Annotated in this window: 48 protein-coding genes and 4 tRNA genes (1 of these 52 running past the window's edge); 22 read left to right on the plus strand and 30 right to left on the minus strand. The window is 62.4% G+C overall.

All coding sequences use genetic code 11. The annotated features are described in order from the left end of the window. Genes dnaA through gyrB form a run of 4 tightly spaced genes read left to right on the plus strand, consistent with a single transcriptional unit; the run spans nt 1 to nt 6,007 of the window. The gene (gene dnaA / locus R2E40_RS00005; protein ID WP_005307141.1) at nt 1-1,371 is read left to right on the plus strand and encodes a chromosomal replication initiator protein DnaA; all 1,371 of its coding nucleotides are present in this window, start codon (nt 1-3) and stop codon (nt 1,369-1,371) included. A gap of 18 nt (nt 1,372-1,389) precedes the next feature. After that, entirely contained in the window at nt 1,390-2,493 is a 1,104-nt protein-coding gene (gene dnaN, locus R2E40_RS00010; RefSeq protein ID WP_011704048.1) for a DNA polymerase III subunit beta, read from the plus strand. Between the two features lie 2 nt (nt 2,494-2,495). Beyond that, nucleotides 2,496-3,599, plus strand: a complete 1,104-nt coding sequence (gene recF / locus R2E40_RS00015; RefSeq protein WP_016348868.1) for a DNA replication/repair protein RecF — start codon at nt 2,496-2,498, stop codon at nt 3,597-3,599. Then, nucleotides 3,596-6,007, plus strand: a complete 2,412-nt coding sequence (gyrB, locus tag R2E40_RS00020; RefSeq protein ID WP_016348869.1) for a DNA topoisomerase (ATP-hydrolyzing) subunit B — start codon at nt 3,596-3,598, stop codon at nt 6,005-6,007. Before recF ends, gyrB begins: the two co-directional genes overlap by 4 nt. A gap of 116 nt (nt 6,008-6,123) precedes the next feature. Here gyrB and R2E40_RS00025 read toward each other — a convergent pair whose 3' ends face one another. Continuing rightward, a complete protein-coding gene (locus R2E40_RS00025; RefSeq protein ID WP_318164457.1) occupies nt 6,124-6,501 on the minus strand; it encodes a VOC family protein in 378 nt (125 codons plus the stop codon). A gap of 66 nt (nt 6,502-6,567) precedes the next feature. Then, nucleotides 6,568-7,272: a helix-turn-helix transcriptional regulator gene (locus R2E40_RS00030; RefSeq protein ID WP_016348871.1), complete on the minus strand. Its 705-nt coding sequence runs from the start codon at nt 7,270-7,272 to the stop codon at nt 6,568-6,570. Between the two features lie 234 nt (nt 7,273-7,506). Between R2E40_RS00030 and R2E40_RS00035 the strand changes: the two genes are divergently transcribed. Both R2E40_RS00035 and R2E40_RS00040 read left to right on the plus strand, forming a co-directional pair. Further along, entirely contained in the window at nt 7,507-7,920 is a 414-nt protein-coding gene (locus tag R2E40_RS00035; protein WP_010635612.1) for an Hsp20 family protein, read from the plus strand. Between the two features lie 92 nt (nt 7,921-8,012). Further along, the gene (locus R2E40_RS00040; protein WP_016348873.1) at nt 8,013-8,450 is read left to right on the plus strand and encodes an Hsp20 family protein; all 438 of its coding nucleotides are present in this window, start codon (nt 8,013-8,015) and stop codon (nt 8,448-8,450) included. Nucleotides 8,451-8,523: 73 nt separating this feature from the next. Here the strand turns inward: R2E40_RS00040 and R2E40_RS00045 are convergent, their stop codons facing one another. Then, the gene (locus R2E40_RS00045) at nt 8,524-9,774 is read right to left on the minus strand and encodes a valine--pyruvate transaminase (RefSeq protein ID WP_045788723.1); all 1,251 of its coding nucleotides are present in this window, start codon (nt 9,772-9,774) and stop codon (nt 8,524-8,526) included. A gap of 283 nt (nt 9,775-10,057) precedes the next feature. On the opposite strand from R2E40_RS00045, the gene R2E40_RS00050 reads away from it, so the two are divergent. Then, a complete protein-coding gene (locus tag R2E40_RS00050; protein ID WP_016348875.1) occupies nt 10,058-10,291 on the plus strand; it encodes a hypothetical protein in 234 nt (77 codons plus the stop codon). Here the strand turns inward: R2E40_RS00050 and R2E40_RS00055 are convergent. Continuing rightward, entirely contained in the window at nt 10,221-11,045 is an 825-nt protein-coding gene (locus R2E40_RS00055) for a helix-turn-helix transcriptional regulator (RefSeq protein WP_318164458.1), read from the minus strand. The two genes, R2E40_RS00050 and R2E40_RS00055, sit on opposite strands and share 71 nt — an antisense overlap. A 92-nt stretch (nt 11,046-11,137) precedes the next feature. On the opposite strand from R2E40_RS00055, the gene R2E40_RS00060 reads away from it, so the two are divergent. Further along, entirely contained in the window at nt 11,138-12,265 is a 1,128-nt protein-coding gene (locus R2E40_RS00060; protein ID WP_318164459.1) for an MFS transporter, read from the plus strand. Between the two features lie 96 nt (nt 12,266-12,361). Here the strand turns inward: R2E40_RS00060 and R2E40_RS00065 are convergent, their stop codons facing one another. From R2E40_RS00065 to R2E40_RS00110, 10 genes are all read right to left on the minus strand, one after another. Then, entirely contained in the window at nt 12,362-13,045 is a 684-nt protein-coding gene (locus R2E40_RS00065; protein WP_318164460.1) for a response regulator, read from the minus strand. Nucleotides 13,046-13,075: 30 nt separating this feature from the next. Beyond that, a complete protein-coding gene (locus R2E40_RS00070) occupies nt 13,076-15,664 on the minus strand; it encodes a sensor histidine kinase KdpD (protein ID WP_318164461.1) in 2,589 nt (862 codons plus the stop codon). A gap of 103 nt (nt 15,665-15,767) precedes the next feature. Further along, a complete protein-coding gene (locus R2E40_RS00075; RefSeq protein ID WP_011704060.1) occupies nt 15,768-16,295 on the minus strand; it encodes a potassium-transporting ATPase subunit C in 528 nt (175 codons plus the stop codon). A 60-nt stretch (nt 16,296-16,355) separates the two neighbouring features. After that, a complete protein-coding gene (gene kdpB, locus R2E40_RS00080) occupies nt 16,356-18,413 on the minus strand; it encodes a potassium-transporting ATPase subunit KdpB (protein ID WP_024946250.1) in 2,058 nt (685 codons plus the stop codon). 55 nt (nt 18,414-18,468) lie between these two features. Further along, the gene (gene kdpA / locus R2E40_RS00085) at nt 18,469-20,163 is read right to left on the minus strand and encodes a potassium-transporting ATPase subunit KdpA (RefSeq protein WP_318164462.1); all 1,695 of its coding nucleotides are present in this window, start codon (nt 20,161-20,163) and stop codon (nt 18,469-18,471) included. 347 nt (nt 20,164-20,510) lie between these two features. Beyond that, nucleotides 20,511-21,860: a glutathione-disulfide reductase gene (gene gorA, locus R2E40_RS00090; protein WP_130631412.1), complete on the minus strand. Its 1,350-nt coding sequence runs from the start codon at nt 21,858-21,860 to the stop codon at nt 20,511-20,513. A gap of 76 nt (nt 21,861-21,936) precedes the next feature. After that, nucleotides 21,937-23,904, minus strand: a complete 1,968-nt coding sequence (locus R2E40_RS00095) for an ATP-binding protein (RefSeq protein WP_171279904.1) — start codon at nt 23,902-23,904, stop codon at nt 21,937-21,939. A gap of 122 nt (nt 23,905-24,026) precedes the next feature. After that, complete coding sequence (locus tag R2E40_RS00100; RefSeq protein WP_049045638.1) at nt 24,027-27,107, minus strand: multidrug efflux RND transporter permease subunit; 3,081 nt, start codon at nt 27,105-27,107, stop codon at nt 24,027-24,029. A 15-nt stretch (nt 27,108-27,122) separates the two neighbouring features. Then, nucleotides 27,123-28,229: an efflux RND transporter periplasmic adaptor subunit gene (locus R2E40_RS00105; protein ID WP_011704066.1), complete on the minus strand. Its 1,107-nt coding sequence runs from the start codon at nt 28,227-28,229 to the stop codon at nt 27,123-27,125. Between the two features lie 32 nt (nt 28,230-28,261). Then, nucleotides 28,262-28,825 carry a TetR/AcrR family transcriptional regulator gene (locus R2E40_RS00110; RefSeq protein WP_016348886.1) on the minus strand — a complete coding sequence of 188 codons (564 nt, stop codon included), beginning with the start codon at nt 28,823-28,825 and terminating at the stop codon, nt 28,262-28,264. A gap of 260 nt (nt 28,826-29,085) precedes the next feature. Between R2E40_RS00110 and R2E40_RS00115 the strand changes: the two genes are divergently transcribed. The 5 genes from R2E40_RS00115 (at nt 29,086) to R2E40_RS00135 (ending at nt 30,239) form a co-directional block, all read left to right on the plus strand. Then, a tRNA-Arg gene (locus R2E40_RS00115) sits at nt 29,086-29,162 on the plus strand. A 50-nt stretch (nt 29,163-29,212) separates the two neighbouring features. Further along, nucleotides 29,213-29,288, plus strand: a tRNA-His gene (locus tag R2E40_RS00120). A 20-nt stretch (nt 29,289-29,308) separates the two neighbouring features. Then, nucleotides 29,309-29,394, plus strand: a tRNA-Leu gene (locus tag R2E40_RS00125). Nucleotides 29,395-29,467: 73 nt separating this feature from the next. Next, nucleotides 29,468-29,544: transfer RNA gene (locus R2E40_RS00130), tRNA-Pro, on the plus strand. Between the two features lie 185 nt (nt 29,545-29,729). Next, complete coding sequence (locus R2E40_RS00135) at nt 29,730-30,239, plus strand: RICIN domain-containing protein (protein WP_166464675.1); 510 nt, start codon at nt 29,730-29,732, stop codon at nt 30,237-30,239. Nucleotides 30,240-30,243: 4 nt separating this feature from the next. Here R2E40_RS00135 and pyk read toward each other — a convergent pair whose 3' ends face one another. Next, a complete protein-coding gene (pyk, locus tag R2E40_RS00140; RefSeq protein WP_318164463.1) occupies nt 30,244-31,323 on the minus strand; it encodes a pyruvate kinase in 1,080 nt (359 codons plus the stop codon). A 67-nt stretch (nt 31,324-31,390) separates the two neighbouring features. Continuing rightward, nucleotides 31,391-32,728, minus strand: a complete 1,338-nt coding sequence (locus tag R2E40_RS00145; protein ID WP_016348889.1) for an MFS transporter — start codon at nt 32,726-32,728, stop codon at nt 31,391-31,393. A 354-nt stretch (nt 32,729-33,082) separates the two neighbouring features. Here R2E40_RS00145 and R2E40_RS00150 point away from each other — a divergent pair, with 354 nt between their 5' ends. From R2E40_RS00150 to R2E40_RS00160, 3 genes are read left to right on the plus strand one after another with little or no spacing between them, the layout of a single operon-like run. Then, complete coding sequence (locus tag R2E40_RS00150) at nt 33,083-34,300, plus strand: ABC transporter substrate-binding protein (RefSeq protein ID WP_318164464.1); 1,218 nt, start codon at nt 33,083-33,085, stop codon at nt 34,298-34,300. Next, complete coding sequence (locus R2E40_RS00155; RefSeq protein ID WP_318164465.1) at nt 34,297-36,732, plus strand: ATP-binding protein; 2,436 nt, start codon at nt 34,297-34,299, stop codon at nt 36,730-36,732. Before R2E40_RS00150 ends, R2E40_RS00155 begins: the two co-directional genes overlap by 4 nt. Continuing rightward, on the plus strand, nt 36,716-37,993 hold the full coding sequence (locus R2E40_RS00160) for a sigma-54 dependent transcriptional regulator (RefSeq protein WP_318164466.1): 1,278 nt from the start codon (nt 36,716-36,718) through the stop codon (nt 37,991-37,993). The genes R2E40_RS00155 and R2E40_RS00160 overlap by 17 nt, the downstream gene beginning before the upstream one ends. 4 nt (nt 37,994-37,997) lie before the next feature. Here the strand turns inward: R2E40_RS00160 and R2E40_RS00165 are convergent, their stop codons facing one another. Next, nucleotides 37,998-39,641 carry a methyl-accepting chemotaxis protein gene (locus R2E40_RS00165; RefSeq protein ID WP_318164467.1) on the minus strand — a complete coding sequence of 548 codons (1,644 nt, stop codon included), beginning with the start codon at nt 39,639-39,641 and terminating at the stop codon, nt 37,998-38,000. A 204-nt stretch (nt 39,642-39,845) separates the two neighbouring features. Here R2E40_RS00165 and R2E40_RS00170 point away from each other — a divergent pair, with 204 nt between their 5' ends. Continuing rightward, nucleotides 39,846-40,160, plus strand: a complete 315-nt coding sequence (locus R2E40_RS00170; RefSeq protein ID WP_318164468.1) for a hypothetical protein — start codon at nt 39,846-39,848, stop codon at nt 40,158-40,160. A 47-nt stretch (nt 40,161-40,207) separates the two neighbouring features. Here the strand turns inward: R2E40_RS00170 and R2E40_RS00175 are convergent, their stop codons facing one another. The 7 genes from R2E40_RS00175 to R2E40_RS00205 all read right to left on the minus strand — a co-directional run bounded on the left by R2E40_RS00175 (nt 40,208) and on the right by R2E40_RS00205 (nt 47,714). After that, a complete protein-coding gene (locus R2E40_RS00175) occupies nt 40,208-41,020 on the minus strand; it encodes a Cof-type HAD-IIB family hydrolase (protein WP_029305093.1) in 813 nt (270 codons plus the stop codon). Nucleotides 41,021-41,113: 93 nt separating this feature from the next. Further along, nucleotides 41,114-42,166, minus strand: coding sequence for an alpha/beta fold hydrolase (locus R2E40_RS00180; RefSeq protein ID WP_318164469.1), 1,053 nt, complete (start codon nt 42,164-42,166; stop codon nt 41,114-41,116). Then, nucleotides 42,156-42,899 carry a tRNA (guanosine(18)-2'-O)-methyltransferase TrmH gene (trmH, locus tag R2E40_RS00185; protein WP_318164470.1) on the minus strand — a complete coding sequence of 248 codons (744 nt, stop codon included), beginning with the start codon at nt 42,897-42,899 and terminating at the stop codon, nt 42,156-42,158. The genes R2E40_RS00180 and trmH overlap by 11 nt, the downstream gene beginning before the upstream one ends. Before the next feature lie 224 nt (nt 42,900-43,123). Next, nucleotides 43,124-45,241, minus strand: a complete 2,118-nt coding sequence (gene spoT / locus R2E40_RS00190; protein ID WP_011704079.1) for a bifunctional GTP diphosphokinase/guanosine-3',5'-bis pyrophosphate 3'-pyrophosphohydrolase — start codon at nt 45,239-45,241, stop codon at nt 43,124-43,126. 137 nt (nt 45,242-45,378) lie between these two features. Then, nucleotides 45,379-45,654, minus strand: coding sequence for a DNA-directed RNA polymerase subunit omega (gene rpoZ / locus R2E40_RS00195; RefSeq protein WP_005307060.1), 276 nt, complete (start codon nt 45,652-45,654; stop codon nt 45,379-45,381). Nucleotides 45,655-45,733: 79 nt separating this feature from the next. After that, on the minus strand, nt 45,734-46,360 hold the full coding sequence (gene gmk / locus R2E40_RS00200) for a guanylate kinase (protein WP_162498770.1): 627 nt from the start codon (nt 46,358-46,360) through the stop codon (nt 45,734-45,736). A 271-nt stretch (nt 46,361-46,631) separates the two neighbouring features. After that, nucleotides 46,632-47,714 (minus strand): glycosyltransferase family 9 protein, encoded by a 1,083-nt coding sequence (locus tag R2E40_RS00205; protein ID WP_318164471.1) that lies wholly within the window; start codon nt 47,712-47,714, stop codon nt 46,632-46,634. Between the two features lie 164 nt (nt 47,715-47,878). Here R2E40_RS00205 and R2E40_RS00210 point away from each other — a divergent pair, with 164 nt between their 5' ends. Both R2E40_RS00210 and R2E40_RS00215 read left to right on the plus strand, forming a co-directional pair. Beyond that, nucleotides 47,879-48,592, plus strand: coding sequence for a 3-deoxy-D-manno-octulosonic acid kinase (locus tag R2E40_RS00210; protein ID WP_016348900.1), 714 nt, complete (start codon nt 47,879-47,881; stop codon nt 48,590-48,592). Nucleotides 48,593-48,662: 70 nt separating this feature from the next. After that, nucleotides 48,663-49,526: a sensor domain-containing diguanylate cyclase gene (locus R2E40_RS00215; protein WP_318164472.1), complete on the plus strand. Its 864-nt coding sequence runs from the start codon at nt 48,663-48,665 to the stop codon at nt 49,524-49,526. A gap of 7 nt (nt 49,527-49,533) precedes the next feature. Here the strand turns inward: R2E40_RS00215 and R2E40_RS00220 are convergent, their stop codons facing one another. Then, entirely contained in the window at nt 49,534-50,388 is an 855-nt protein-coding gene (locus R2E40_RS00220; RefSeq protein WP_202004033.1) for a carboxylate/amino acid/amine transporter, read from the minus strand. A 43-nt stretch (nt 50,389-50,431) separates the two neighbouring features. Here R2E40_RS00220 and R2E40_RS00225 point away from each other — a divergent pair, with 43 nt between their 5' ends. Beyond that, nucleotides 50,432-50,890 (plus strand): DUF6314 family protein, encoded by a 459-nt coding sequence (locus R2E40_RS00225; protein WP_318164473.1) that lies wholly within the window; start codon nt 50,432-50,434, stop codon nt 50,888-50,890. Nucleotides 50,891-51,028: 138 nt separating this feature from the next. Here the strand turns inward: R2E40_RS00225 and R2E40_RS00230 are convergent, their stop codons facing one another. Continuing rightward, a complete protein-coding gene (locus R2E40_RS00230; protein ID WP_016348904.1) occupies nt 51,029-51,190 on the minus strand; it encodes a hypothetical protein in 162 nt (53 codons plus the stop codon). Continuing rightward, nucleotides 51,175-52,074 carry a DMT family transporter gene (locus tag R2E40_RS00235; RefSeq protein WP_318164474.1) on the minus strand — a complete coding sequence of 300 codons (900 nt, stop codon included), beginning with the start codon at nt 52,072-52,074 and terminating at the stop codon, nt 51,175-51,177. The genes R2E40_RS00230 and R2E40_RS00235 overlap by 16 nt, the downstream gene beginning before the upstream one ends. Nucleotides 52,075-52,165: 91 nt before the next feature. On the opposite strand from R2E40_RS00235, the gene R2E40_RS00240 reads away from it, so the two are divergent. Further along, nucleotides 52,166-53,140, plus strand: coding sequence for a LysR family transcriptional regulator (locus R2E40_RS00240; protein ID WP_042064403.1), 975 nt, complete (start codon nt 52,166-52,168; stop codon nt 53,138-53,140). Here the strand turns inward: R2E40_RS00240 and trpS are convergent. Next, entirely contained in the window at nt 53,119-54,132 is a 1,014-nt protein-coding gene (gene trpS / locus R2E40_RS00245) for a tryptophan--tRNA ligase (protein WP_318164475.1), read from the minus strand. The genes R2E40_RS00240 and trpS overlap by 22 nt on opposite strands. Before the next feature lie 191 nt (nt 54,133-54,323). Further along, a complete protein-coding gene (locus R2E40_RS00250; protein ID WP_010635648.1) occupies nt 54,324-54,758 on the minus strand; it encodes a universal stress protein in 435 nt (144 codons plus the stop codon). 465 nt (nt 54,759-55,223) lie between these two features. On the opposite strand from R2E40_RS00250, the gene fabV reads away from it, so the two are divergent. Then, nucleotides 55,224-56,411: an enoyl-ACP reductase FabV gene (gene fabV / locus R2E40_RS00255; RefSeq protein ID WP_318164476.1), complete on the plus strand. Its 1,188-nt coding sequence runs from the start codon at nt 55,224-55,226 to the stop codon at nt 56,409-56,411. 16 nt (nt 56,412-56,427) lie between these two features. On the opposite strand, the gene R2E40_RS00260 is transcribed toward fabV, so the two are convergent. Further along, nucleotides 56,428-56,996, minus strand: partial view of a GGDEF domain-containing protein gene (locus tag R2E40_RS00260; RefSeq protein WP_318165581.1) — the 3' end only. The gene runs 1,222 nt beyond the window's last position; only the last 569 of its 1,791 coding nucleotides appear in the window; its start codon lies beyond the right edge, outside the window; the stop codon is at nt 56,428-56,430.

Raw genomic sequence — 56,996 nt, forward strand, 5'->3', positions numbered from 1 at the left:
GTGACTGCTTCGCTATGGCAGCAGTGCCTTAACCGGCTGCAAGATGAGTTGCCCTCGGCAGAATTCAGCATGTGGATCCGGCCGCTTCAAGCGGAGTTGAGTGATAATACTCTGACCCTGTATGCACCGAATCGCTTTGTTCTGGACTGGGTTCGAGACAAGTATCTCATCCGGGTGAACGGCATCATCAATGAACTCTGCGGGGTCGACGGCCCCACTCTGCGTTTTGACATCGGTAATCGTCCCCATCCCGTCGCTGTCGCCAGAGCGCCGGCGCGGGGTGCGGATCCTGTGAATAACTCGCAGAAGAGCTGGGAAAGCAAGGCCGAGGCCAAACCCGAGCCGAACCACAAGAGCAACACCAACGTGAACTATACCTTCGAGAATTTCGTCGAAGGTAAGTCCAACCAGTTGGCCCGTGCGGCTGCCCGTCAGGTTGCCGACAATCCGGGCGGGGCCTACAACCCGCTGTTCCTCTATGGCGGCACCGGTCTGGGCAAAACCCACTTGCTGCATGCCGTCGGCAACGCCATCAAGGAGCGCAAGCAGGACGCCAAGGTCATCTACATGCACTCCGAACGGTTTGTGCAGGACATGGTGAAGGCGCTGCAGAATAACGCCATTGAAGAGTTCAAGCGTTATTACCGTAGCGTCGATGCCCTGCTCATCGATGACATCCAGTTCTTTGCCAACAAGGAGCGCTCCCAGGAGGAGTTCTTCCACACCTTCAACGCCCTGCTCGAAGGCAACCAGCAGATCATCCTGACCTCGGATCGTTATCCGAAGGAGATCAACGGGGTGGAAGATCGTCTCAAGTCCCGCTTCGGCTGGGGCCTGACGGTGGCGATCGAACCGCCGGAGCTGGAAACCCGGGTGGCGATCCTGATGCGCAAGGCGGACGAGAACCAGATCCACCTGCCGGACGAAGTGGCCTTCTTCATCGCCAAACGGCTGCGCTCCAACGTGCGCGAGCTGGAAGGTGCCCTCAACCGAGTGATCGCCAACGCCAACTTTACCGGTCGCGCCATCAACATCGACTTCGTGCGCGAAGCGCTGCGCGATCTGCTGGCGTTGCAGGAGAAGCTGGTCACCATCGACAACATCCAGAAGACGGTGGCAGAGTACTACAAGATCAAGCTTGCTGATCTGCTCTCCAAGCGGCGTTCCCGCTCCGTTGCCCGCCCACGTCAGCTGGCGATGGCGCTGGCCAAGGAGCTGACCAACCATAGCTTGCCGGAGATAGGTGATGCCTTTGGTGGTCGTGACCACACTACCGTGCTTCATGCCTGCCGCAAGATCGAGCAGCTGAAGGAAGAGAGTCACGACATCAAGGAAGACTATTCCAACCTGATCCGAACCCTTTCCTCCTAATCACAACGGAGAGCACAGATGCAGCTCGAAATTAGCCGTGAGGCCCTGTTACGTCCTCTGCAACTGGTGTCCGGTGCCCTCGGTGGCCGGCCGACCCTGCCAATCCTCGGCAACGTGCTGCTGGATGTGAGCAACGGTCTGCTGTCACTGACCGGGACCGACCTCGAAGTGGAGATGATCGGTCAGGTCTATCTCAACAGCGACAGTCAGGATGGCCGCACCACAGTGCCGGCGCGCAAGCTGCTGGACATCTGCCGCGGTCTGCCGGAGGGGGCGGACATTCGCCTCAATACCGAAGGCGAGCGCCTGATCATCCGTTCCGGTCGCTCCCGCTTCAACCTGTCGACCCTGCCGGCCACCGAATACCCGAACATCGAGGATTGGGAATCCGTACTCGAGTTCGACATCGGCCAGCTGGAGCTTAAAAAGCTCATCGATGCCACCCAGTTCTCCATGGCCAGCCAGGACGTGCGTTACTACCTGAACGGCATGCTGTTCGAGAGCGAGGGCCACGGCCTGCGTACCGTGGCGACCGACGGCCACCGGCTGGCGACCTGCCGCCGCGAGGTGGTAACGGAATCGCTGCCCGATCATCAGGTCATCCTGCCGCGCAAGGGCGTGCTGGAACTGGTGCGCCTGCTGGAAGCGGAAGACAAGCCGGTGCGGCTGCAGATCGGTCGCAGCAACCTGCGTGCCGCGCTGGATGGCTTCATCTTCACCTCCAAGCTGGTAGATGGCCGCTTCCCGGACTGGCGCCGCGTCATTCCGCGCAACAGCGACAAGGCCCTGATCGCCGGTCGTGAGGATCTGCGCCAGGCCTTTGCCCGTGCCGCCATCCTCTCCAACGAGAAATTCCGTGGGGTGCGTCTCAATCTGCAGGAAAACCTGCTGCGCATCACCGCCAACAACCCGGAACAGGAAGAAGCCGAAGAGCTGCTTGACGTACAATACGAAGCCGGCGAGATGGAGATTGGTTTCAACGTCTCTTATGTGCTGGACGTGCTGAATACGTTAAAATGTGACCAAATCCGGATCAGCCTGAGTGATTCCATCAGCAGCGCCATTATTGAGGATTTTGACAGTCAGGATGCTCAGTACGTGGTAATGCCGATGCGGATCTAGTCGTGTCCCTGGTCAAACTCCAGCTCAGCGACTTTCGCAATATCCAGCAGGCCAGTCTCGCGCTGTCGCCCGGCCTCAATATCCTGGTCGGGTGCAATGGCAGTGGCAAGACCAGCGTGCTGGAAGCCATTCACTACCTCGGTCTCGGTCGCTCCTTTCGTACTCACCTGACCGGGCGGGTCATCCGCCAGGGGGAGAGGGCGTTTACCCTGTTTGCCCAGTGTGAACTGGAAGGGCGCCAGGTGCCCATCGGCCTCGCCAAGGACAAGAGTGGCGAGACCCAGCTCAAGATCGCCGGTGCCCAGGCCCAGCGTCTGGCCGAGCTGGCCGAATTGTTGCCGGTGCAGTTGATCCATCCGGATGGCTTCAATCTGCTGACCGGTGGGCCGCAGGCTCGTCGGGCCTGGCTCGACTGGGGTGTTTTTCATCAGGAGCCGACCTTCTTCTCCCTGTGGGGACGAGTGCGGCGGCTGCTGAAACAGCGCAATGCGCTGCTGCGTCAGAGCAGCCAGTATCGCCAGCTGGCGTACTGGGATCAGGAATTGGTACGGTTGGGCGGTGAATTGGCCGAGTTTCGCGCCAGTTATTGTCAGGCCATTACGCCTCTGATCAAGGAGATGACGGCGGATTTTTTGCCGGAATTCGATATCAGCCTTGGATTCTATCGAGGCTGGGAAAAAGATACCGCGCTCAATGCATTGCTGGAGGCGGGGTTTGAGCGGGATCGGGCGCTGGGTTACACAGGAGTAGGCCCACAGAAGGCCGATGTGCGACTCAAGGCGAACGGCGTCCCCGCTCAGGATATTTTGTCCAGGGGTCAGTTGAAGTTGCTGGTCTGTGCCATGCGACTGGCCCAAGGGCTCTATTTGAATCAACATAGCAGCCGTGGCTGTATTTTTTTAATTGATGATTTTGCCTCTGAACTGGATGTCGACAAGCGCCGGTTGCTGGCCGCAAGGCTGAAGCAGTGTGCGTCCCAGGTATTCATTACCGCCATCGACACCGGTCAGCTCGCAGACATGATGGATGCGAATGACTGCAAGTTGTTCCACGTGGAACAAGGCAAGATCTCCGAAACGTTAGAGAAGGCAGAGAGTAAGCTATGAGTGAAAATACTTACGACTCCTCGAATATCAAGGTACTGAAGGGCCTGGATGCGGTCCGCAAGCGCCCGGGGATGTATATCGGCGATACGGATGATGGCTCGGGTCTGCACCACATGGTGTTCGAGGTCGTCGACAACTCCATTGACGAGGCTCTGGCCGGCTACTGCTCCGATATTCAGGTCAAGATCCATTCCGACGGCTCCGTCTCCGTCCGTGACAACGGTCGTGGTATTCCAGTCGACATCCACCCGGAAGAGGGTCGCTCCGCTGCCGAAGTCATCATGACCGTGCTGCACGCGGGCGGCAAGTTCGACGACAACTCCTACAAGGTCTCCGGCGGTCTGCACGGCGTCGGCGTCTCCGTGGTAAACGCCCTCTCTGACAAGCTGCTGCTGACCATCCGTCGCAACGGCCATGTCTACGAGCAGACCTATCACCTGGGTGAGCCGCAGGCACCGCTCAAGCAGATTGGCGACAGCACCGGCACCGGGACCGAAGTCCGCTTCTGGCCGAGCCCGACCATCTTCAGCGATACCCTGTTCCACTACGAGATCCTGGCCAAGCGTCTGCGTGAGCTCTCCTTCCTCAACTCCGGCGTCTCCATCCGCCTGCTGGATGAGCGTGACGGTCGTGAGGCGCACTTCTGCTATGAAGGCGGCATCAAGGCGTTCGTCGAATACCTGAACCAGAACAAAACCCCGATCCACCCGAAGGTGTTCCACTTCACCACCGAGCAGGACGGCATCGGCGTCGAAGTGGCGATGCAGTGGAACGACGCCTATCAGGAAGGGGTTTACTGCTTCACCAACAACATTCCGCAGCGCGATGGTGGTACCCACCTGGTGGGCTTCCGCACCGCGCTGACCCGAACTCTGAACTCCTACATGGACAAAGAGGACTACAGCAAGAAGGCCAAGTCTGCCGCCAGTGGCGACGACGTGCGTGAAGGTCTGATTGCCGTTATCTCCGTCAAGGTGCCTGACCCTAAGTTCTCCTCCCAGACCAAGGACAAGCTGGTCTCTTCCGAAGTGAAGACCGCCGTCGAACAGGCGATGGGTGAGAAGCTGGCCGACTTCCTGCTGGAAAACCCGGGCGATGCCAAGATCGTGGTCAACAAGATCATCGATGCGGCCCGTGCCCGTGAGGCGGCCCGCAAGGCCCGCGAACTGACTCGCCGCAAAGGTGCGCTGGATATCGCCGGTCTGCCCGGCAAGCTGGCTGACTGTCAGGAAAAAGACCCTGCTCTCTCCGAACTCTACATAGTGGAAGGGGACTCTGCTGGCGGTTCCGCCAAGCAGGGTCGCAACCGGAAGAACCAGGCCATCCTGCCGCTCAAGGGCAAGATCCTGAACGTGGAGAAGGCCCGTTTCGACAAGATGATCTCCTCCCAGGAGGTGGGCACCCTGATCACCGCACTGGGTTGCGGCATCGGTCGTGACGAGTACAACCCGGACAAGCTGCGTTATCACAACATCATCATCATGACCGATGCGGACGTCGATGGTGCGCACATCCGTACCCTGCTGCTGACCTTCTTCTATCGTCAGATGCCGGAAATCATCGAACGTGGCTACGTCTACATCGCCCAGCCGCCGCTCTACAAGGTGAAGAAGGGCAAGCAGGAGCAGTATCTGAAAGACGAAGATGCGCTGCTGCAATACCAGACTGCCATGGCGCTGGACGGTGCGACCCTGCACGTCAACGAGTCCGCTCCGGCCATCGGTGGCGAGGCGCTGGAGCGCCTGGTCAACCAGCATCGCTCGGTGACTCACCTGATCACCCGCATGTCCCGCCGCGCGCCGGAAGCCGTGCTGACCCAGCTGATCTATCAGCCGGAGCTGAACGAAGCGCTGCTGAGCAGCGAGAGCGATCTGCTGGCCTGGTGCCAGAGCATGGAAGCCGTGCTCAACGAGAGCAACCACGGCATCCAGTACCAGATGCAGGTACGCCACGACGAAGAGCGCCGTCTGTTCGTGCCGCACGCCGTGGTACGCCAGCACGGGGTCGACCGCGAATACCCGCTCAGCTACGACTTCCTGCAATCCTCCGAGTATCGTCAGCTGGTCTCGCTGGGCAAGGAGATCGCCAACCTGATCGAGGAAGGTGGTTACATCAAGCGTGGCGAGAAGGTGAAGCCGGTCGCCAGCTTTGTCGAAGCGGTCGAGTGGTTGATGGGCGAAGGCAAGCGCGGCATCTACATCCAGCGCTATAAAGGGCTGGGCGAGATGAACCCGGACCAGCTGTGGGAAACCACCATGGATCCGGAAGCCCGTCGCATGCTGCGCGTCACCATCGACGACGCCGTCGGTGCGGACCAGCTCTTCTCCACCCTGATGGGTGATGCCGTTGAGCCGCGCCGTGACTTCATCGAGACCAATGCCCTGCGCGTAGCCAACCTCGACGTCTAATTCGACGCTGTCAGCTAGATATAAAAAAGCCGCTCCCTGTGAGCGGCTTTTTGTTTTTCTGGCGAAGGAGGTGGCACGTTCCACGTGAAACATGGCTCCGTCTTGATGGCGCCGGCTCAGCCCAGTTCGGGGGCCGGGCAGTAGAGGCGCAGACGATGGCCATCCGGATCGAGCGCCATGCAGGTGTAGCCAAACTCCATCCGGGTTGGTGCCTGGATCAGGGTGAGCCCGCGCGCCTGCCACTCGGTAGACTGTCTATCGACCGCGGCATCATCGGGGAGGGCGAAGGCCAGCTCCATGGCCCCGGCCGTTTGGGTCACGGCGGGCTCGACCGTGGCGCTGGACCAGAGTGCCAGTCTGGCGCCCGATTCGAACACGAACATGGCAAAGGTGGGGGACTGCTCCACCGGTGGGCGTCCGAACAGCTCTCGGTAGAAGAGCGCGCTGCGGGCCGGGTTGGCAACGTAGAGGATGGTGAACTGGGGGACTAACATGGTGATGCTCCTTGCTGATGAGATGGCGCATCGGCGCCGACCCCGTCAGCATGGCGCTGCCTGCTGTCAGTTTCTGTCAGCAATGAATCTGGGCTGCGGGATCTGCTGGCTGTCGCGCCACTCCTTGAGTAGCCGCTCCCGGTTGCCCGGATAAGATTCCGCCTCCAGCCGCATCGCACTGATCCTGTCCACCCGAAAGTGGCGAAAGCCCTGGCGCAGCTCGCACCAGGCCACCAGTACCCGCACCTGGTCGAAGTAGCCGAGGGCACAGGGCCAGACGGTGCGCTCCGAACTCTCCTCCTTGAGATCCCGATAGCTCAGGGTCACTTTGCGCTGCTGGCGGATGGCGCTGCGCAGTGGAGCCTCATCGACGGGGCTGTCACCGCGAGAGGTGCCGATCAGCAGGGCATTGGCATGCAGCTGTTGGCGATAGTCAGCGGGTAGCACGGCCTCTATCTTGGCCAGCGCGCTGCTGGCGGCGGTACTGAGGGCATGATCGGCATGGGCCGCCACCCAGCGTGAGCCCAGCACCAGCGCATCCAGCTCCTCTTCGCTGAACATCAGCGGCGGCAGCATGAAGCCGGGGCGCAGCACATAGCCGATGCCCGCTTCCCCCTCGATGTGGGCGCCCTGTGCCTGCAGGGTAGCGATATCCCGATAGAGGGTGCGCAGACTGATGCCAAGCTGGCTGGCCAGTTCGCTGCCGGTAATGGCGTAGCGGTGGCCGCGCAGCAGTTGCAGCAGGGCCAGCAGGCGTTCTGAACGGGACATGATGTGGCTCCTCAAGATCTCCGCTCAGGGTGCCATGTTGTGACTGGGGGAGAAAGCTGAATGTGGCAAAGGCCTGCAACGGGCGGTGAGAAGATTTTTCGATCAGGGCCCTTGAAAGCCGAAAGCGGGCCCTTATATAGATAACAAGGCCGGAACGCTCGACAGAGGTTTCGACCAGGCGCCCGTCCATCAGGAGGGCAAACAATCAGTTATCGCTCAAAAGAGGATAATACTATGCGTTCTATCGACTTTTCTCCGCTCTATCGTTCTGCCATTGGTTTCGATCGTCTGGCCAATCTCATCGAATCTGCGGCCAGCAATGGCAATGCCGGTTATCCCCCCTACAACATCGAGCAGCTGGGTGACAGCGACTACCGCATCAGCATGGCGGTGGCGGGCTTTACCCAGGAAGAGCTGGAGCTGAGCTTCCAGGAAAATCTGCTGACGGTGAAGGGCAACAAGCAGGCCGATACCGAGCGCAACTACCTCTACCAAGGCATAGCCGAACGCGGTTTCGAACGTCGCTTCCAGCTGGCTGACTATGTGCGGGTGAAGGGTGCCGATCTGAAAAATGGTCTGCTGCATATCGACCTGGTGCGCGAAGTGCCCGAGGCGATGAAGCCCCGCAAGATCGAAATCAACGGCTGATAGCCTGACCTCATTGAATTGATGACGTTTCCCGGGTGCCGATGACGGGCCCGTGGAGAAGTGAAACCTGTTGCTTATAGAAGGATAGGATTATGCGTAACCTCGATTTTTCTCATCTCTATTCCAACGCCGTCGGCTTCGAGCGGATGGCCCGTGAGCTGGAAGGTCTGTTCGAGCAGAAGACTGCCGCTTACCCCCCGTACAACATCGAAAAGCGCGATCACGATGGCTATCGCATCACGGTTGCTGTGGCCGGCTTCGAGCGCGAAGAGCTGGAGCTGGAAACCGAAAACGGCACCCTCAAGGTGAAGGGGCGCAAGGCCGCCGCCGATGAGCGCCAGTTCCTCCATCAGGGGATCGCCGAGCGCGACTTCGAGCTCGCCTTCAAGCTGAGCCAGCACGTGGAAGTGCAGGGCGCCAAGCTGGAACATGGCCTGCTGACCATCGATCTGGCGCGTGAGCTGCCGGAGGCGCTCAAGCCCCGTGCCATCCCCATCGGCAAGCCCGAGCAGCTGGCATTGCCCGGTTAAGCAAGCCGGCGCGCGATAAACAAGAGAGGCCTGCATGTGCAGGCCTCTCTGTTTTTGTATCGCCGAACTGGGCTTAGCCGGCGTAGAGGGCGTTGATCTCGTCGGCCAGGATGGCGATGCCGCGCCGTACCAGCTCCTCGCTCTGGGAGTAGTTGAGGCGGATACACTCCTGGCTGTGGCGCCACTCCGGGTCGTCAATGCCGGGGAAGAAGTAGTGGCCCGGCACGATCAGCAGGTTCTTCGCCTTCAGTCGCTCGTACAGCTCCTGGCAGTGGATCGGCAAGCCCTCGAACCAGAGCCAGAGGAAGAGGGCACCTTCCGGCTTGTGGATGTGGAAGCGCGGGTCGGGGATCGCCTCGCGCAGCAGTTGTACAGCCAGCTCCGCCTTCTGCTGATAGAAGGGTTTCACCACCTGCTCGCTGAGGGCGATGATCTCGCCGCTCTCGATCATCGGAATGGTGATGGCGGGCCCCAGACTGCCTGGCGCCAGATTGATGATGCCGCTCAGGTTGGTGATGGCCTGAATGATCTTCTCGTCGGCGATGACGATGCCGCAGCGAGTGCCCGGCAGGCCGAGTTTGGAGAGGCTCATGCAGAGGATGGTATTGGCGTTCCAGAACGGCTTGGCTTCGCTGAAGATGATGCCCGGGAAGGGGACGCCGTAGGCGTTGTCGATCAGCAGCGGAATGCCCTTGTCGCGGGCAATCTGGTCGAGGTGCTCGATCTCTTCGTCGGTCAACACGTTGCCGGTGGGGTTGGTGGGGCGGGAGACGCAGATCACCCCGATGTCGTCGCCCACCTGCAGGCTCTCGAAGTCCACGTGGTACTTGAACTGGCCGTCGGCCAGCTTCTCTATGGTGGGCTTGTAGGCCACGAAGTAGTCGTCCGCCAGTGCCGAGTCGGCATAGCCGATGTACTCGGGGGCGAGCGGGAACAGCACCTTCTTCTTGCGGCCATCGGCAAATTCGCCCGCCAGCAGGTTGAACAGATAGAAGAAGGCGTTCTGGCTGCCGTTGGTGAGGGCGATATTGCGGGCGGAGATGTCCCAGCCCAGCTCCTTGCTGAGCAAGGCCGCCAGCGCCTTGGTGAACCTGTCCTTGCCTTGGGGGCCATCGTAGTTGGCCATCGCCTTCACCAGCTCGCCGTTGTCGAGCAGGCTCTTGGCCTCGGCCTGAAAGCGTTCCAGCATGGCGGGGATGGGGGCCGGGTTGCCGCCACCCAGCATGATGGCGTCCGGATTGGTCAGCCCCTGATTAAGGTCATCCATGAGTTGGGTAATACCGGCATGGCGAGTGAACTTCTCGCCGAACAAGGAAAATTCCATTCGGTGACAGATCCAGAGTCAGTTACGGGGGAGCTAGCACCATAGCTCAGTTTAAAAGCGGGTGTCGATCAAAAAAATGGGACGTTCCACGTGGAACAGCAGACAAAAATTAAGCGTGGTGAAAATGACCACTTGTTGGTTCAATCCTGACTACAGGATGTTTTCCAACTGGCACCAATTTCCATCTAAAAATTATTAATTTAAACAAAATCATGTCGTTATAGATGTGGCACAACAATTGGAATAGCTATCTGGTCATCTCAACCACACCGGAGCACACCAGATGAAAATCCTGATCGCAACCTTGATTGCCAGCAGTCTGAGCCTGAACGTCATGGCCGACGAGTACCCCAGACCCGAACTGGACAGCGCCAAGCTGGCGCAGGAGATAGCGGCCCAGCAGCAGCAGGCCTCCCATGCGGTGGTGGAGGAGGCTATTCACAACCTCAAGCCGCTGGCACTGGAGACCCTGGTGGTGGAGGCGAGCTCGGCCGATGCGACTCACCCCGAGAGCTGAGATAGTGCAGCGGGGTCTGCCCCGTGTGCTGTCTGAAGAAGCTGATGAAGGCGCTGTCGCTGGCGAACTCCAGCGTTGCCGCCACCCGGCTGATGGGTTCGGCCTCGGCCAGCAGCTCCAGCGCCCGCAACAGTCGCCACTGCTGGCGCCAGGCCTGGTAGCTCATGCCGGTCTCCCGAATGAAGATGCGGCCTATGGTCTTGTCACTGGCACCCACCCGTTCGGCCAGCCGGTTGAGCCGATCGGGCAGGGTGTCGCCCCGCTTCACTTCCTGCAGCCAGCCGGCCAGACGTGGGTCTGACGGCAGCGGCAACTGCCAGGATTCCCGCGGCGCTTGCGCCAGCTCCTCCTGCAACAGTGCCAGCGTGCAATGCTGCTCCGCAGCCGGTTTGTCCCACGGCCAGATCGCCATCCGCTCTATGATCTCCCGCAGCAGCGGGTTGACCGCCAACACCGCCATTTCGGTCGGCAAGCCGGGCTCCGGCTGGAAGTAGAGGGAGCGATACGCCACCACCCCGCGCATCAGCACCCGATGGGGCAGCCCTGCCGGCAACCAGGCCGCTCGTGTCGGCGGCAGCAGGCAGACCTGATCGTCCAGCTCTATGGTCATGCAGCCGGCCTGGGCGAACAGCAGCTGATGGCGTTTGTGCTGATGACGGCCGGAGTCGTGCCAGCCGAGGGCGGAGGCGATCCCGATGGCGCTGCCGTCGTGCTGATCCGGGTCAAAAGGGTGATCGGGAAGAATAAAGGCCATGTGTCCGATTATTGATGTTTATAGTCCTGCTTATTGTAATCGGACAATCGGCATCACTCTAGAATGACGGCCTCTTGTGAAGGAGGTTTGTCATGAACAATAAGTTGCCACCGCTCTGGCTGGTGGTCGGATTGATGATGTTTCCGCAGATAGTGGAGACCATCTACAGCCCGGTGCTGACCCATATCGCCGGCCAGTTTCGGGTGAGCGAGGGGCAGGCATCCCAGACCCTGTCGGTCTATTTTCTGGCGTTTGCGGCGGGCGTGGTCTGCTGTGGCCGACTGTGCGATCTGGTCGGGCGGCGTCCCGCCATGCTGGCGGGGCTGATGACCTATGGCGCCGGCACTCTGCTGGCTTTGCTGGCCACTGAGTTTGAAACCCTGCTGCTGGCCCGGGTCATCGCGGCCTTCGGCGCCGCCGTGGGCTCCGTGGTGACCCAGACCATGCTGCGCGACAGCTATCAGGGCAGCGATCTGGCGCGGGTCTTTTCGGTGATGGGTATCGCGCTCTCCCTCAGTCCGGTGCTGGGGCTGGTGAGCGGCGGCCAGCTGGCGAGCGGGTTCGGCTATCTGGGGGTATTCAGCGCCCTGCTGGTGCTGGCTGCCGGGTTGCTGCTGGTCACTTGCTGGCAACTGCCGGAAACCCGGCCGGCCATCACCCAGCGGGTGGCACTCTGGCCGCTGGCACAACGGATGGTGCGTGATGCAGCCTTGTGGCGCAGCACCGCACTGGTGGCGCTGTTCAACACCATGCTGTTCGGCTACTACAGTCTGGCTCCCTTCCTGTTTGCCGGGCTGGGGCTGAGTGCGGGCGAGTTTGGTTACTCCGGCATCTTGCTGGCGCTGGCGACCCTGCTCGGTAGCCTGCTCAACAAGCGTCTGCTGGGGCGTGGCTGGTCGCCTGCCTCGCTGATCCGGCTCGCCGCCGCGTTGGCGCTGGGGTCCGGCTGGCTGGTGTGGGCCAGTCAGACTTCGCTCTGGTTCCTGTTGCCCATGATGGGAGTGGTGGTGGCGTTCGGGCTGGCGATCCCCAATGTGCTGAGCCAGGCGCTGCTGGCCTATCGGGAGGTGGCAGGCAGTGCCGGTGCCCTGTTCGGGCTCGGTTACTACCTGTTGCTCAGCCTGGGGTTGGCGGTTGCCGCCAGCTTGCAGGATCTCGGTCTGCTGCTCGGCGGCTGCGGTCTGTTGGCACTCTGCTGTGGTTGGCGTCGTTCCACGTGAAACATCAGCTGCCGATAAAGCGGTAGCCGATGCCGGACTCAGTTTCGATCAGCGTAGATTGCTGGGAATGTTGCCGCCCAGCTTCTTGCTGCAACATCAGTTGCCGATAAAGCGGTAGCCGATGCCGGATTCGGTCTCGATCAGCGTGGGTTGCTGGGGGTTATCCCCCAGCTTCTTGCGCAGGCTGGCGATGACGATGCGCAGGTAGTGGGTGTCTTCTTTGTGGCTCGGCCCCCAGATGTCGTTGAGCAGCTGGGTCTGCAGCACCAGCTTGCCGGGGTGGCACACCAGCGCCTGCAGCAGGGCGAACTCCTTGCGGGAGAGGGGCACCTCTTCCTCCCCCAGGGTGACCCTGTGGCTGCTGCTGTCCAGGGTCAGCCCGCACTGGGGGAAGTGGCGCTGCTCGCCGCTGCTGACCCCGGCCCGCTGGCGCAACAGCACCCGGATACGGGCCATCATCTCGCCGATGCCGAACGGCTTGCTCATGTAGTCGTTGGCCCCCGCATCCAGCAAGCGCACCTTCTCCTGTTCAGAATCCCGCGCCGACAGCACCAGTACCGGGTGCTGATGGTGCTCGCGAATGGCCTGCAACACCTGGATACCGTCTCCGTCCGGCAGGCCCAGATCCAGGATCACCAGATCGGGATTGAGGTGGCGATACTGCGCCAGCCCCTCGTTGACGCCGACCGCCTCGCTCACCTGATGCCCCTCGGCGATCAGGCTGATCCGCAAAAAACGGCGGATGGCCGCCTCGTCGTCGATGACCAGTATGTGAGCCATTCAGCCTCCAGCTGGATAGAGTAAAAATGTTCAGGCCGCGGCTGCATTGAGCGCCAGCGGCAGGGAGATGCGCATGCAGGTGCCGTTACCGTTGGGGCCGGAAAATGCCCAGATGCGGCCGCCGTGGGCCTCTATCATAGCGCGGGAAATGGCGAGGCCAAGCCCGGTGCCGCGGCTGCCGCAGTCGCCGACCGGCTGGGTGTAGAACAGATTGAAGATCTTGTCCCGATCCGACTCGGCGATGCCGACCCCGATGTCGATGATGTCGAGGATGAGATCGGGGTCCGCCAGCATCACCTTGAACTCGATGGGGGTGCCGGCTGGCGAGTAGCGGGAGGCGTTGTCGAGGATGTTGACCAGCACCTGCTCGATCAGGGCGCCGTGCACATAGAGGCGGGGGATCTGCTGATCGAAGTGCACCAGCAGCTTGTGCTGGCGCCAGGAGGAGTCGAGCCGGCGGCGGGCGTTCTCCACCAGATCCGCCAGGTCGACCCAGTCCCGTTTCAGCTGGAAATCCGGCGAGCCGATGCGGGTCATGTCCAGCAGGTTCTGCACATAGCTGTGCAGGCGGCGCGCCTCGTCCTGTACCGAGTGCAGCAGCTCGCTGCGATCTTCGCTGCTGATCCGGTCACCATATTCCAGCAGGGTGCTGCCGGCTCCCATGATGGTGGCCAGCGGCGTCTTCAGATCGTGGGAGACCGAGGAGAGCAGGGCGGCGCGCATCCGGTCGGTCTCCGCCTGCAGCTGGCTGTCGGCCAGCCGTTCGTTGAGATCGATCCGGGCCAGTGCTGCGCGGATATCGGTGAGCAGGGCCTGCAGCTGATGCTCGGCCGAAGAGGCGAGCGGGTTGGCCAGCACTATCCCCAGCACCAGTTCATCGCTGAGGTGGTGGTACTGGGCCTCGGCCGCATTGAGGGTGGCGGTGTGGGCGCCGGCGCTCTGCTTCTGGGCCAGACACCAGTCGATGGCTGCCTTGTCGGTCTGCCCCGGCTTGTGTTCGGTCGAGCCCGCCCTGTGCTGATAGTGCTGATCGAGGGCGAACACCGGCTGGCCCAGCGCCAGCGAGATGGCCTGGGATCCCTGTCTGAGCACCTCTTCCGGGCTGCTGGCGGTGGCCAGCCCCTGGCTCAGCGACAGCAGGGCATTGCCCAGTTGCTGGGTCTCGCGCAGGCCGATCAGCTGTTGGCGCTGACGGGAGGCGAGCCGCCCGGCCGTGATGCCGACGATCAGCAGCACGAACAGGGTGAGCAGATCGCTGTGGCTGGCCACGCTCAAAGAGAAGTAGGGGGCGGTGAACAGCAGATTGTGGCCGACAAAGCCCAGCACGGCGGCCAGGATGGCGGGCATCAGGCTGGTGGTGAGCGCGGTGGCCAGCACCCCCAGCACGAACAGCATGGGCAGGGAGGCGGGCGGCAGCCAGTGGGAGAGGCCCCAGACGGCGGCCGAGGTGGTCCCCATGATGGCCACCGCCAGCAGGCTCTGGCGAATGTCCTTGGGGTGGAGTGGCTGCAAGCCCAGGCTGGGCTTGCGCTTCTCGGTATCCACCAGCGTGATCTCGAGTCCTTGCGCCTGCTTGAGCAGGTGTTGCACCAGCGAGCGACGCCAGGGGGCCTTGTGGGGTTTGCCCAGCAGCAGTTGCGACACCTGCTGCTGCTCGGCGGTCTCCAGCAGGGTGTCGGCCACCGCCGGACTGGAGAGGGTCAGCACCTTGGCCCCCAGCTGGGAAGCGAGCGCCAGTGCCTGCTCCAGCTCGACCGAGCGCTGCCCCTTGCTGTCGATGTGTACTACCAGCCAGGGCAGCTGGCGGCGCTGGGCGAAGCGGTGACCGTAGCGCACCAGGGCGGCGCCGTGCTGATCGCCGAGGCAGACCATCAGCTTGCCCCGCAGCGGCAGAGTGGTCTTGCCGGCGGCCTGCCACTGCAGTTGCAGATCCCCCTCCACGTGGCTGGCGGCGGTCTGCATCGCCAGCTCGCGCAGGGCGGTCAGGTTGTTGAGGGAGAAGAAGGACTGCAGGGCGGCCTTGGCCTGGTGGGGCACATAGACCTTGCCCTCCTTGAGGCGGCCGAGCAGCTCCTTGGGGGGCAGGTCGATCAGCACCAGGCTGTCGGCCTCCAGCAGCACCTGATCCGGCAGGGTCTCCTTGACCCTGACCCCGGTCAGCTGCCACACCAGATCGTTGAGGCTCTCCAGGTGCTGCACGTTGAGGGTGGTGTAGACGTCGATGCCGGCACCCAGCAGCTCCTCCACATCCTGCCAGCGCTTCTCGTGGCGGCTGCCGGGGGCGTTGCTGTGGGCCAGCTCGTCCACCACGGCGATGGCGGGCTTGCGGGCCAGCAGGCCGTCCAGATCCATCTCCTCCAGCCGCTGCTGGCGGTGCAGGTGCAGCTTGCGCGGCTGGATGGCGAGCTTGTCGAGCAGGGCCAGGGTCTCCTGGCGGCCGTGGGTCTCCACCACCCCGATCAGGATGTCGACCCCCTCCTTGGCCTGCTCTCGCACCGCCTGCAGCATGGCGTAGGTCTTGCCGACGCCGGGGGCGGCACCGAGAAACACCTTCAGCTTGCCCCTGTGCTCCTGTTCCAGGCTCGCCAACAGGGCGTCCGCCCTCACCTCATCACGCATCCCCGTGCTCCCGTTGCATCGGCCGAACCGCGGCCGTGACCTCATTGCTCATGCTTGTCCCCGTTGTCGAAAGGGAGCCTGTCCCGAACGGCAAGGAGCGCCCTCAGGCGCCCTTTTGATGATCGAGTTGCAGGTTCAACTGGAGAATGTTGACCACCTGCGGGCCAAGGATACCAGCTTGTGCCGCCGACTTGACCTGCTCCGTCAATTGAACGGGATCCAGCCCCCGTTGCCCGGCGACCCGCTCTACCTGAGCCAGCGCTGCAGCGAGTGGCAGGTGGGGATCGAGGCCGGAGGCGGAGCGTGTCAGCAGGGCGGGGACCCTGGCTTCCGGCTGCGCCCTGGCCGCCGCGGCGGCAAACTCGGCCCGCAGCGGCGAGCTCATCCCCAGGTTGCTGGCACCTCCGCCTATGGTGGCGAAGTCGCTGGCGGAGGGGCGAGAGTGGAAGTAGTCGGCCCGCTCGAACTTCTGTGCCAGCAGGGCGCTGCCGACCACCTGCTGTTTGGCGTTGGTGAGCAGGCTGCCGTTGGCCTGCCAGGGGAAGAGCAGCTGGGCCAGCCCGGTGACGGCCAGCGGATACGCCACCCCCAGCAGCAGGGTCAGGGTCAGCAGGGTTCTGATTGCTATCATGATTTTCTTGCTCCAAATACGTTGGTTGGATGCGGGTCTGCCCCGCATCCGGTAATGCCGTTACACCAGCCCCAGGCCGGTGATGACCAGGTCGATCAACTTGATACCTATGAAAGGCACTATCAGGCCGCCGACGCCGTATATCAGCAGGTTGCGGCGCAGCAGGCTGGCGGCCGAGCCCTGCAGGCTGACCCCGCGCAGGGCCAGCGGCACCAGCGCGACGATGATCAGGGCATTGAAGATGATGGCTGACAGGATGGCACTCTCCGGGCTGCCCAGCTGCATCAGGTTCAGCACCCCCAGCTGCGGATAGGCGGCGATGAACAGGGCCGGCAGGATGGCGAAGTACTTGGCCACGTCGTTGGCGATGGAGAAGGTGGTCAGGGCGCCACGAGTCACCAGCAGCTGCTTGCCCACCAGCACCACGTCCAGCAGCTTGGTGGGGTTGGAGTCGAGATCCACCAGGTTGCCCGCCTCCTTGGCGGCCTGGGTCCCCTCGTTCATGGCCAGGCCCACATCGGCCTGGGCCAGCGCCGGGGCATCGTTGGCGCCGTCTCCGCACATGGCGACCAGCCGGCCGTCGGCCTGCTCCTGACGGATGTAGGCCAGCTTCTTCTCCGGTGTCGCCTCGGCGATGAAGTCATCCACCCCGGCCTCGGCAGCGATGGCGGCGGCGGTCAGCGGGTTGTCACCGGTGATCATCACGGTGCGGATCCCCATGTGGCGCAGGATCTGGAAGCGGGCCTTGATGCCAGGCTTGATGATGTCCTTGAGGAACACCACCCCCAGCAGCTTCTCGTGGGTACAGACCAGCAGCGGGGTACCGCCCTGGCGGGCGATGTTGTCCACCGATTTGAGGATGAGCTCGGGCACCGCCTTGCGATCGAGGGAGAGGTAGCGCAGCACTGCGTCTACCGCCCCCTTGCGATAGTGATGGCCGTTGCGATCCAGCCCGCTCAGCCGGGTCTCGGCGCTGAAGGGGATGAGGATGTCGCTCTCCAGCTGGCTCGGCCTGGTGTGGCTCTTGCCCGCCAGGGTCAGGATGGATTTGCCCTCGGGAGTGTTGTCACCCAGCGAGGCCAGCATGGCGGCCTGGGCCAGCAAAGAAGGGTCCACGCCGGGGGCCGGGATCAGCTCGTCCGCCATCCGGTTGCCGAAGGTGATGGTGCCGGTCTTGTCCAGCAGCAGGGTGCGCACGTCGCCGGCGGCTTCCACCGCCCGGCCCGACTTGGCGATCACGTTGAGCTTCACCAGCCGGTCCATGCCGGCGATGCCGATGGCGGAGAGCAGACCGCCGATGGTGGTCGGGATCAGGGTGATGAACAGCGCCAGCAGATAGAGCCGGGGCACCTGGGTGCCGTTGTAGTCGAGGAACCAGGGCAGGGTGGCCACCACCAGCAGGAAGATCAGGGTCAGCCCCACCAGCAGGGCGTCCAGCGCCATCTCGTTGGGGGTCTTCTGCCGCTTGGCTCCTTCCACCAGGGCAATCATCCGATCCAGCGTGCTTTCGCCCGGGTTGTTGCTGATGTGTACCCAGATCTGGTCGGAGACGACGGTGGTGTTGCCGGTCACGCCACTGCGGTCGGTGCCCGACTCGCGGATGACGGGGGCGGATTCGCCGGTGATGGCCGCCTCGTTGACCGAGGCGATGCCGGCGACCACTTCGCCGTCGGCCGGGATCATCTCGCCGCTGCGCACCAGCACCAGATCGCCCTTGAGCAGGCTGGTGGCCGGTACCCACTCGCCCTTGTCATCCTGCGGGCTGGTGACTCGACGTGCCTTGAGCTGGCTCATGCCGGCCTTCAGGCTGTCGGCCCGCGCCTTGCCGCGCCCCTCGGCCAGGGTCTCGGCGAAGTTGGCAAACCAGAGGGTGAGCCAGAGCCAGGCGGTCAGCTGCCAGGCCAGTGAAGGGGCAACGCCGGAGAGCGGTTGCCCCAGCAGCGACTCCAGGGTCGCCATCACGGCCGCCAGCCAGAGGGTGAACAGGATGGGGCTGCCAAACAGCGCCCTGGGGTTGAAGCGATAGAGGGCTTCTACCATGGCCTGCAGGATCTGTGATTTCTGTTTCTTGCCCTTCACCTGAATGGTGTCGGTGCTCATTGAAGCGGACTTGCTCATTGGAAAGCTCCCTGCATCGAATAGTTGGTCACGCAGATCAGTCGGAGGTGCAGCATCAGAAGGCACCTCCCAGCAGGCTCAGGTGTTCCGCCACCGGGCCCAGCGCCAGCACCGGCAGGAAGGAGAGACCCCCCATCAGCAGCACGGTGACGATCAGCAGGGTGATGAAGAGCGGGCCGCTGACGGGGAAGTCCCCCTCGCTTCGCTCCTGGCGCGGGGCGCGGGCCAGCTGGCCGGCGATGGCCAGCACCGGAATGATGTAGCCGAAGCGGCCGAGCAGCATGGCCAGCCCGATGGCGATGCACTGCCAGCTGTCGGCGGCGGCAAAGCCGGCGAAGGCGGAGCCGTTGTTGCCGGCGGCCGAGGCGTAGGCATAGATCAGCCGTGACAGGCCGTGGGGGCCGTCGTGTCCGATGACGGTGGCGGAGTCCGGCATCAGCAGGGTAATGCCGCCGATCACCAATACCCCGACCGGCATCACCAGCATGCTGGCGACCACCCACTTCATCTCGGTGATGCCGAGCCGTTTGCCCAGATAGGTGGGGGTACGCCCCACCATCAGGCCGCACAGGAACACGGTCAGCAGCACGAACAGCATCATGCCGTAGATGCCGGCACCGACGCCGCCGAACACCACTTCACCCAGCAGCATGTTGATCATGGCGACCATGCCGGCGAGCGGGGCGAAGCTGTCGTGCATGGCGTTGACCGAGCCGTTGGAGGCGGCGGTGGTGGCCACTTCCCAGATGCTGGACAGCACGGGGCCGAAGCGGCTCTCCTTGCCTTCCCAGTTGCCGGCCATACTGCCTGCGTCAGTAGTGAGCTGGGCGAGGGCGGGGTCCGGTTTCAGCTCCTGAGTGATGGAGATGAAGAGTCCGAGCACCATCATCAGGGTCATAGCGACGAGGATGGCGCGACTGTGGGCCAGATCCTTCACGTAGCGGCCCAGGGTACAGACCATGGCGGCGGCCAGCGTCAGCAGGGCGACCATCTCCAGCCAGTTGGAGAGGGCGGTCGGGTTCTCGAATGGATGGGCCGAGTTGATGCCGAAGAAGCCGCCGCCGTTGGAGCCGAGCTGCTTGATGGCGATCTGGGAGGCGGCCGGACCGAGCGGCAACAGCTGTTCCTGGCCTTCCAGGCTGTGGAACGGCAGATAGGCCGACAGGCTCTGGGGTACCCCCTGCCAGACCAGCAGCAGCGCCAGGATCAGCGCCATCGGCAGCAGCACGTAGAGGCAGAAACGCACCAGATCCTGCCAGAAGTTGCCGAGGTGGGTGGTCTGCTGGCGGGCGATGCCGCGAAACAGGGCGATGGCGACGGCGGCGCCGGTGGCGGCGGAGACGAAGTTCTGGGTGGTGAGCCCCACCATCTGGCTGAAGTAGGAGAGGCTGGCTTCGCCGGAGTAGGCCTGCCAGTTGGTGTTGGTCATGAAGCTGACCGCGGTGTTGAAGGCGAGTTGCCAGTTCAGACCCGGCAGTTGCTGCGGGTTGAGGGGCAGCAACCCCTGCGCCAGCAGGATCAGGAACAGCAGGCCGAAGCCGGCGCCGTTGAAGGCCAGCAGGCTGAGGGCGTAGGACTTCCAGTCCTGCTCGCGCCCGTCCGTGCCGCAGCAGGCCAGGGTGGCGCGCTCGACGGGGGCCAACCAGCGGCTCTTGCCTTCAAACACCCGATACAGGTAGTTGCCAAGCAGGGGCGCCGGCAGCAGCACCAGCAGCACGAAGGCGGCGGGATAGATGATCTCTTGCCACATGATCTGGTCCCTCACTCATGGGTGCGCGCGAGGGCGCGCAGCAGATAGCCCGTGAGGGCGAGGACCAGCAGCAGATATAGCCAATTCATAACGACTCCGTTGAGGTAATTAGCGTCAGGGATCGATGCATATCCATGTCGATCCCATAGGTCTCATTGACGCTGAAAGGGTATGTAAAACGGGCGTAAAGGCGCCATAAAGCCCGATTTGGCTGGCGTAAAATCGGCGTAAAAAGAAGGGGATTGGCAGAGTGGAGGGGGGCTGCGATCAAAAAACCCGGCCTGAGCCGGGTTTGGTAGCAAGTGACTGTGACTGGTCTGATAGTGACAGGCCAGCTTCAAGCATGCTTATCGCATCGTTACAAACTCTTCCGCGCTGGTCGGATGGATGGCAACGCAGTTGTCGAAGTCCGCCTTGGTGGCGCCCATCTTCATGGCGACGCCGAAGCCTTGCAGGATCTCGTCCATGGCGAAGCCGATGCCGTGCAGGCCGACCACCTTCTCTTCCGGCCCGACGCAGACCAGCTTCATCCGGGTAGGCTGGCGATGCTGGGTGAGCGCCGAGTACATGGCGGTGAACTGGCTGCGGTAGACCTTGACCTGATCTTCACCGTATTCGGCGATGGCTTCCGGTTCGGTCAGGCCAATGGTGCCGATGGGCGGGTGGCTGAACACCACGGTCGGCACCAGATCGTAGTTGAGGTGCTCGTTGGGCTTGTTGTTGAACAGCCGCTCAGAGAGGCGGCGGCCCGCCGCGACGGCCACCGGGGTGAGCTGGATGCGGCCGGTGTTGTCACCGACGGCATAGACGTTGGCAACGGCGGTGTTCTGGAACTTGTCGGTTGGGATGAAACCCTTGGCATCCAGTTCGATGCCAGCGGCAGCCAGATTGAGGTTGTCGGTGGCCGGGACGCGGCCGATGGCCCAGATCAGGCAGTCGACGGTGAGGTGGCGACCATCTTCCAGCTGCAGGGTCAGGCTCTCATCGGCGTTCTTGACCACCGCCTTCGGAATGGCGTGGGTGTGCAGCTTGGGCCCTTCCTGCGCCATGATCTCCACCAGAGTCTCGTGGATCATGGGGTCGAAGTTGCGCAGCGGCGCGTGTTTGCGCACCACCAGATGGGTCTCGGAGCCAAGCGCCTGCATCACGCCGGCGATCTCGACGGCGATGTAGCCGGCCCCCACCACGGCGACCCGCTTGGGCTGGCTCTGCAGCTCGAAGAAGCCGTCGGAGTCGATGCCCAGCTCGGCGCCCGGAATGGCCGGCACTTCAGGACGGCCGCCGGTGGCGATCAGGATGTGATCGGCGCTGTACTGCTCGCCATTCACTTCGATGGTGTTGCTGCTGACGAAGCGGGCGAAGCCCTTGATGACGGTGATCTGGTTCTTGCCCAGCACGTTCTGGTAGGACTGATGAATGCGGCCTATGTAGGCCTGGCGGGACTCGACCAGCTTGGCCCAGTTGAAGTGGTTGAGGGTGGTGTCGAAGCCGTAGTCGGCGCCATATTTCAGGGCATCGGCGATCTGGCCGGCATACCACATGGCCTTCTTCGGCACGCAGCCGACGTTGACGCAGGTTCCACCCAACTCTTTGGCTTCAATCAGGGCAACTTTCTTACCGTACATGGCAGCCCGGTTGGCCGAGGCGATGCCGCCGCTGCCGCCGCCGATGGCGATATAGTCAAAATGCTGTGCCATTGCGAGGTTCTCCGCTCATTAAGAATGCAATCACAGCATGATGGGGATAAAGCGGCTGGCTCACAAGAGCCAGCGCTCAGTTATGTTGGATCGGCAGGCGAATATGGAACTGGGCGCCGTTGTCCGGCTCGCTGACGCAGTTGATGCGACCGCGCAGCAGCTGCACCACCAGGTTGTAGATGATGTGGGTGCCGAGCCCACTGCCGCCCTGGCCCCGCTTGGAGGTGACGAAGGGGTCGAAGATGCGCGGCAAGATCTCGGGCGGGATGCCGCGGCCATTGTCGCTGTAGTCGATCAGCAGCTCTTCACCCTGCTGTTCCACCTTGATGGTGATCTTCTTGGGCTTGTCCCAGTTGTCGAAGCCATGGTTGATGGAGTTGAGGATCAGGTTCGAATAGATCTGGGTGAAGCTGCCAGGGAAGGAGAAGATCGACAGCTTGGGATCGCACTGGATATCCACCTCGCACTGGGCCTTCTTCAGCTTGTGGCCGAGGGAGACCACCACCTGGTGCAGGTTGTCGGCGAGGCTGAAGTTGTAGCGGGCCTCGGACGACTGATCCACCGCCACCTGCTTGAAGCTGGCGATCAGCTCCGAAGCGCGGCGCAGGTTGCCCTGCAGCAGCTGCATGGACTCGTCGAGGTTGACGGTAAATTCGGTGAGATAGGAGCGCGACAGCTGCTTGGAGTCGATGTGCTGCTTGAAGTCGGCCACCCGCTCCTGCAGGTAGGAAGAGGCAGTCACGCTGATGCCGATGGGGGTGTTGATCTCGTGGGCCACGCCGGCCACCAGCGAACCGAGGGAGGCCATCTTCTCCGATTCCACCAGGGTCTGCTGGGCCTGTTTCAGATCGTCGTAGGCCTTGCCCAGCTGGTCGTTGGCATCGCTCAGGCTGCGGGTGCGCTCCACCACCTTGCCCTCCAGCTGTTCGTTGAGCTGGATGATTTCCCGCTCCACCTTCTTGAGGCGGGTGATGTCGTAGCCGAAGCCGATCAGATACTTGAGGTTGGGCCCCTCGTAGAAGGGGGCGAAGGTCCACTGCAACACCAGCTCGTGGCCCTGCTGGTCATGCATGATGACCTCTTTGTCCTCGATGGAGCCGTGATCGGCCAGGGTGGCCGCCAGCTCGTCGCGCTGGGCCTTGCTGACGAACAGATCCAGCCAGTTGTGCTGCAGTATCTCCTGCTGGTGGTAGCCGGTCAGCAGAATGGCTGCCGGGTTGATGCTGGCGATGTTGAGGTCCGGCTCCATGCAGCAGATGACCATGTTGGCCGAGTTGATCAGGGTGGCGGAGAAGTCACGCTCCTGTTGCAGCTGCTCGGCGGCCTGATGGCGCGCCGCAAATTCGTCGTTCAGCCGGGTACGCATCTGGTTGAGCGTGGCGACCAGGGTGTCGAGTTCGTCGGGTTTTTTGCGGGGCAGGGGGCGCCCCTCCAGGGTCAGCTCGATGGCCAGCCGGTCCAGATTGAACTTCTGGGCATAGTTGGCGATGCGGTTGAGGTGCCGCACCACCAAGTAGTAGATGATGATCAGGATGCAAAACGAGACCACCAGGGTCTTGATGGTCTGGCTGACCATGATCAGCACCGATTTCTCGATCAGGCGCTGGTAGATCTGCTCGAGGGAGGCGGCGACGAACAGCTTGCCCACCACTTCGCCCTGATAGGTGAGGTTGAACTCGCGGGAGATGTCGTAGCTTTCCCGCTCCACCCCCTGGGTCAGCAGCGGCACTTCCGAGTTGCCGAGCATCTCCTTCACCATCACGAACTGCATGTTGGGCAGGTTCATGATGCCTTCGATCTGAACCTTGACCTGCTCTTCGTCCAGGTTCCACAGGCTGGCGGCGATGGGTTGCAGGAAGGAAGCCTCGATCTGGCCGATGCTGTCCTCGATCACGGCCACGTCCTTGCGGTAATCCCAAGCAAGCTGCAACACCGTAATGATCATCGCCAATACGGTACTGCACACCAGAATGTAGGAGAGCAGGCGGTATGAGAGTCCGTTACGGCCGACGGCCTTAGCGGTCTTGGAGAAGAGTCCTGACATGGCGTCCTTGCGGTCTGGATATATTGCCATTTAGTTTAACTGCTTCATGCACTTATGTCGTGTTTCGTTAGCGTGATAAAAACAAGGCCCCGAAACGGGGCCTTGTTGATTCAGAACGGTTTTTAATGACTCCCTTTCGCCTTGGGCGGAATGGATTCGTCAAACACCGGTAGCGGTTTGTGTTCGGAGGCCAGGTAGGTGTAGATCACCGGCAGCACGAACAGGGTGAACAGGGTGCCGATGGCCAGACCGGCCACGATCACGATGCCGATGCTGAAGCGCTGGGCAGCCCCGGCCCCCGTTGCATAGAGCAGCGGGATGAGACCGGCGATCATGGCAGCCGTGGTCATCAGGATGGGGCGCAGACGCACCTTGGCGGCGGCCATCACGGCTTCCATCCGGTTGCGACCGTGCAGCAGCTGCTCCTCCTTGGCCACCTCGCAGATCAGGATACCGTGCTTGGTAATCAGGCCGACCAGGGTGATCAGACCCACTTGGGAGTAGATGTTCATGGTGGCGGCACCCCAGGCCAGCGCGATCAGTGCGCCACTGATGGCCAGCGGCACGGAGACCATGATCACCAGCGGGTCGCGGGCCGACTCGAACTGGATCGCCAGCACCAGGAAGATGATGGCCAGCGCCAGGGCGAAGGTGGCGTACAGGGCGCTGCCTTCGGTCACGAACTGGCGGGCTTCACCCATGTAGTCGTAACGGTAACCCTGCGGCAGCTTCTCGCTGGCGGTGGCATCCAGCCAGGCGATGGCGTTGCCCATGGTGGTGCCCGGCATCAGCACGGCACCAATGGTGGCCGAGTTGAGCTGGTTGAAGTGGGGCAGGGCGCGCGGCTCGCCGATCACCTCGATACTGATCAGGCTGCCGAGCGGGATGGACTGGCCGTCGGCCGCCCGCACGTAGTAGCCCTTGATCGACTCGGGGTTGAGGCGGTATTTGCGCTCGACCTGCGGGATCACCTCGTAGGAGCGGCCATCCAGGTCGATCCGGTTGACGTAACCGTCCGACATCATGGTGCCGAGGGTGATGCCGATGTCCTGCATGGTGATGCCGTAGGCACCCGCCTTGTCCTTGTCGATCTTGATCTTCATGGTGGCGGAGTCGTACTGCAGGTCCAGCTCGGAGTAGACGAAGCGTCCGCTCCCCTGGGCTGCGGTCAGGATCTCGCTAGCCACCTGATAGAGGCTCTCGAAGTTGTTCGGCGTGGTGATGACGAACTGGATCGGCAGGCCGCTCGAGGCACCCGGCAATTCCGGGAACTGGAAGGTGGTGATGGACATGCCGGGCACGTTCTCGACCAGCTTGCCAACCCGTTCCAGCACCTCTTTCTGGCTCGCTTCACGCTGGCTCCACGGCACCATGGAGGCGATACCGAACGCCTGGTTGGCGTTGAACACCCCGGAAAAGACCTGGGAGAAGGCCACTTCCGGCTGTTCGTCCAGCACCTTGTTCACCTGCTCCATGGTGCCCTGGATGTAGTCCAGGTTGACGTTGGAGGGGGCGGTACCCAGCACGGCCATGACGCCCTTGTCTTCGTTCGGTGCCAGTTCGCTCGGAATGAACTTGAACAGCATCGGCAGGCTGGCGAAGACGATGACGGCGAACAGCACCACCACGATGCGCTTCTGCATCACTGCGTGCAGCATGGCATCGTAGCGGACCGTCATGCGGTCGAGCAGATGATGCACCTTGCTCTCGAACTTGCCCGGCTCCTCGTTGGCCTTGAGCATCTTGGCGCACATCATGGGCGACAGGGTCAGCGCTATGATGCCCGACACGAACACGGCGCCGGCCAGGGTGAGGGCAAACTCCTTGAACAGGGAGCCGGTGATGCCCCCCATCAGGGCGATCGGCGCATACACGGCGGCCAGGGTGACCGTCATGGCGATAACCGGCACGGCGATTTCACGGGTACCTATGATGGCGGCCCGGAACGGTTCTTCCCCCTCCTTGACGTGGCGATCCACGTTTTCCAGCACCACGATGGCGTCATCCACCACCAGACCGATGGCCAGCACCATGGCCAGCAGGGTCATCAGGTTGATGGAGAAGCCGAACATCTGCATCACCATCACCACCCCGATCAGGCTGAGGGGAATGGTGATAATCGGGATGATGACTGCCCGGAACGAACCAAGGAACAGGGTGATCACCACCAGCACGATGGCGGCCGCTTCGGCGATGGTCTTGATAACCTCGCTGATCGACTCGTTGATGGCAACGGTCGAGTCATAGAGGACGTTGGCCTCCATGGTGCTCGGCATGTTGCTCTTCAGGCTCGGCAGCATCTCCAGCACGTCGTGGGCGATGTTGATCGGGTTGGCGGTCGGCGCCGCGTTGATGGCCAGTACCACGGCCTCGCGGCCGTTGGCGGTAGCGCGATAGGTATCGTGGCTCTTCTCCAGGCTGACCTTGGCGATGTCGGCCAGACGGATCACCTTGCTGTCACGGGTGGCCACCACCAGGCGCTCGAGCTCCTCGGTGGTGTTGACCTGGGTCTCGGCATTGCCGTTGTAGAGGGTGAAGTAGCCGGTGGCCTGACCGGTGGCGGACTGATAGTTGTTGCTGTTGAGCACACTCATCACATCCGCGGCGGTCAGGTTGAACGCCGCCATCTTGGCCGGATCCAGCCACACCCGCAGGGCGTACTTGGTACCACCGTACATGTCGACCTTGGAGACGCCGCCGACGGTGAAGAGCTGGGGCTTGATGACCCGCTCCAGGTAGTCGGTGATCTGGCTGGCGTTGAGCTCGGGGCTGGTAAAGCCGATGTAGAGCACCGCCGTGGTCGAGCCGGTCGACATGGTCACCGAGGGATCTTCTGACTCCTTCGGCAACTGGGAACGTACCGAGTTGACCTTGGCCAGAATGTCGGACAGGGCCGCATTCGGGTTGGTGTTGAGCTTCATGTAGGCAGTGATGGTCGAGCTGCCGAGCTGGGTGGACGACGTCATGAAGTCGATGTTGTCCGCCTGGGCGATGGCCTGTTCCAGCGGCTGGGTGATGAAGCCCTGGATCAGGTCGGCACTCGCGCCATAGTAGCTGGTGCTGACCGTGACGACCGTGTTGGTCATCTCGGGGTATTCCCGCACCTGCATCTTGAACACGGCCTGGACACCCAGCAACGCGATCAGAAAGCTGATCGAGATGGCCAGGATGGGCCGCTTGATGAATATATCGGTAAAGCGCATCTGTCTCTCCGCGTTTTACAGCATGGGAACCTGGTCCGGAACCTTCAGGCCCTGGTCCTGCACGATTTTCACTTTGGCGCCGTTGCTCAGGCGTACCTGGCCGGACATGACCACTTCGTCACCCGCCTTGATGCCGGAGACCACGTGCGCATCGTTGCCCTTGCGCTCGCTGACCTTGACCACCACCTGTTCGACGCGCTTCACGCCATCCTTCTCCTTGACCAGGTAGACGTTCTCGCCATACAGGGTAAAGGTGATGGCGGTCTGCGGCAGCACGATCTGGTCCTTCTGGGCCGGCAGCAGAATGCTGGCGCGGGCAAACATGCCGGAGCGCAGCTGGCCATCGTTGTTGGGGATATCCGCCTGCACCTGGATCAGGCCGCTCTGGTAGTTGACGGCCGGTTCGATGGCGCTGATGTGGCCCTTGAACTGGCGATGCGGGTAGGAATCCACGTTGATCAGGATGTCCTGATTCAGGCGAATGCGGGAGATATCGGTCTGCGGCACGGTGAAGCGCAGGCGCATCACGCTGGTGTCTTCCAGCCGGACGATGTCGGTACCCGGTTGCAGGTACTGACCGAGGAAGACGTTGCGCAGGCCGACTACGCCGGCAAACGGTGCGCGCACTTCGCGGCGGGCGATGGTCGATTTCAGACTCTCGATATCGGCCTCGAGGGAGCGATAGGTCGCCTCGGTGTCGTCCAGCTGGTCGCGGGAGATGGATCCCTTGGTGAACAGGTTCTGATAGCGATCGAACTTGGCCTTGGCCGCCGGCAGCTTGGCCATGGAGGCGCGCAGGTTGGCCTTCTCGACGCTGGCATCCAGGCTCAGCAGCAGCTGATCCGGCTTGACGGTATCACCCGACTCGAAGGAGATGCTGTCGATGGTGCCGGATTGCTCGGTTGACAGGGTTACCCCCTGGTTGGGTTCGATGAAACCGATGGCCTCGATGGTCGGCACCCAGTCGCGGGTCTCCACCTTGTGGGTGGTGACCGGAAACTCGGGCTCCGGCATGTTGGCCATGTAGTTGGCTATCATTTTTTGCTTGAACAGGTTGAAGCCAATCACGCTGCCGAACAGGGCCAGCGCGATGAGCAACATGATGCTCATCCACTTTTTCATGAACTCTCGCTCCTGAGATATGAGTGCAATGTTTAAGGGGTCAAAATAGCTCGCCAGCAGGCCCGGATCACGGCTTCCAGCTGGTCTTGCGTCAGTTCGAATTGGTGCACCTGGCTTTGCAGCGCCATATTTGCCACGCAATCCAGGCTCAGCACCTGCAGTACCCGGACGGGCAGGTCGATAAACAGACCCTGTTCCAGACCCCGTTCGAAGAAGCGATCCAGCGGGGCCCAGGCGGCCTTGATGACCGGGTCCTGCTCCAGCTCTGCTCCCAGCGGGGACGTTTCATACTGCAATTTGCATTTGAGCGCGTTCGGTTCGTCGACAAAGATGGCGTGGATGTTGAGCCACAAACGCCGAAATTGTTCGAACGATACCTCCTCTGTCTGCACGCCTTCCATGACCAGGGGATGACACTGGAGGATGGTGTGCCGATAGAGTTGGCGGATCAGGTCATCCTTGTCGCTGAAATAGCGATAGATGGTGCCTGCCGCCACTCTGGCTTTCTTGGCCACCACGGCAATGGAGAGGCCGTGGAAACCCTGTTCGCCGAGTACTTCATGAGCCGCATCGAAAATGCGTTCTTTCTTGTTCATGACGGGATGATCACAACGGCTGAATGAACGTTCATTCATTCTAGGGGGGCTTTGAGGCAAGTCAAGTTTTGCCCATCATCGGATTGCTATGTGGGGGGAGCCAAAAGTAGCGGAGCTGGGCTGGATCCAGCCTGAATGAAACAAAAACGCTTAAAAAAAGCCAGAAACGATGAAAAAACAAGCGGTTGATTCTGTGGGATAAAAAAATAGTAGACAAGGTGGGTCCCCATCATTAATATTGCGCCCCGTTCGACAGCGTAGCGCCCGTAGCTCAGCTGGATAGAGCGCTGCCCTCCGGAGGCAGAGGTCACAGGTTCGAATCCTGTCGGGCGCACCATCAAAAGTGCGCCGGTTAAGCGGGCGAGTTGAAGAACGAAAACAGCTGTGGTGGCTGTAGCTCAGTTGGTAGAGTCCCGGATTGTGATTCCGGTTGTCGTGGGTTCGAGCCCCATCAGCCACCCCATTTTACAGCTTGTCAGGTATGCGAAGGTGGCGGAATTGGTAGACGCGCTAGCTTCAGGTGTTAGTGCCCCCCGGGTGTGAGGGTTCGAGTCCCTCTCTTCGCACCATACTTGCTGTATGACGAGGATGACCGTTCATGGTCGTCTTTGTGTTTTGAAAAGAAAGCTTTTTTTAAAGCCTCGGTGATTAGCGCAGCCCGGTAGCGCATCTGGTTTGGGACCAGAGGGTCAAAGGTTCGAATCCTTTATCACCGACCACATTCTGAAAAACCCCGCCTGAGCGGGGTTTTTTGCTTTCTGTCTTCTGCCAGCCTGCTGCCGCAGGTTTCTGTCACGTCTGTTTACATTTCTGTTGGCACTTTCTCGCTGTCGCTTCGGGTATGCTGGGACGCAGACCCACGGCAAGTGGGCGTTATTGAACACAATTCAGGCCAACATGTCATATGCACCCAAATTCTTTTCGCGTCAGTACACTGGCGCTGGTTGTCGTGGCCCTCAGCGGCTGCTCATACAAACCCAAGCCCGACGAGATCCTGATGGGGGCAGCCCCCATGCAGAGTATCGCCACTTCTGCGCTGGTAACCGATGCCGGATTCTGCGTGGCCCTCAATGACCACAATCAGCTGATCACCCAGCCTTGTGACCAGACTGCCCGCCAGCAGTTCAGCTGGGATGCCGGTGCCTTGCAGCTTGACCAGCGTTGCCTGGTGGCCAAAGGAGTGAGCGAGCTGACCATGGCCGAGTGTCAGGATGAGAGCCGGCAATGGCAGTGGCAGGAAGATCGGCTGTTCAACAGCAAGGCTGACCGCTGTCTGGATGTGGCCGGCCGTCGTCACAAGCCGGGTACCCCGCTGCGGTTGGCCGACTGTTTCGGTGGGGCCAACCAGAGCTTCGCATGGCAGAACAAGGGCAGCATGTTCGACAAGCTGAACCTGAAAAGCCTCATCTGGTAGGGCGTCAGGCCAACCTGGCCAGCTCCCCGTGGCTGGCCGCGAGGCCATGTCCTGCCGGTTCCATCTCCTGTTCGGCGGCCAGCACGATGCGGGCCATGGCCGCGACCGCTTCTACCGGATAGTGGCCGGTTGCCGACTCGGCCGACAGCATCACCGCATCGCTGCCATCCATGACGGCGTTGGCCACATCCATGACCTCGGCCCGGGTGGGCATGGGGCTGGCAATCATGGATTCCATCATCTGGGTAGCGGTGATGACCGGGCGGCCGAGCGCCCGGCAGCGCCGGATCAACCTCTTCTGCACGCCGGGCAGTCTGGCATCGCCAATCTCTACCCCCAGATCCCCACGCGCCACCATGATGAGGTCGGCGGCGTGAATCAGCTCATCCATGGCGGCTACTGACGCCACCACCTCCGCCCGTTCCACCTTGGCCACGATGGCCGCCCGGCTACCGCTGGCACGAATGAGGGTTCTGGCTTCTTCGAGATCGGCGGCGCTGCGCGGAAACGAGACGGCGATATAGTCGGCCTCGAGCAGGCGGGCCGTCAGGATGTCGGCCTTGTCCTTGTCGGTCAGGGCCGGAGCGCTCAGACCGCCGCCCAGCACGTTGATGCCCTTGCGGCTGGACAGGGTGCCGCCGACCAGCACCCGGGTTTCGATGCGCTCGTCGATCACCTGTTCCACGCAGAGCTGGATGCGGCCGTCATCCAGCAGCACGACGCTGCCCGTCTGCAGTTCGCCGGTCAGCGCCGGATAGTCGGTACCGACCCGGGATTGATCGCCCTGGTGGCTGTCCAGGCCGGCATCGATGGTGAAGGGGTCGCCCGGTTGCAGCCGGATGCTGCCGTCGGCAAAGCTGGCGATGCGGATCTTGGGGCCCTGCAGGTCGGCGAGGATGCCTATCTCGCGGTCGAGGCGGGCGGCGCAGGCCCGGATCTTGGCCGCCATGGCCAGGTGTTGCTCCGGACTGCCGTGGGAGAAGTTCAGCCTGAATACATTGGCTCCCGCCTGGATCAGCTGCTCCACCATGGCGGCGGATGAGCTGGCCGGGCCCAGGGTGGCGATGATTTTGGTCTTGCGCATGGGATGCTCCTGTTGCGAGGAAAATGCACAAGGGTGGCCGACGGGCCACCCTTGTGCTGAACGGGGATCAGTGGTTGACGACTTTCTTGGCGTTCCACACCGTCATGGCGAGCAGCATGGAGACCACGGAGGCTCCGAGCCAGAAGTACTGGGCGCTGCTGAAGTCGTAGTGGGTGACGCCGTCGATCTCGCTGGTCTTGATCAGAGCGGCGGAGACCAGCTCCTGGATGGAGGCGGCGATGTAGGAGCAGAGGCCGATGAAGCCCTTCACGGCGCCCACTGCGGTCTTGGGCATCAGGTCGCAGGCGGTCAGACCGGCTAGGAAGACCACCAGCCCGCCGATGGCATAACCGATCAGGGCGAGGGCAACGGCATCCATCATGCGGCTCTGCGGGCCCCAGAACATCAGGCACATGCCGGCCACGTTGGCCAAGCCGTAGAGCAGGGTCGGGATGTGGCGGTTGGCGTTGAACAGCTTGTCGGAGATGATCCCGGCCAGAATGGCGCCGAGGAAACCGGCGATGGGATAGGCCGACATGGCGAAGCCGGCGTCGATCAGGCTGTAGCCCTTCTGCTCCTGCAGGTAGAGCACGGCCCAGGAGCTCATGGCGTAGCGGGACATGTACATGCAGGCGCAGGCGGCGGCGATGAGCCAGACGGCGGGCTGCTTGAGCACGAACAGCTGGGCACGGCGGATTTCGGCCGGGTCCACCTTCTTGGCAATCTCGGGGGCTTCACCAAAGGCGACGGCCGGCTCAGGCAGGGCGTAGGTTTGCGGGCGATCTTTCAGCACCAGATACATGCACAGGGCGGCGATCAGGGAGGCGATGCCGGCGCCGATGAAACCGGCCTTCCAGCCGAAGTAGCTGACGATGGTGGCGGTCAGGATCCAGGAGATGCCTTCCCCTATGTTGCGCGAGCCGCCCCAGATGGAGTAGACCGAGCCCCGCTGCTTGGGGGAGAACCACTGGAAGATGGAGACGCAGGAGGGGGCGGACCCGACGGACTGGAACCAGCCGTTCAGGCCCCACATCAGCACCAGAAAGAAGGTGGCGGTGTTCATGCCCATCAGGATGGTGCAGATGGACGAGAGCCCCAGCGAGACCGACATGAAGCGGCCGATGTTGGCGTAGTCGGAGAGGAAACCGTTGGAGAACTTGCCGACGGCGTAGGTGAACAGGAAGGCGGAGCCGATGACCCCCAGCTCTTCCAGGGTCACCACGCCGGAGTCCAGCATGGGCTTCTTGACCACGTTGAGGCTCATGCGCACGACATAGAACATGGCGTAACCGAGTACCAGACCCAGGAAGACCTGCCACTGGTACTTGCGGTAAATGGAGCGGATTTTATCGGGCGAGGCATCCATGACCGGCAGGTCGGCTCGCGTCTTGAAAAAGTTGAACATGGGGTTCTCCGTTTATATTTGGCAGCTTGGTTTCAGAGGAAGCTCTGATAGCGCTTGCCATCATATGAAGGGAGAATTTCAGCCTGCAAAAAGCCGGATATGGGTCAACACTGACTCAATCCGGCGCAAACCACGAGTCAAAAGTGACATGCCTTGACTGTCTTATTAATATTTAATGAATAACAATGGTTTCCTGATGAGAGAGAATGGGTCAGAACAGGAACATGGCTCCTGAAATAAAAATGACGCCAATTTCTGAATATTAGATGTGCAGCACATAATCCACATTTATCGTGAGCCGGTTGATACCTTATGTCCCTATTTTGCCGACTGATACCCTTGAGTCTTGCCGTAATGTTGCTCCCATTTGGGGCCATTCAGGCTGCGCCGCTGACCATACTCACCTCTTTTTCGGAAACACCGGTCAATGCGGCCATCGATGGCTTTGTTGCAAAGCATCCAGATATCCGAGTCGAGGTTATTTATCGCCGAATTATGCCTTCTCTACGCTTATTAACCGAGGCGGAAGCGTTGTCGATAGATATTATCATGTCATCTTCGCCAACATTTTTTAACACGCTGGACAAAGAGGGGTTACTGGCACCCTTGCCAATTTCCACTATTCCTCCCGAGTGGTTAAGCCCCCACACGCTGGGATTAAGTAATAAAGTGGCCGTAGTTGGTTATTCCAGCAGCGGTATCATGTATAACCGCCATTATCTGGCTAAATATCGCTTGCCACAGCCAACCACTTGGCAGCAGCTGGCATCCCCGCTCTTCATGGGGCACGTGATGATGAGCTCACCCTCCCAGTCCGGCACCACCCACATGATGGTGGAGAGCGTATTGCAGCAATATGGCTGGCAACAGGGCTGGGCCTTGCTGATGCGGCTGGGCGGCAACCTGTCGGCCATCACGGCGCGCAGCTTCGGGGTGAGCGACGGTATCAGCCGGGGGCTGGCGGGGGCCGGGCTGGTGATCGACAGCTACGCCATCAACAGCCAGGCCCGTTTCGATCACGTTGGCTTCAACATCATGCCCGACTCGGTGATCCTGCCGACCTACCTGGGGGTGCCTCGCAGCACTGCCAATCCTAAAAACGGTGCTCTGTTCATCCAGTATCTGCTCTCGGAGCAGGGGCAGGCGATCATCGCCACCCCCGGCATGGCCAAGGCCACGCTGAGCCAGCCCCGGCTGGCCCGGCAGGCGCGCTACGTCACCGACAAGGGGCTGCTCTATCGGCGGGCCGGCCTGCTCAAGGCCCTGTTCGAACAGGCCATCACCCAGCAGTTGCCTCGGCTGAAGATGACCTGGCAGGGGATCAACGGCCTGAATACCCATGGCGAGCCCTGGCGGGTCGCGCTGCTGGAACAGGCTGTCGCCAAGGCGAGCATGCCGCCGCTGAGCGAGCAGGAATCAAAGGATCCGGCGTTGCTGGCGCTGTTTGACGGTCTCTATGATCGGGAGCAGGGCAATCCGCAAGTAGAGCAAGTGATGCATCAGTGGCGCCAGGCGACCGAGGCGCGCTTGCACGAGGCGCAGCGCCTGGTCGAGCAGGCGGCCAGACCATGAGGTCTCTGAGGCGCCTGCTGACCATGCCGCGCAGCCTGGGACGGCGGCTCATCCTCGCCTTCGTGACCATCACGGCCCTGACCGGTGCCATGGGTATGGCTGCCTATGTGATGTGGGATCGGCTGGGCCGGCAGATCCACCTCATCGTGGAAGAGAGTCTGCCCGCCATCGGCAGCGCCTACCAGCTGGAGCGGGCCAGCTCCCGCCTGCTGTTGCTGCTGGCCCAGCTGCGCGATACCCGGGACCCGGTGCAGTACCAGCACCTCTCCAATGCCATTTCCAGCACGCTGCGGGACATCCAGCGCGCCTACCTGCTGAGCACCCCGGGGGATCAGGAGACCCCCTCCCAGCGCCAGGCATTCGAGGAGTTGAGCGCGCTGGTGGCGGATCACGGGCGTTATCTCAAGCAGCAGATAGCGCACGCCGAGACCCTGCAGCAACTGCAGAAGCGCAGCAACTGGCTGCACCAGGACCTGGTGGATGACGTGGCCCCTCTGCTGCAGGAGGTGGAATGGCACCTGACCGGCATGGTGGCCAACCCGGACGACATGGACGAATTTGGCAACGTCATCAAGGAGTTCTCTACCCTGCAGGACATTACTTTCAAGGAAAACGAGCTGCAGTCGCTGGTAGGCGAGGTGATCGCCCAACGCTATCAGCAGGATCTGGAGAGCACTTTTCTGTTCATCGGTTACAAGATTGACGAGATAGACGAGCTGACCTCGCGGCTGGCGGAGTACCCCTCGACCGTGAGTTACCGCCAGATCCTGCAGGACATCATCACCCTGGTGAAGCCGGATGGCCCCTTGCACCGGCTGCTGCTGGCGGATGTACAGACCCATCAACAGCTGACGGCCCTGCGGCCCCGGCTGGATGATGCCGTGTCGCGCTATCACCAGCGGGTCAGCCTGATGGTGAGCGACGCCAACCGCTCCCTCAGTGCGCTGGGGGAGGACAGCAGCCAGCTGGTGGCGACCGGCAAGCTGGTGATCCTGGTGGTGCTGGCGCTCACCCTGTTGCTCAGCATTTTCGTGCTGGTGGTGTTGATCGGCCGCCGGCTGATCAAGCGGCTCGATCTGTTGGGGCTGGAGCTGGCCCAGGTCGCAGCAGGCCGGCTGGATGTGCCGGTCAGTACCAGCGGCCGGGACGAGATCGGCCAGTTGGGCGACAGCCTGCGCCACTTCAGCTTGCAGTTGCAGCAGATGGAGCGGGCCAATGCCCTCAACCTCATCAACAACACCCAGGCCTGCCTCATCACCTGCCATCCGGATGGCACCATAGAGTCGGTCAACCCGAGCGCGCTCACCCTGTTCCAGCAGACCGGCGTCGAACCGGGCCAGCCGTTGTGGCGGGCCTTTCCGCCAGAGGCGAGCACAGTGCTGGTCGATCAGTTCGGGGCGGGCCAGCCGTTGCACCGCTTCGGTCACAGCGAGTGCACCCTGGCCTGCGGACAGGACGAGACTCCCCGCTTTTTGCACCTCCACCTGCGTCGCTTCGAGCAGGGGCGCGGGTACAGGTTCATCATCACCATCACGGATGTCACCCGTCAGGAGCTGACGGCCAGGGAGCTCAGCCTGCGGGTGGCGGAGCGGACCCGCGAGCTGACCGAGAACAACCGGCTGCTGGCGGAGGAGGTGGTGCAGCGCCAGCAGGCGGAGCGCACCCTGCTGCAGACCCAGGATGAGTTGATCCAGGCGGCCAAGATGGCGGTGGTAGGGCAGGCGATGACCAGCCTGGCCCACGAGCTGAACCAGCCGCTGTCGGCGATGATGACCTACCTCTACACCAGCCGGACGGCGCTCGCCGCCGGTCAGCTGCAGGCGCTGGACCAGGATCTGGGCAGGCTCGACAAGCTTGGGCGGCGCATGAGCCGGATCATCAATGCCCTGCGCCACTTCGCCCGCAAGTCGCCGGCCGAGGAGGTGCGGGTTCGGCTCGAACTGGGGGCGCTGGCCGAACAGGCCATGCTGCTGCTGGAGACGCGAGCGAAGCGCGATGGCTGCACCCTCTGCAACGAACTGCCGGACGGGCTCTGGCTCGAGACCGACCCCGTGTTGCTGGAGCAGGTACTGGTCAACTTGCTGGTGAACGGGCTGGATGCGGTGGCCGGGCTGGTGCGGCGCGAGATCCGGCTGCAGTTGCTGGAACGAAGCGAGGCCCGGCTGCGGCTGGCGGTGGTCGACAGCGGTGCCGGCTTCGGCGAGGCGATCCTACCCAGGCTGTTCACCCCCTTCACCACCTCCAAGGAGGTCGGGCTGGGTCTGGGGTTGACCATCTGCCGCTCCCTGCTGGCCCGTTGCGGCGGCGAAATCATGCTGGGCTCGGTGCTGACTGGCGGCGCCATGGTGATAGTGGAATTGGCGGCGGTCGACCCTGCCGGGTCGATCGCCCATCAGAACGAGGAGAACGCCATCGATGCTGTTGCCCGCTAACCGTCCTGCCAACGTGCTGCTGGTGGACGATGACGAGGACGTGCTGGAATCCTATTGCCACCTGCTGCGGCTCTCCGGCTACCACCCCAGGGCGACGACTTCGCCCCACGAGGCGCTGGCGCTGCTGGCAGATCAGTGGCCAGGGGTGCTGGTCTCTGACATCTACATGCCGGCCATGAATGGCATGGACCTGCTGGCCAGCGTACAGGCGCTGGACGCCGAGATCCCGGTGATCATGATCACCGGCCATGGGGATATCCCGCTGGCGGTGCGGGCGGTCAAGCAGGGGGCATTCGACTTTCTGGAGAAACCGCTCAATCCGCAGGATCTGTTGGGCCTGCTGGAGCGGGCCTGCCGACAGCGCAGCGCCGTGCTGGCGCGCCGCAGCGAGATCCAGGCGACGGTGGATGACGAGCTGATCGGCACCAGTCCGCAGATAGTGGCGCTTCGCAGCCAGCTCAACCAGCTGGCACAGACCGACAAGGACCTGCTGCTGGAAGGGCCTGCCGGCTCGGGCCGGCACACCCTGGCCCGGCTGCTGCACCGGATCAGCGCCCGCCGGGAGCAAGCCTTCCAGCTGCACGACTGTGTCTCGGCCCCCAGCCTGGCGGAAGTGCAGGCCAGCCTGGCACTGGCGGGGCAGGGTACCCTGGTGCTGCAATCCCCGGCACGCCTGAGTGCCGACTGCCAGCGCTGGCTCGGCAACCATCTGCTGGATCAGGAGCGCAAGGGGGGCAAGCCGCTGCGCACCATAGCGTTGTTCGACGAGTCGCCGGAGGTGCTGGTGGAGCGTCAGCTGCTGATGCCGGAGCTCTACTACTTCCTCTCCCAGGTGCGGCTCAGGCTGCCCAAGCTGGTGGAGCGCAGCTGTGACATCATCCCCCTGTTCCGGGCCTTTCTGCATCAAGGCTGCAAGCGCATCGGCCGGCCGGTGCCGGCGGTGGGGCGCGCCTATCTGGAGACGCTCAAACGGCATCAGTGGCCCGGCAACCTGCGCGAGCTGCGCAACGTGGCCGAGCTCTATGCAGTGGGCATCGTCAAGCTGGCCGGTGCTGAGCGGGCCATGCCCCTGACCAGCGCCAAGGAGCCGCTGGACGACCTGGTGGAAGAGTTCGAGCGGCGGGTGATCGAGGATACCCTGTTCCTCTTTTCTGGGCGGGTGACCGAGGCAGCCCAGTACCTCGGCATACCGCGCAAGAAGCTCTATCTGCGCATGAAGAAGCACCAGCTCGACAAGGATCGGTTCAAGCCGGCCGGTTGAGCACTCAAAGTTTGAACTGCTGTACTCGGGTGGCTAGTTGCTGGCTCTGGTCCTCCAACTGGCCACAGGTCTGGCGGATGATCTCTAGATTCTCCAGCATGGCGCGACCATTGCCCGCTACCACGCTCAGGTTGTGGTTGATCTCGGTGCTGACGCCGCTCTGTTCGTGGGCGGCGTTCCTGATTTGACCGTTCATCTCGTTGATGATGGTGATCGCCTGGGTCATCTGACCCAGGCTCTCCCGGGTCTGATGCGCCTGAGCGACGGCCTGGGTGCCGCTGTGGCTGCTGGCCCCCATCTTCTGCACCGCCTGCTGGCTGCCCTGCTGCAGCCGTTCGATCATCTGCTGGATCTCCCCCGTGCTGTGCTGGGTCTTGCTGGCCAGGGTGCGTACCTCGTCGGCCACCACGGCGAAACCGCGGCCCTGCTCTCCGGCCCGGGCGGCCTCGATGGCGGCGTTGAGTGCTAGCAGGTTGGTCTGTTCGGCAATGCCGCGGATCACCGCCAGCACGGATGAAATGTGCTCGACATCCTGCTCCAGCCGTTGGATGCCCTGTTCCGAGACGTGAATGTCCTGTGCCAGCGCCTCCATCGCCGCGACTGTGTTCATCAGATCCGTCGTGGCGTTGCGCACCTGGCAGGCAGCCTCGGCGGAGGCGTTTTCGGTCTGGCTGGCGTGCTCCACCATGAGGGCGCTGGTGGCACTCTGCTCCCCCACGGCGGTGGCAATCTGATCGCTCTGGCGCTGCTGCTCCTCGGCATGGACGACCATCTCTTCCATCAGGCCGTGCAACTGGCGCGAGGCCGATTGCACCGTGCTGGTGGTCTGGTTGACGTCGCAGACGATCCTGTGTACCTGGTCGATGAAGCGGTTGAAGGTGGCGGCGAGGGTGCCTATCTCGTCGCGCGAGGTGATGGTGAGGCGGCGGGTGAGGTCGCCCTCGCCCTGAGCAATGTCCTCCAGTGCCTGCTGCATCTGGTTGAGGGGCTTGAGGGTCAGTCGGGTGACCGACCAGGTGAGCGACAGGGCCAGCACAACGGCGATCAGCGTGCCCAGGCTCAACACCTGTTGCGCATGCTGACTCGATGCCTGCACCTCTTGCCTCAAATCCTGCTGGGAAAGCGCGATGGCGTCCTTGAGCAGATTGAGCTGCTGGCGGATGGTGGTGAACTGCTGCTGCGAGGCCTGGAATTGGCTGGCAAGCAGATGGTGGTTTTCGTGGGGGGCGTCGAACACCGTCTGATAATGGGCGATCCAGCGGTCGAACTCCGCCAGCATGAGGTCCAGCGTGGCCTGGTGCTGCTTGCCGATGAGGCCCGCATCGATCAGGGTTTGCACTTGGCTTATTCGGTCTCTCGCCTTATGGCCGTTATCGATGAACTCCGCCTTCTGATGCGCCACGTTGTCGGTGGTGAGGCCACCCACGACCAGCCCCTGACCTGCCGCGATGACCTGATAGAGGTCGCGATAGGCATCCTCTAGCGCATCTTGCACCGGCAGTATCTGGTCGACAACGGTGTGGTTGACCCGCAACTGTTCGGTGAAGCTGGAGTGGGCGACGGCGACCACGCTGGACATGATGATCAGCACGATCACGACGGGGAGACGGGTCTTGGTCGTGAGGGACAAGCGATTGAGGAGTGCCATGGGGGGCTCACTGGGGTGATGGGTGATGTTCCATTATCTGGGCACGGCATCATCGGGGCTTATACGAGGGTCACACTATGGGGGGGGATTCGTAAAAATTTGAGTTATTACCGGCACATAACCGGGTGCGGCCGCGCCAGATAAGAGCGACACTTGCTCATGGAACGAACAGCGAATTCCATTCTGTCGGCCAAGGGGTGCATCATGAGATGTCCGAGATGTTTGAAGGAAGGGGTTGAGAAGGCATTGGATGAGCGGGTGGGGAGGGCGTGCGCCCTGGGATGCGGTGCCGCAGGCGGCTTTGCCTGTGCCGCCAGCTTTGCCAAGGTGGGGGCCGGCATGGGAGCCGCACTGGGGGGGATAGGCGTGCCGCTCGGCGCCATCGTCGGTGCCTTGGGTGGTGCCCTGCTGGGCGGGTCTACCGGCGGTGGTGTGGGCTTGTGGCTGGGGCGCTCCCTGGATCGACGCCTGTCCCGCCAGTATCGCTGTGGGGTCTGCGGCCATCGCTTCAGCCGCTGAAGGGGGTAGTGCGCCATGAGCCGCAGAGCTGCTCATGGCGCCTTGTCTCAGGCGACGTTGACGCCCTGCAGGGCGAACAACTGCTCCAGATAGACGGCAACGCCATCCTCGTCGGAGCTCAGGGTCTGTTCGTGGTTGGCCAGCGCCAGCTTGAGCCGGTCGTGGGCATTGCCCATCACCACGCCGCGGCCGACCATGCTCAGCATCTCGAAGTCGTTCATGCCATCGCCGAAGGCCACCGCCTGGGACATCTCCAGCCCGTGCTGCTCCAGCACGGCGCGCACGGCATTGCCCTTGTGCACCCCGGCGTGCATCACCTCGAGGCAGTCCGGCAGGGAGAAGGTGACGTTGAGCCGATCACCATAACGCTGGTTCAGCTCTGCCTCGATCTGCAGCAGCTTCTCGTGCTCGCCGATGTAAAACACCTTGTTGACCTTGTCCAGCGGGTGGCTGGCGAGATCGGTCAGGCGATAGCTGAAGCCGGATTCATGATGGAACTGCAGCAGCCAGGGCATCTCTTCTTCTACCAGCCACTCGTCGCCGTAGTAGAGATTGATATGGATGGAGGGGTCACGCTCCAGTGCGATCAGCTCGGCCGCCACGCTGTCCGGCAGGGCCTGGTTGAAGATCAGCTGATCCTGCTTGTCGTGCACCACGGCGCCATTGGAGGTGATGAGATAGATGTCGAGCCCGAGCGTGTCGCGGATGCTGCGCACATCCACATGGTGACGGCCGGTGGCCACCACGAACTTGATCCCCTGATCCACCAGACGGTGCAGGGTATCGCGGGTGCGGGGGGAGATCTGGTGCTGCCCGTTGAGCAGGGTGCCATCGAGATCGGATACAACGACCTTATACATCATCACCTCGGGGTTACGAATGAAAGCGGGAGCAGTGTACAGCAACCGCTCCCGCGACCCCATTTATTTAGGGATACAAAAAATAACCAGCCGCTAGTAGCGTGCGAAGAAGGCCAGAGTCGCGTTGAGCGCGGCCTGGCGCTGGGGATCGGCCTCCATGAACAGCTCGTGCCAGGCCCCTTCTATGCGTAGCGGCTTGCCTCCCTCGCAGCGAGCGAGCGCACAGAAGGCATCCTGCGCGGCGTTGTCCACCACGCCGTCGTCACCGGCCTGCAGCACTAGCAGCGGCGTCTTGATGGCACCAGCCTCGGCCACGGCAGCGTCCGCCCCCGTCAGTCCCTGATAGATCCAGTGGGCGGTGGCACCTCCCAACTTGATCTGCGGGCGCTGCTCATAGAGCTCGCGGAAGGCCTGATAGCGGGCTTCGCTGTGGCTCAGACCGTTGTCGGCAAAGTCGTGGCTCTCGTACGGGCCCTGACCAGGGCCGTAGGGAGGCTCGCCCAGCCAGCCGCCGACCGTGCCGATGGTGGCCGCCAGCCCTTTGGCCAGCCCTTTGGCCAGCCACTTGGGCAGGCCGCCGAGGTTGATGCCCATCATGGGGGAGGAGAGCACGGCAGCCTCGATATCATCGGGCCAGCGCTCCAGATAGCGGGCCGAGATGGCACCGCCCATGGAGTGGGCCAGCAGGAACAGCTTGGCGGGCTGGTCCTGGGCGATTACCTCGTCATGAAACTGCTTGAGATCGAGCACATAATCGTCGAACTGGTCGACATAGCCCTTCTCCTGGTCGGCCAGCAGCCGATCGGACAAGCCCTGGCCGCGGTGGTCGATGAGGTAGAGGCTGTAGCCTTGGCGCCACAGATCCCAGGCCAGCTCCTGATACTTGAGGTAGCTTTCAACCCGGCCGTTGACGATGAGGATGGCGCGATCGACCTTGGCCTGGCGCAGGGCGGCATAGCGGATGGTGACCCCGTCCTTGCCCTTGAAGGCGCTCTCGACGACGTGCTGGCGCCAGAAGTCGGGTAGCGTCTGCTGATGGAGGGTGGCGACGTCGGCTTCCGGCGTCAGCTGATAGGGATTGGTCACGGCGAGGGCTCCGGCAGAAAACAGGGTCAGGGCCAGCAGGGGCAGGTGGTTAAGCTTCATCAGCGTACTCTTCCGAGGGGTCATCCGATTGCTGGGCAGCCCAGCCCTTGCGGGTCAGCTGCATCTGCTGCCACCACTGCTCGTCTGCCAGGATTTCACCGGCCGAGCCGAGCTGGGGGTAGGGCATCTCTTTCTCTTTGCAGAGCTGGGCATAGATGGGGTAGCCCCCCTCGAACAGTATGCTGTTCTGCTCCTCCAGGTCGAGCGGGCAGCCGCGCTGGTAGCAGCCGGCCAGTTCGCGCTGGCGTTGGGCCTCATAGAGGATGGCGGCGGCGGCCACCGAGACGTTGAGAGACTGCACCATGCCCACCATGGGGATGACGATATGGTGATCGGCCAGGGCCAGCGCCTCTTCGCCGATGCCGTGCTTCTCCTGACCCACCAGGATGGCGGTGGGCTTGGTGTAGTCGATGGCGCGAAAATCCACCGAGCTGTCGGAGAGGTGGGTCGCCAGGATCTGCATGCCGGAGGCTTTCAGCTCGGCCACTGCACTGCCGATGTCCGGGTGCAGCTTCACGTCCACCCAGTTCTGGCTGCCGCGGGCGGTACCCTTGCGCTTGTGGATCCAGGTTTTGGGCCAGACCGCGTGCACCCGATGGATGCCGATGGCATCGGCGGTGCGCACGATGGCGGCCAGGTTGTGCGGCTTGTGGACCTCTTCCATGCAGACGGTCAGATCGAGCTGGCGCTGGGCCAGCATGTCGGTGATGCGCTTGAAGCGTTCAGGAGTCATATCGGTTTCTATGTCGTGAGGTGTGTGCACGCATCGCTGGCATGCACAGGATCAAATCGGGCTGGCACCGGGCCAGCCTGTCGTAAATTCGTTCGACGCGTTTCGCGGTCATGTCGGCTCTGCCGGCGTCGGGCTTGCCCACCCGCCAAGTTGAACGGGTGTGCCTGCGGCGGTGGGCCAAGCTTGTCTCTTGAAAAGCAGCAGGCGGCTTGCGCCGCCTGTGGTCAGTTTTTCTGTCGGCTCACCTTGAGCACGTTCGGCATCACCCGGATCTTGCGCATGATGTTGGCAAGGTGGATCCGGCTCTTGGTGGTGATGAGCAGGGTGACCAGATAGACCCGGCCATCCTTCTCCTCGGTGCTGATGGCGTGAATGTTGGCGCCGGTGGCGGCAATCACGTTGGCCAGCTCCGCCAGGGCGCCCTGGTGGTTGACGATCTCGATGCTGATGCCGGTGCGGAACTCCTGTTCCTGCTCCTTGTCCACTTCCCACTGTACCGGCAGGTACTTGTCCGGTTCCTTGCTGTAGCCCTTGATGTTGCGGCAGGCTTCCTGGTGGATTACCAGGCCCTTGCCCGGGCTGATGTGGGCGATGATGGCATCCCCCGGGATCGGGCGGCAGCAGTTGGCGAAGGTGACCAGCATGCCGTCGGCCCCCTTGATCGGCATCTTCTTGCTGCTGGACTTGGGCTGTTCTTCCGGTGGCAGCTCATCCCCCAGCATGCGGCGCGCCACCATCACGCTCATGGCGTTGCCAAGGCCCACGTCGGCCAGCAGGCCCTGCAGGTTCTCATGCTTGGTGTCGGCCAGCACCTGCTTGATGCGCGGCTCCGGGATGTCTTCGATGTTCTTGGCGCCGAGCGCATGGTTGAGCAGGCGGCGACCCAGCACCACCGACTCTTCGGTGCGCAGGTTCTTGAGGAACTGGCGGATCTTGGAGCGGGCCTTGGTGGTCACCACGAAGTTGAGCCAGGCCGCGTTGGGACGAGCGCCCGGCGCCGTGATGATCTCTACCGTCTGGCCGGAGTGCAGCGGGCTGCTGAGCGGATAGGGGTGGCGATCGACCCGCGAACCGACGCAGGCGTGGCCGATGTCGGTGTGCACCGTGTAGGCGAAGTCCACCGGGGTGGCGCCAGCGGGCAGCTCCATGATGCGCCCTTCCGGCGTGAACACGTAGATCTCGTCGGGGAAGAGGTCGGTCTTGACCCCCTCGATGAATTCAAAGGAGCTGCCGGCACTCTGCTGCAGCTCGAGCAGGCTCTGCATCCAGCGTTGGGCGCGGATCTGGGCGGTAGTACCCGAGCTGTCGCCATCCTGCTTGTAGGCCCAGTGGGCGGCGACGCCCTTGTCGGCCATCTGATCCATGAATTCGGTGCGGATCTGCACCTCCACCGGCACCCCGTGCGGCCCCACCAGGGAGGTGTGCAGCGACTGGTAGCCGTTGGTCTTGGGGATGGCGATGTAATCCTTGAAGCGGCCTGGGCGGGGCTTGTAGAGACTGTGCATCTGGCCCAGCACCCGGTAACAGGTATCTATGTCCTTCACCCTCACACGAAAGGCGTAGATATCCATTACCTCATGAAATTGCAGCTCTTTTTTCTCCATCTTGTTGTAGATGGAGAACAGGTTCTTCTCGCGGCCGCTGACCTGGGATTCGATGCCAGCCTCGCGCAGCCGGCCTTCAATCTCGCTCTGGATGGAGTCGATGATTTCACGGCGATTGCCGCGGGCGCGGCGCACCGATTCGCGCAACACGCGCGAGCGCATGGGGTAGAGCGCCTCGAAGCCGAGCTCTTCCAGCTCGTTCTTCATGGTGTGAATACCGAGGCGATTGGCGATGGGGGCGAAGATTTCGAGGGTTTCCCGGGCGATGCGGCGGCGTTTGTCTGGCCGCAGGGAGCCCAGGGTGCGCATGTTGTGGGTGCGGTCGGCCAGCTTGATCAGGATGACCCGGATATCCTGGGTCATGGCCATCACCATCTTGCGGAAGTTCTCGGCCTGGGCCTCCTTGCGATCGCGAAACTTCAGCTTGTCGAGCTTGGAGACGCCCGCTACCAGCTCGGCGACGGCATCGCCAAACAGTTCGGCCAGATCGGCCTTGGTGACAGGGGTATCTTCGATGACATCGTGCAGCACGGCGGCCATCAGGGTTTCATGATCGAGGCGCATGTCGCCAAGAATGCGGGCAACGGCAACCGGGTGGGTGATATAGGGCTCGCCGCTGGAACGCATCTGTCCCTGGTGAGCATCACGGGCCACCACATAGGCTTGCCTGAGCTTCTCCACCTGCTCGGGTGGCAGGTAGGAACTGGCTATTTCTTTAAGATTTTCAAATAAATACAAGACAGTCCCCGCAGCGGTGAAACGGCAATCCGTGGATATAGAGGGTATAGTCCTGAGTTTGCGAGGTTTTCGAGCGGTTGTAAATGGGGGAGAACAGTCGGCACCCGGGCGGGCGCCGACTATAAGAAATAACTGACTTAACCGCGGCCTTCGGCGATGGCAGCAACGGCAGCCAGCTCGGCGGCTTCCTGCTCTTGCTGCTCGTAGCGGTCCTGGGTGTCCATCACCTGGTTGTTCACCAGACCCAGTTCGATCTCGCGCAGGGCGATCACGGTCGGCTTGTCGTTCTCTTCGTCAACCAGGGGATCTTTGCCTTGAACCGCGATTTGGCGGGCGCGGCGGGCGGCGACCAGCACCAGGTCAAAACGGTTACCTACCTGTTTTACAGCATCTTCTACAGTAACGCGTGCCATGCAGGACTCCAGTGTTTGGGCTTTCTCGGTTTAAAAAAGCGGTGTTTAAAAATGACGCAAAAGTTTACTTGTTTTTGGCCTATTCTGCCAGTAGCTGTTGCAGCAAGTTTTGTTGGGCCTGCTGCTGCTGGCGTAATTCAAGCCGTTGGCACTCGATGACGGCCCTCAGCTGGAACAGTGCCTGCTCAAAGTCTTCGTTGATGATGACATAGTCATACTCGTCATAGTGCACCATTTCGGCAATGGCTTTCTCCATCCGGCCCTTGATCACCTCGGCACTGTCCTGACCGCGGCCGATCAGGCGGCGCTCCAGCTCTTCGCGGCTGGGCGGCAGGATGAAGATGGACTTGGTCGGCATCTGTGCGCGGATCTGGCGGGCGCCCTGCCAGTCGATATCGAGGAACACGTCGATCCCCTGCGCCAGGCAGGCTTCGATGGCCGCGCGGGAGGTGCCGTAGTAGTTGCCGAACACCTCGGCCCACTCCAGAAAGTCGCCGCGCTCGATCAGCGCCTTGAACTCTTCCACCTTGACGAAGTGGTAGTGCACCCCGTGCTCTTCACCGGGACGGGTGGCGCGGGTGGTGTGGGAAACCGACAGCTGCATCTTGCCTGCGCTGTTGTGCTGGGTCAGCAAGGCGTTGAGCAGGCTGGATTTACCCGCTCCGCTCGGGGAGGAGATGATATAGAGAGTGCCTTGTTGCGCCATGTCTGTACCTTTAAGCGAGACCGTGTTTTGGTTGTAGCAGAGGCCGCCGTCTTGTGCCCGAAAGGGAGACAGCCAAATCCGAAACGCGGAAAATTCTTGGATTAAGAGGGATGTAAAGGCGGCGAATTTTAACAGAAGGTGGCGGATAAAAAAACGGCCGGAATCATATTCCAGCCGATCAAAGTATTCGTAGCTTGCTGCGGGAGCGTCACCCACATCAGCCGCCATTCTGCCTGCCGCCGTGTGGGTGGGCCAGCAGATTATCCCTGCTTCACTGCTCGGAAATTCCGAGTTGCTGCCCGGCGGGCAGCTGGCGATCGGCGCAGAGCCGGTCGAAGGCGGCGATGACCCGCTCGCGGGTGATCTTGCTCATGGCGTCCGGATCCTTGAGGCGGGTGCGCCAGCCGAGCTCGGCCAGCGGTTTGCCGGTCTCCTGCTCGACCAGCTCCTGATAGACGCTGACCGCGTAGTCGCGGCACAGATAGGGGCCGGTCCGATCCGGGTTGTGGTGGGCATAGAGGCCGAGCACCGGCGTACCCACCAGGGTGGCCATGTGGGTGGGGCCGGTATCGGGGGCCAACACCAGGCTGGCCTCCCTGATCAGCGCCAGCAACTGCTTGAGGTTGGTCTGCCCCACCAGATCCACCGGCTTGCTGTGGCTCAGCCGTTGAATGTCGGCGGCCAGATCCCGCTCCAGTTTGGCCGGCCCGCCGCACAGATAGACCTGAAAGCCCTTCTCTGCGGCGTGATCCGCCAGCGCGGCATAGCCGGCGGCAGTCCAGTTCTTGAATGCCTTGCTGGCGGCGGCGCAGATGAGCAGGGTCGGCTTGCCGTCGATCTTCTCTTTCGCCCAGGCCTGGTGCTCGGCGCTGATGGGCAGTTGCCAGTCCGGGGTCAGATCCTGGATGCCGAGCTCTTTTGCAAAGGCGAGGAAACCGTCCAGCACGTGGGGCGAGGCGGGGGATGGCACCTTGTGGTTGGTGAACAGCCACTGGCCATCGCTGGCCCGCTCCCGATCAAACCCGAGTTTGACTTTGGCCTTGATGCCGAGGGTGGCGATGCTGGCCCGCATGGCCGCCTGCAGGTGCAGCAGGGCATCGAATTGGCGTCCCTTGAGGGTCTGCCAGAGCTCGCGATAGCCGCGCCAGCCCTTGCTCTTGTCGAAGGCGATGACTTCGACCTCGGGCAGATCGGCAAAAAGCGTCGCTTCAATCTTGCCGGTGATCCAGGTGATGCGGGTCGTCGGCCAGGCCCGCTGGATGACGCGCACCAGCGCCAGCGCGTGGCAGCAGTCGCCGATGGCGGAGAGCCGCAGGATGCAGATGGAGGAGGGCGGCGTTTGGAACAGCGGCATGATGTGGCGCAATGGTGGCAAAATGGATGGATGGCATTATGCAAACTCCCCCGTGGATTGTAAAATTGCGCACGACCGGCAGCCGGTGCTCCTGACAGGGCCCCTGTTGTCGTTGCCTGCCCTTGCCTTGTGTAGCCATGACTGACCGACCGGAAGCGCCAAAAATGCAAATTCAGACCGAACACAACCAGATCTGCTGGTACGCCGAAGGGGCGTTTCGCGACCCTTCTCCCGAGCTGTTTGATCCGGCCTGGTGGCAGACACATCGCCAGGTGGTGGGGTCTTCCATCGGCCGTGGAGTGACCTGGTTCGTCAAGGATGAATCCCGCCACCTGGTGCTGCGTCACTACTATCGCGGTGGCATGGTGGGCAAGGTGGTGCGGGATCGCTTCTGGTTCGAAGGGGTCGAATCGAGCCGGGCCATGGCCGAATACACGCTGCTGGCCAAGTTGAGCGCCCAGGGGTTGCCGGTGCCACGCCCGTTTGCCGCCCGGATGGCCAAGCAGGGCCCCTTCTATCGGGCCGACATCCTGATCGAGCGCATTCGTGGCGCCAAGGATCTGGTCGCCCTGCTCAAGCAGGGGCCGATCGCCGGCGAGGTGTGGCACAAGGTGGGCCAGACGGTGCGCCGGTTGCACGACGCCGGGGTCTATCACGCCGATCTCAACAGCCACAACCTGCTGCTCGACAAGGAGGGCAAGGTGTGGGTGATCGACTTCGACAAGGGGGCCATCCGCTCTCCCGGCAACTGGCAGCAGGCCAACCTGGAACGGTTGCTGCGCTCCTTCAACAAGGAGTCCCAGTTGCATACCAGTTTTCACTTCGTACCGGAGAACTGGCAGGCCCTGATGAACGGCTATCAAGGAAAAGCGCGCTGACCCTGTTGCTCGGCGCGAGAGCCAATGTTACTTATTGAGAAGGTCTTCAGATTCGGTGTCGAGGCGCTCGATGGACATGCTCAAGGCTCCCTTCAGGGAGGCAATTACCCGGTTTGATCTGGCGCTGATGGCGGATGCCATCGCCTTGCTGGAGGCAGGGCTCTGGAGCTGGAGCCCGCAGCAGGGCGTGCAGCGGGATCTCTCCTGTCTGCGGCTGCTGGGATTGAACGAAGCCGGTCTGGACGATCTCGGCTGGCTGGAGCGGGTGCACCCCGACGACGTGGGGAACCTGCAGGAGGCGCTGACCGCCTGCCAGAGCGGGCGGGTGGCCCAGATCCGGCTCGAATACCGCATCCTGCATCACGACGGCCACTATGTCCGGCTGGAGGAGCGGGCCAGGCGCGATGTTCACGGCCAGGTGCTGGGGGTGGTGCGTCTGCTCGACTCACAGACACTGCTGGTGGAAGAGCGGCACGGTACCGATCCCCTCACCGGGCTGGAGAGCCGCAGCCACTTCGAGCTGTTGCTCGATGAGCGGCTGGCCAGCGAGAGCGGCAGCTTCAGCCTGCTGCAATTCAGCGTCGACCACAGGGCCAAGATCCAGCAGCTGTTCGGCGAGGTGGCCTGCGATGCCATGCTGGCCAAGCTGGCCCGCATCGTGCGTCACGAGCTGCGGCGGGAAGACCCCTTCGCCCGCTGGGACGAAGACGGCTTCATCCTGATGCTCTCCCAGACCGATCGGCTGAGCGGCCTCGAGATTGCCGAGCGGTTGCGGCTCGAGATCGCCGATGCCAGCCTGCTGCCGCAGCGACCGGTGACCGTCAGCATCGGCCTGGTGCAGAGCCAGGCCGGCGAGCAGATCGATCACCTGCTGGCCCGGCTGGCTACCTGCCACGGTCAGGCCAGACGGGAGCACAACACCGTCGTTGGCTGATTTTTAGTCAGCGCTCACTTACCCCATGACGCTGGCATACCCAGAGGGAGGCCAGCATCAACAGGCCGCCCAAAGTGAGCCTGACCAGGTCGGTATCCTTGCCCCACAGCAGCAGATTGACCAGCAGACCTGCCGGGATCAGGGCGTTGTTCATGATGGCCAGCACACCGCTGCTGACCTGGGTCGCCCCCTTGTTCCACAGGAAATAACCAAGCCCGGAAGCGCCTATCCCCAGCCACAACAGAATGCCCCACTGCAGGGTAGTGGTTGGGTATTGCGGTGTGCCCAGCAGCCACCAGGCGGGCAGAGCCACGGCCAGGGCGCCCAGATAGAAGCAACCGAACACGGCGAGCTGTGGGGGCTGTTCCTTCTCCCGTGCCAGCAATACCTTGTAGCCGACCTGGCCGATGGCGAAGCAGATGTTGGCACCCTGCACCACCAGGAAACCCAGCACGTAGCTCTCGGTCAGCCCGTCGAAGCGGATGACGGCCGCCCCCAGCACCGCCAGCAAGGCTCCCCACAGATAGGTGGGCTTGAAGCGCCGCTCCAGCAGGTCATGGATCAGGGTGACGTAGATGGGGGTGAAGATGGTGAACACCAGCACTTCCGGCACCGTCAGCAGCAGGAAGGAGTGGTAATAGAACAGATACATGATGCCGAGCTGGGTAGCGCCGAGGGCCATCAGCTTGGCCACTAGGTCGGGGCGCAACCAGCGCCGTCTGAGAAAGGGCAGAAACACCAGGCTGGCGAGCACGATGCGGGTCAGTACCGAGAAGTAGGCATCCACCTGACCGGCGAGGTAGACCCCGATCAGGCTGAAGGAGAATGACCAGAGCAGGGTAACCCCTATCAAGTAGTTCATGTGGTTGATTTGTCGTCAGTTGTCAATTTTGAAGGGGGCTATGATGGCCGAGATGGAAGCCGTGATCCAGCGTTTATGGCGCCAGTTGCCACAGATCGGAGCATTTGCCTTTACCGCGAGCAACGGGGAAGGTTCCGCCACCGACTGGTGCGGCAGCGGCGAGGGGGAGGTGACGGTGACCGGTCATCAGGGTGGCTGGCTGTTTGCCGAGCAGGGCCGTTACACCACGCCCCATGGCCGGGTGCTGACCATGCACAATCGCTTCTGGTGGCAGCGCGGCGAGCAGGGGATCCGGCTCTCCCATCTGCGCTACGAGCAGCCGGTGGTGCTGTTCGAGCTGCTGCCTCAGGCGGATGGTCGCTGGCTCACCGCCGAGCCCCACCTGTGCGGTCAGGATCACTACAGCGCCGAGCTGACGCCGACCGGGGACGGCTTTCTGCTCGGCTGGCAGATCACCGGCCCGCGCAAGAATGAGCGACTGAGTTATCGCTATCGGGTGTGACGGGCGGCAGGACGGGGCAAGGCAGGCATAAAAAAACCGGCGCAGAGCGCCGGTAGAAGGGACAAATCGGAGGTTTTTTTGAAAAACGGTCCCAAAAACAGGAGAGATACACTCTCGTCACACATTCAGAAATTGATGTCAGGCACTCAGCGCATAGCTCAGCATGGCTTGCAGCTTGCTGTCGAAGAACCAGGGCAGCAGCACCATCAACAGTCCGAGCAGACCCATCAGCCGCTGGCGATATTGCCAGCCGGCGATCACCACCAGGCCGCCGCAGAGCGTGGTCAGGATGCCTGACATAGGGCAGCCTCCCGCTGGACGCGGCGCTGCTGAGCCCACTGGTTGAGGGCGACCGAGCCCAGGATCAGGGCCAGTGCCACGCCGGTGGTGGAGTGGATCTGTTCGCCGAGGAACAGGGCACCCAGCATGACGCCAAACAGCGGCACCAGGTAGTTGCTGAAGGAGGCGAAGGTCGGGCCCGCCTTCTGGATCAGCGCCATGTAGAGGAAGTAGACCAGACCGGTACAGAACACCCCGAGCACCGCGACGGCGCCGATGGCATGCTGGCTCGGCATGGTGAGCGCGCTCAGATCGGTGACGAACGGCGCGGCCAGCAGCAGCTGGATGGCCGAAGAGATCAGGATGTTGCGTGCCACGACCACCGGGTGGTCCTTGGCGAAGCGCTTGATCATCAGCAGGCCGATGGCGAAGCAGCTGGCCCCGAACAGGATAGCCATGGCGCCGAGCAGGCCGGCATTCATGCCGCTGGCCAGTTTCGGCCAGAACAGCACCAGTACGCCGACGAAGCCGATGACCACGGAGACGAGACCACCCTTGGTGATTTTTTCACCGGAAACCAACAAGGGTGCCATCAGGATGGTGACAAACGGGATACAACCCATTACCACGGCGGCGATGGCGCTATCCACATACTGTTGACCCCAGGCCACCATGATGAAGGGCAGGGTGGCATCCAGCAGGGCGATCAGCATATAGGTACGCCACGGGGTGTGTTCGCTCTTGAGACGCATGAACAGGCAGAGCAGACCCAGGGTCAGGCTGCCACACAAGGCGCGACCCGCTGCCACCATGATGGGGGGCAATTCGGTCACGGCCTGATGCATGAAAATGAACTGGGAGCCCCACAACAGGCCAATCGCCAGCAACAACAGATAGCTACGCATTTTAATCTCCGATGTAATTCGCCTGCGCATTCTATGCAATCTGCTACTATGCCAAAAATGAATTGTCGTCATCCAACCATGGCCAATATCGATGGAACTGCCCCTTTCCCGCCTCGACCTCAACCTGCTCACCGTGTTCGACATGCTGATGCAGGAGCGCAACGTCACCCGTGCCGCCGAGCGGCTGCACCTCTCCCAGTCCACCGTCAGCCATGCGCTGGGGCGGCTGCGAACGGCGCTGGACGACCCCCTGTTCGTGATGAGCCGGCGCGAGATGATGCCGACCGAGCGCGCCAAGGCGCTGGCTGGACCGGTGCGCCAGGCGCTGGCCATGCTGGAGCAGGGGTTGCGGCAGGCCAAGGGGTTCGACCCCGCCAGTGCGCGGCGAATTTTTCGCATCGCCACTCCGGGCTCGGTGGAACACGGTCTGGTGCCGGCGCTGGTGGAGCGGCTGCACCGGCATGCCCCTCACTGCCGGCTGGAGGTGTGCGAGCTGGCGGACAGCGACTACGAGCGGGAGCTGGAGAAGGGGGAGCTGGATCTGGTGATCGGCTTCGCCGATGCCAACCACCTCTCGCCCCGGCTGTGGCGCGAACCCTGGTTCAACAACCCGCTGGTCTGTCTGTCGCCCCTTGGCAGCGAGCTGCCGGACGTGCTGGGGCCGGACGATCTGGTCAGCCGGCCCCACATCCATACCTCCAGCTGGGGCCACAGCCAGGCCATGGTGGATCTCTGGCTGGCCCGCTTCGGGGTGGAGCGTGAACTGGGTGTCCGATTACCGAGCTTTATGGCGGTGCCGCCGCTGATGGCCACCGGCCGCTATCTGGTGGTGGTGCCCGAGATGATCGGGCGCCACTTCTGCCGCTACTATCCGCTGCGGCTGCACCAGCTGGACCCCGACATCCCCATTGTCTATCTGATGGCGGGCCACCCGCTCACCGCCCATGACGAGGCGATCGGCTGGTTCAAGGGGTTGTTGCATCGGCTGGCGTTCGAGCGCTACGGCGCGGATGCGCTCGGCAGCCCGGCGCAGCGCGGGGCGGATCAGTTCAGTCCGGCGAAGTAGTCGAGCCCCATCGCACCCTTCACCTCGGCCAGCACCTCGTCGGTCAGGGCGCGCGCCTGCTCGGTGCCCTGCTGCAACAGGCGCAGTAGCTGGCGCTTGTCGGCGATGGCCGCCTCACGCCGCTCCCGCATCGGGGCGAGCAGGGTCTGCAGGCAGTCGTTCAGCACCTGCTTGCAGCGCATGTCCCCCAGCCCGCCGCGCTGGTAGTGGGCCTTCATCTCGGCCACCAGTGCCTTGTCGGGATGGAAGGCATCCAGGTAGGCGAACACCGTATTGCCCTCCACCTGACCCGGATCGCTCACCTTGAGGTGGTTGGGGTCGGTATACATGGCGAACACCGCCTGCTTGATCTCCTCCGCCGACATGCCGAGCTCTATGGTGTTGCCGAGGGACTTGGACATCTTGGCCTTGCCGTCTATGCCGGGCAGACGACCGGTGTCGCTCAGAATGGGCTGGCACTCGGTCAGCACCTCTTTGCCCACCAGGGTGTTGAAGCGGCGCACTATCTCGTTGGTCTGCTCCAGCATCGGCAGCTGATCCTCGCCCACCGGCACATGGGTGGCACGAAAGGCGGTGATGTCGGCGGCCTGGCTGACCGGGTAGATCAGGAAGCCGGCCGGCAGGCTGCGCTCGAACCCTTTCTGCTGGATCTCTGTCTTGACGGTGGGGTTGCGCTCCAACCGGGCGACGCTGACCAGGTTGAGGTAATAGGTCGTCAGCTCGGCGAGAGCGGGCAGGGCGCTCTGCAAGCAGAAGGTGGTCTTGGCGGGATCCAGGCCGGCGGCCAGGTAGTCGGCCATCACCTCCAGCACGTGGTCGGTCACCTTGGCCGGGTTGTGGCCGTTGTCGGTCAGCGCCTGCAGATCGGCGATCATCACGAACTGGCGGTAATGGTGCTGGGCGTCGACGCGCTGGCGCAAGGAGCCGACGTAGTGGCCGATGTGCAGTTTGCCGGTGGGACGGTCGCCGGTCAGGATAACGGGGTTGTGCATGTCACTCTCTCCAGTTGGGTGAGCCGGGAGGCGACAAAGGGATGAAAACAATGACCGCCTCTCGGCGGTCACGGTGTTTTCTTTGGGAAATTTTACATAGAAAAGCAGTGCCGCCTGTTCAAGAGCAGCACCACCAGTAGTTGTGATTGAATGAGGTCATATTCATGGCAAATCAAACTACGCCTGTTTGATCACTTCTGCAAGGGGACGACCAGCAGATCGCAGGGCACGGTATTCATCAACTGGCGCGCGCTCGAAGTGAGCAGGCTCCAGAAGCTCTGACGGTGGCCGCACACCAGCAGATCGATCTGATAATCCCTGACCGCCTGGTTGACCCGCTCGCTCAAATCACCGCAGATCACCAGCTTCTTCTCGATGGGGTAGTCCACCGAGGCCAGGAAGGCTTCCAGCTTCTCTTTCGCTTCGGCGATCACCTGATCCTGCACGTTGTCGATGTCGATATCGATCATCTCGGTGTAGAGATCCTTGAGGTCCACATCGACATGGATCACCGACAGCTTAGCGCCGTTGGAGCGGGCCCGGTCGACCGCCTTCTCGATCACCTTGCGGTTGTCTTCCGACAGGTCGATCGCGGCCAGTATGTGTTTGTAATAGGTTCCATTCATGGGAGTTCTCCTCACTGATCCTGAGTCCACTATACCAATGTCTGCTGAAACTAAAATGGTGTCCCCGGCACAGTTTTGGGATTTAAACGAGTTTCTTATGGGGCTTGTCACCGACGACAGGCAATAAACTGGCTATAAATCGAACAGGAGTTTGAAGCAGGTCACACCCGCCGGCTTGCCCGCAGCCGGTGACAGGCATAGGATGTGCCCGTGCTTCGCAATGAACACAAAACAACAAAAAGCATCTGAATACCGCTTTGGGGAGCCTCGCGCTCCCTTTTGTTTTTCTGCCGCCTTCCCGCCGATATTCCGCCCGACATCAAGGTAATCCCGCCTCGCTTGGTTATGCTGTAGCCAGTTCCATTGGCAGACCGTCGCCGGCCATTGAACACCGGCTCCCGGTTGGATACGGGTCGGTCTGCACTGTCATTTCGCGTATCGTATTGATTCCTTGGAGACTCCTTGATGATCATTCACCCACAGATCCAGGGCTGCGTCGCCCGCAACTGTCATCCCATCGGCTGCCGTGCCGCCGTGCTGCAGCAGATCGAGCGGATCCGGGCGGCGGGCCCGTTCAACGGGCCGAAACGGGTGCTGGTGCTGGGCGCCTCGTCCGGCTTCGGGCTGGCGTCGCGCATCGCCCTGACCTTCGGGGCCGGTGCCGACACCGTCGGCGTATCGTTCGAGCGGGGCCCCTCCGACAAGGGGCCGGGCAGTGCCGGCTGGTACAACAACATCTGGTTTCGCAAGGAGGCGGAGCAGGCCGGCCGCATCGCCATCAATCTGATCGGGGATGCCTTCTCCACCGGGATGCGCCAGCAGGCCATCGACACTATCCGCCAGCAGCTGGGGCAGGTGGATCTGGTGATCTACTCGCTGGCGAGCGGTATCCGGATGTTGCCTGACGGCACGCAAGTGCGCTCCGTGCTCAAGACCACCGGCCAGCCATTTAGCGGCTGGGGACTGGATCTGGAACAGGACACCCTGGTGCAGCAGTCTCTGGATCCGGCCTCCCCGGAGGAGATCCGCGATACCGTCAGCGTGATGGGTGGCGAGGACTGGCAGCTCTGGTTGCAGGCGTTGCAGCAGGCGGATTGCCTCGCGCCCGGCGCGCAGACCGTGGCCTACTCCTATATCGGCCCTGAATCGACCTACCCCCTCTATCGGGACGGCACCATCGGTTACGCCAAGGAGCATCTGCATGCCACCGCCGAGACCATCAACCTGCAGCTGGCGGAGATTGGCGGCCACGCCTGGGTGTCGGTCTGCAAGGCGCTGGTGACCAAGGCGAGCGCCTATATTCCGGTGCTGCCGGTCTATCTGGGCCTGCTGATGGGGGTGATGAAGGAGCGCGGCGTGCACGAGGGCTGCATCGAGCAGATGCAGCGGCTGTTCGCCACCAAGATGTACGGCCCGCAAGGGGTGGTGGCCGACGGCAACCGGCTGATCCGGATGGATGACCACGAGCTTGACCCGGCCATTCAGGCCGCCGTCTCGGCGCTCTGGTCCAAGGTGACGCCGGACAACTTCCACGCGCTGGGGGATTTTGCCGGGCTGCGGCAGGACTTCATGCAGCTCAACGGCTTCGAGCTGGCGGGCGTCGACTACGGCGCGCCGGTGGATTTGGCCTCGCTGAGCGAGCTGCTGCCCTGAGCCAGGGGGCTGAGGGTCAGGCCACGCTGCTGGCCAGTGCCTCCGGCTGCTCCGGGTTGCTCGGCTCTGCGGCCAGGATGGTCTGGTTGCGGCCCTGGCGCTTGGCCTGATACATGGCCATGTCGGCCCGGTGGATGAGCTGGCCCAGCCCGTCGTCGGCGGCCGAGCGGCCGGCTACCCCGATGCTGATGGTCATGCGGGGTTTGTCGATCTGGCCGATGCGCTGGCGTAGCTGCTCTGCCAGATACCAGCAATCCGCCGCCGGCAGCGGCACCGCTACCAGAAACTCCTCGCCGCCCCAGCGCCCGACCAGTTGCAGGTCGGGTGCCCAGGATCTCAGCTCCCGCGCCAGCCGCTGAATGGCCCTGTCTCCCGCCTGATGGCCGTGACGGTCGTTGATCTGCTTGAAGTGATCGATGTCGATGATGAGCAGGGTGAGCGGGCCCTCTTGCTGCCACTGGGTGGCCAGCCGTTCCAGCAGCGCTCGGCGATTGGGCAGCTCGGTCAGCTGATCGAAGGTGGCCAGCTTGTAGAGGTGGCGCGAGCTGCGGTGCAGCCGGTGGGTGGTGACGCCCAGCAGCAGCA

This window comes from Aeromonas sp. CD, from assembly GCF_033349375.1.
Taxonomy (GTDB): domain Bacteria; phylum Pseudomonadota; class Gammaproteobacteria; order Enterobacterales; family Aeromonadaceae; genus Aeromonas; species Aeromonas hydrophila.

What these genes read in the sequence shown, in the direction of transcription:
- dnaN (WP_011704048.1), top strand. Translation starts at nt 1,390, where the DNA reads ATGCAGCTCGAAATTAGCCGTGAGGCCCTGTTACGTCCTCTGCAACTG.
- gyrB (WP_016348869.1), top strand. Translation starts at nt 3,596, where the DNA reads ATGAGTGAAAATACTTACGACTCCTCGAATATCAAGGTACTGAAGGGC.
- R2E40_RS00025 (WP_318164457.1), bottom strand. Translation starts at nt 6,501, where the DNA reads ATGTTAGTCCCCCAGTTCACCATCCTCTACGTTGCCAACCCGGCCCGC.
- R2E40_RS00030 (WP_016348871.1), bottom strand. Translation starts at nt 7,272, where the DNA reads ATGTCCCGTTCAGAACGCCTGCTGGCCCTGCTGCAACTGCTGCGCGGC.
- R2E40_RS00035 (WP_010635612.1), top strand. Translation starts at nt 7,507, where the DNA reads ATGCGTTCTATCGACTTTTCTCCGCTCTATCGTTCTGCCATTGGTTTC.
- R2E40_RS00040 (WP_016348873.1), top strand. Translation starts at nt 8,013, where the DNA reads ATGCGTAACCTCGATTTTTCTCATCTCTATTCCAACGCCGTCGGCTTC.
- R2E40_RS00045 (WP_045788723.1), bottom strand. Translation starts at nt 9,774, where the DNA reads ATGGAATTTTCCTTGTTCGGCGAGAAGTTCACTCGCCATGCCGGTATT.
- R2E40_RS00050 (WP_016348875.1), top strand. Translation starts at nt 10,058, where the DNA reads ATGAAAATCCTGATCGCAACCTTGATTGCCAGCAGTCTGAGCCTGAAC.
- R2E40_RS00055 (WP_318164458.1), bottom strand. Translation starts at nt 11,045, where the DNA reads ATGGCCTTTATTCTTCCCGATCACCCTTTTGACCCGGATCAGCACGAC.
- R2E40_RS00060 (WP_318164459.1), top strand. Translation starts at nt 11,138, where the DNA reads ATGAACAATAAGTTGCCACCGCTCTGGCTGGTGGTCGGATTGATGATG.
- R2E40_RS00065 (WP_318164460.1), bottom strand. Translation starts at nt 13,045, where the DNA reads ATGGCTCACATACTGGTCATCGACGACGAGGCGGCCATCCGCCGTTTT.
- R2E40_RS00070 (WP_318164461.1), bottom strand. Translation starts at nt 15,664, where the DNA reads ATGCGTGATGAGGTGAGGGCGGACGCCCTGTTGGCGAGCCTGGAACAG.
- R2E40_RS00075 (WP_011704060.1), bottom strand. Translation starts at nt 16,295, where the DNA reads ATGATAGCAATCAGAACCCTGCTGACCCTGACCCTGCTGCTGGGGGTG.
- kdpB (WP_024946250.1), bottom strand. Translation starts at nt 18,413, where the DNA reads ATGAGCAAGTCCGCTTCAATGAGCACCGACACCATTCAGGTGAAGGGC.
- kdpA (WP_318164462.1), bottom strand. Translation starts at nt 20,163, where the DNA reads ATGTGGCAAGAGATCATCTATCCCGCCGCCTTCGTGCTGCTGGTGCTG.
- gorA (WP_130631412.1), bottom strand. Translation starts at nt 21,860, where the DNA reads ATGGCACAGCATTTTGACTATATCGCCATCGGCGGCGGCAGCGGCGGC.
- R2E40_RS00095 (WP_171279904.1), bottom strand. Translation starts at nt 23,904, where the DNA reads ATGTCAGGACTCTTCTCCAAGACCGCTAAGGCCGTCGGCCGTAACGGA.
- R2E40_RS00100 (WP_049045638.1), bottom strand. Translation starts at nt 27,107, where the DNA reads ATGCGCTTTACCGATATATTCATCAAGCGGCCCATCCTGGCCATCTCG.
- R2E40_RS00105 (WP_011704066.1), bottom strand. Translation starts at nt 28,229, where the DNA reads ATGAAAAAGTGGATGAGCATCATGTTGCTCATCGCGCTGGCCCTGTTC.
- R2E40_RS00110 (WP_016348886.1), bottom strand. Translation starts at nt 28,825, where the DNA reads ATGAACAAGAAAGAACGCATTTTCGATGCGGCTCATGAAGTACTCGGC.
- R2E40_RS00135 (WP_166464675.1), top strand. Translation starts at nt 29,730, where the DNA reads ATGCACCCAAATTCTTTTCGCGTCAGTACACTGGCGCTGGTTGTCGTG.
- pyk (WP_318164463.1), bottom strand. Translation starts at nt 31,323, where the DNA reads ATGCGCAAGACCAAAATCATCGCCACCCTGGGCCCGGCCAGCTCATCC.
- R2E40_RS00145 (WP_016348889.1), bottom strand. Translation starts at nt 32,728, where the DNA reads ATGTTCAACTTTTTCAAGACGCGAGCCGACCTGCCGGTCATGGATGCC.
- R2E40_RS00150 (WP_318164464.1), top strand. Translation starts at nt 33,083, where the DNA reads ATGTTGCTCCCATTTGGGGCCATTCAGGCTGCGCCGCTGACCATACTC.
- R2E40_RS00155 (WP_318164465.1), top strand. Translation starts at nt 34,297, where the DNA reads ATGAGGTCTCTGAGGCGCCTGCTGACCATGCCGCGCAGCCTGGGACGG.
- R2E40_RS00160 (WP_318164466.1), top strand. Translation starts at nt 36,716, where the DNA reads ATGCTGTTGCCCGCTAACCGTCCTGCCAACGTGCTGCTGGTGGACGAT.
- R2E40_RS00165 (WP_318164467.1), bottom strand. Translation starts at nt 39,641, where the DNA reads ATGGCACTCCTCAATCGCTTGTCCCTCACGACCAAGACCCGTCTCCCC.
- R2E40_RS00170 (WP_318164468.1), top strand. Translation starts at nt 39,846, where the DNA reads ATGAGATGTCCGAGATGTTTGAAGGAAGGGGTTGAGAAGGCATTGGAT.
- R2E40_RS00175 (WP_029305093.1), bottom strand. Translation starts at nt 41,020, where the DNA reads ATGTATAAGGTCGTTGTATCCGATCTCGATGGCACCCTGCTCAACGGG.
- R2E40_RS00180 (WP_318164469.1), bottom strand. Translation starts at nt 42,166, where the DNA reads ATGAAGCTTAACCACCTGCCCCTGCTGGCCCTGACCCTGTTTTCTGCC.
- trmH (WP_318164470.1), bottom strand. Translation starts at nt 42,899, where the DNA reads ATGACTCCTGAACGCTTCAAGCGCATCACCGACATGCTGGCCCAGCGC.
- rpoZ (WP_005307060.1), bottom strand. Translation starts at nt 45,654, where the DNA reads ATGGCACGCGTTACTGTAGAAGATGCTGTAAAACAGGTAGGTAACCGT.
- gmk (WP_162498770.1), bottom strand. Translation starts at nt 46,360, where the DNA reads ATGGCGCAACAAGGCACTCTCTATATCATCTCCTCCCCGAGCGGAGCG.
- R2E40_RS00205 (WP_318164471.1), bottom strand. Translation starts at nt 47,714, where the DNA reads ATGCCGCTGTTCCAAACGCCGCCCTCCTCCATCTGCATCCTGCGGCTC.
- R2E40_RS00210 (WP_016348900.1), top strand. Translation starts at nt 47,879, where the DNA reads ATGCAAATTCAGACCGAACACAACCAGATCTGCTGGTACGCCGAAGGG.
- R2E40_RS00215 (WP_318164472.1), top strand. Translation starts at nt 48,663, where the DNA reads ATGGACATGCTCAAGGCTCCCTTCAGGGAGGCAATTACCCGGTTTGAT.
- R2E40_RS00220 (WP_202004033.1), bottom strand. Translation starts at nt 50,388, where the DNA reads ATGAACTACTTGATAGGGGTTACCCTGCTCTGGTCATTCTCCTTCAGC.
- R2E40_RS00225 (WP_318164473.1), top strand. Translation starts at nt 50,432, where the DNA reads ATGGCCGAGATGGAAGCCGTGATCCAGCGTTTATGGCGCCAGTTGCCA.
- R2E40_RS00230 (WP_016348904.1), bottom strand. Translation starts at nt 51,190, where the DNA reads ATGTCAGGCATCCTGACCACGCTCTGCGGCGGCCTGGTGGTGATCGCC.
- R2E40_RS00235 (WP_318164474.1), bottom strand. Translation starts at nt 52,074, where the DNA reads ATGCGTAGCTATCTGTTGTTGCTGGCGATTGGCCTGTTGTGGGGCTCC.
- R2E40_RS00240 (WP_042064403.1), top strand. Translation starts at nt 52,166, where the DNA reads ATGGAACTGCCCCTTTCCCGCCTCGACCTCAACCTGCTCACCGTGTTC.
- trpS (WP_318164475.1), bottom strand. Translation starts at nt 54,132, where the DNA reads ATGCACAACCCCGTTATCCTGACCGGCGACCGTCCCACCGGCAAACTG.
- R2E40_RS00250 (WP_010635648.1), bottom strand. Translation starts at nt 54,758, where the DNA reads ATGAATGGAACCTATTACAAACACATACTGGCCGCGATCGACCTGTCG.
- fabV (WP_318164476.1), top strand. Translation starts at nt 55,224, where the DNA reads ATGATCATTCACCCACAGATCCAGGGCTGCGTCGCCCGCAACTGTCAT.